This is a genomic window from Aestuariivivens insulae, from assembly GCF_022662195.1.
In the GTDB taxonomy this organism is placed as follows: domain Bacteria; phylum Bacteroidota; class Bacteroidia; order Flavobacteriales; family Flavobacteriaceae; genus Aestuariivivens; species Aestuariivivens insulae.
Genome location: NZ_JAKMCS010000019.1, coordinates 1 through 56826 on the forward strand (window position 1 = coordinate 1; position 56826 = coordinate 56826).

46 protein-coding genes and 1 other RNA gene are annotated in these 56826 nt (G+C 36.1%); 24 read left to right on the forward strand and 23 right to left on the reverse strand.

What is annotated here, in order from left to right; all coding sequences use genetic code 11:
- From MR062_RS16160 to MR062_RS16170, 3 genes are all read left to right on the forward strand, one after another.
- A partial coding sequence (locus MR062_RS16160) for an HYR-like domain-containing protein (protein ID WP_242206168.1) occupies positions 1–3245 on the forward strand: 3245 nt, incomplete at its 5' end.
- A gap of 11 nt (positions 3246–3256) precedes the next feature.
- Positions 3257–4183 carry a PorP/SprF family type IX secretion system membrane protein gene (locus MR062_RS16165; RefSeq protein WP_242206170.1) on the forward strand — a complete coding sequence of 309 codons (927 nt, stop codon included), beginning with the start codon at positions 3257–3259 and terminating at the stop codon, positions 4181–4183.
- 15 nt (positions 4184–4198) lie between these two features.
- Positions 4199–6115, forward strand: coding sequence for an OmpA family protein (locus tag MR062_RS16170; RefSeq protein ID WP_242206172.1), 1917 nt, complete (start codon positions 4199–4201; stop codon positions 6113–6115).
- A 601-nt stretch (positions 6116–6716) separates the two neighbouring features.
- On the opposite strand, the gene MR062_RS16175 is transcribed toward MR062_RS16170, so the two are convergent.
- The 8 genes from MR062_RS16175 to rpsA form a co-directional block, all read right to left on the reverse strand.
- Positions 6717–7211 carry a CAP domain-containing protein gene (locus MR062_RS16175; protein WP_242206173.1) on the reverse strand — a complete coding sequence of 165 codons (495 nt, stop codon included), beginning with the start codon at positions 7209–7211 and terminating at the stop codon, positions 6717–6719.
- A gap of 166 nt (positions 7212–7377) precedes the next feature.
- On the reverse strand, positions 7378–8025 hold the full coding sequence (gene pdxH / locus MR062_RS16180; protein WP_242206175.1) for a pyridoxamine 5'-phosphate oxidase: 648 nt from the start codon (positions 8023–8025) through the stop codon (positions 7378–7380).
- Positions 8026–8052: 27 nt separating this feature from the next.
- Positions 8053–8958: a ribonuclease Z gene (locus tag MR062_RS16185; protein WP_242206178.1), complete on the reverse strand. Its 906-nt coding sequence runs from the start codon at positions 8956–8958 to the stop codon at positions 8053–8055.
- Positions 8959–9164: 206 nt separating this feature from the next.
- Positions 9165–9497 (reverse strand): ribonuclease Z, encoded by a 333-nt coding sequence (locus tag MR062_RS16190; protein ID WP_242206180.1) that lies wholly within the window; start codon positions 9495–9497, stop codon positions 9165–9167.
- 3 nt (positions 9498–9500) lie between these two features.
- A complete protein-coding gene (locus MR062_RS16195; RefSeq protein WP_242206181.1) occupies positions 9501–10430 on the reverse strand; it encodes an aspartate carbamoyltransferase catalytic subunit in 930 nt (309 codons plus the stop codon).
- 211 nt (positions 10431–10641) lie between these two features.
- The gene (gene pyrR / locus MR062_RS16200; protein ID WP_242206183.1) at positions 10642–11181 is read right to left on the reverse strand and encodes a bifunctional pyr operon transcriptional regulator/uracil phosphoribosyltransferase PyrR; all 540 of its coding nucleotides are present in this window, start codon (positions 11179–11181) and stop codon (positions 10642–10644) included.
- 145 nt (positions 11182–11326) lie between these two features.
- Positions 11327–12067 carry a T9SS type A sorting domain-containing protein gene (locus MR062_RS16205; RefSeq protein ID WP_242206186.1) on the reverse strand — a complete coding sequence of 247 codons (741 nt, stop codon included), beginning with the start codon at positions 12065–12067 and terminating at the stop codon, positions 11327–11329.
- A 307-nt stretch (positions 12068–12374) separates the two neighbouring features.
- Positions 12375–14216 carry a 30S ribosomal protein S1 gene (rpsA, locus tag MR062_RS16210; RefSeq protein ID WP_242206187.1) on the reverse strand — a complete coding sequence of 614 codons (1842 nt, stop codon included), beginning with the start codon at positions 14214–14216 and terminating at the stop codon, positions 12375–12377.
- A 304-nt stretch (positions 14217–14520) separates the two neighbouring features.
- Here rpsA and MR062_RS16215 point away from each other — a divergent pair, with 304 nt between their 5' ends.
- Positions 14521–14901 carry a LysM peptidoglycan-binding domain-containing protein gene (locus MR062_RS16215; RefSeq protein ID WP_242206191.1) on the forward strand — a complete coding sequence of 127 codons (381 nt, stop codon included), beginning with the start codon at positions 14521–14523 and terminating at the stop codon, positions 14899–14901.
- 65 nt (positions 14902–14966) lie between these two features.
- Here the strand turns inward: MR062_RS16215 and cmk are convergent, their stop codons facing one another.
- From cmk to lon, 3 genes are all read right to left on the reverse strand, one after another.
- Entirely contained in the window at positions 14967–15656 is a 690-nt protein-coding gene (gene cmk / locus MR062_RS16220; protein ID WP_242206193.1) for a (d)CMP kinase, read from the reverse strand.
- Positions 15657–15986: 330 nt separating this feature from the next.
- Entirely contained in the window at positions 15987–17009 is a 1023-nt protein-coding gene (gene porQ / locus MR062_RS16225; RefSeq protein WP_242206195.1) for a type IX secretion system protein PorQ, read from the reverse strand.
- A gap of 157 nt (positions 17010–17166) precedes the next feature.
- Entirely contained in the window at positions 17167–19617 is a 2451-nt protein-coding gene (lon, locus tag MR062_RS16230; protein ID WP_242206197.1) for an endopeptidase La, read from the reverse strand.
- A gap of 262 nt (positions 19618–19879) precedes the next feature.
- Between lon and MR062_RS16235 the strand changes: the two genes are divergently transcribed.
- The gene (locus tag MR062_RS16235; protein ID WP_242206199.1) at positions 19880–20707 is read left to right on the forward strand and encodes a hypothetical protein; all 828 of its coding nucleotides are present in this window, start codon (positions 19880–19882) and stop codon (positions 20705–20707) included.
- Between the two features lie 53 nt (positions 20708–20760).
- On the opposite strand, the gene MR062_RS16240 is transcribed toward MR062_RS16235, so the two are convergent.
- The gene (locus MR062_RS16240) at positions 20761–21411 is read right to left on the reverse strand and encodes a rhomboid family intramembrane serine protease (RefSeq protein ID WP_242206201.1); all 651 of its coding nucleotides are present in this window, start codon (positions 21409–21411) and stop codon (positions 20761–20763) included.
- Positions 21412–21472: 61 nt separating this feature from the next.
- Between MR062_RS16240 and MR062_RS16245 the strand changes: the two genes are divergently transcribed.
- The gene (locus tag MR062_RS16245; protein ID WP_242206203.1) at positions 21473–22354 is read left to right on the forward strand and encodes a lysophospholipid acyltransferase family protein; all 882 of its coding nucleotides are present in this window, start codon (positions 21473–21475) and stop codon (positions 22352–22354) included.
- Between the two features lie 317 nt (positions 22355–22671).
- Here MR062_RS16245 and glmM read toward each other — a convergent pair whose 3' ends face one another.
- The gene (gene glmM / locus MR062_RS16250; protein ID WP_242206205.1) at positions 22672–24060 is read right to left on the reverse strand and encodes a phosphoglucosamine mutase; all 1389 of its coding nucleotides are present in this window, start codon (positions 24058–24060) and stop codon (positions 22672–22674) included.
- Positions 24061–24239: 179 nt separating this feature from the next.
- On the opposite strand from glmM, the gene MR062_RS16255 reads away from it, so the two are divergent.
- From MR062_RS16255 to MR062_RS16265, 3 genes are all read left to right on the forward strand, one after another.
- The gene (locus MR062_RS16255; RefSeq protein WP_242206208.1) at positions 24240–24836 is read left to right on the forward strand and encodes an acyl carrier protein phosphodiesterase; all 597 of its coding nucleotides are present in this window, start codon (positions 24240–24242) and stop codon (positions 24834–24836) included.
- Positions 24837–24841: 5 nt separating this feature from the next.
- Positions 24842–26545 (forward strand): gamma-glutamyltransferase, encoded by a 1704-nt coding sequence (ggt, locus tag MR062_RS16260; protein WP_242206210.1) that lies wholly within the window; start codon positions 24842–24844, stop codon positions 26543–26545.
- 81 nt (positions 26546–26626) lie between these two features.
- A complete protein-coding gene (locus MR062_RS16265) occupies positions 26627–27340 on the forward strand; it encodes a hypothetical protein (protein WP_242206211.1) in 714 nt (237 codons plus the stop codon).
- 155 nt (positions 27341–27495) lie between these two features.
- Here the strand turns inward: MR062_RS16265 and MR062_RS16270 are convergent, their stop codons facing one another.
- The 3 genes from MR062_RS16270 to MR062_RS16280 form a co-directional block, all read right to left on the reverse strand.
- Positions 27496–27798, reverse strand: coding sequence for a type II toxin-antitoxin system RelE/ParE family toxin (locus MR062_RS16270; RefSeq protein ID WP_242206213.1), 303 nt, complete (start codon positions 27796–27798; stop codon positions 27496–27498).
- Positions 27799–28020: a hypothetical protein gene (locus MR062_RS16275; RefSeq protein ID WP_242206215.1), complete on the reverse strand. Its 222-nt coding sequence runs from the start codon at positions 28018–28020 to the stop codon at positions 27799–27801.
- A gap of 82 nt (positions 28021–28102) precedes the next feature.
- Entirely contained in the window at positions 28103–28627 is a 525-nt protein-coding gene (locus MR062_RS16280) for a hypothetical protein (protein ID WP_242206218.1), read from the reverse strand.
- A 404-nt stretch (positions 28628–29031) separates the two neighbouring features.
- On the opposite strand from MR062_RS16280, the gene MR062_RS16285 reads away from it, so the two are divergent.
- From MR062_RS16285 to pheT, 10 genes are all read left to right on the forward strand, one after another.
- Positions 29032–29385: a hypothetical protein gene (locus MR062_RS16285; RefSeq protein ID WP_242206220.1), complete on the forward strand. Its 354-nt coding sequence runs from the start codon at positions 29032–29034 to the stop codon at positions 29383–29385.
- A 140-nt stretch (positions 29386–29525) separates the two neighbouring features.
- Complete coding sequence (uvrA, locus tag MR062_RS16290; RefSeq protein ID WP_242206221.1) at positions 29526–32357, forward strand: excinuclease ABC subunit UvrA; 2832 nt, start codon at positions 29526–29528, stop codon at positions 32355–32357.
- 25 nt (positions 32358–32382) lie between these two features.
- Entirely contained in the window at positions 32383–33072 is a 690-nt protein-coding gene (locus MR062_RS16295; protein WP_242206223.1) for an LOG family protein, read from the forward strand.
- A gap of 119 nt (positions 33073–33191) precedes the next feature.
- The gene (locus MR062_RS16300; protein WP_242206225.1) at positions 33192–36026 is read left to right on the forward strand and encodes a gluzincin family metallopeptidase; all 2835 of its coding nucleotides are present in this window, start codon (positions 33192–33194) and stop codon (positions 36024–36026) included.
- A 172-nt stretch (positions 36027–36198) separates the two neighbouring features.
- Complete coding sequence (locus MR062_RS16305) at positions 36199–38613, forward strand: alpha-ketoacid dehydrogenase subunit alpha/beta (RefSeq protein ID WP_242206227.1); 2415 nt, start codon at positions 36199–36201, stop codon at positions 38611–38613.
- 311 nt (positions 38614–38924) lie between these two features.
- Positions 38925–39401 carry a hypothetical protein gene (locus MR062_RS16310; protein ID WP_242206229.1) on the forward strand — a complete coding sequence of 159 codons (477 nt, stop codon included), beginning with the start codon at positions 38925–38927 and terminating at the stop codon, positions 39399–39401.
- Between the two features lie 59 nt (positions 39402–39460).
- Positions 39461–41626, forward strand: a complete 2166-nt coding sequence (locus MR062_RS16315; RefSeq protein ID WP_242206231.1) for an endonuclease MutS2 — start codon at positions 39461–39463, stop codon at positions 41624–41626.
- A complete protein-coding gene (locus MR062_RS16320; RefSeq protein WP_242206232.1) occupies positions 41623–42042 on the forward strand; it encodes a thiol-disulfide oxidoreductase DCC family protein in 420 nt (139 codons plus the stop codon). Before MR062_RS16315 ends, MR062_RS16320 begins: the two co-directional genes overlap by 4 nt.
- Before the next feature lie 201 nt (positions 42043–42243).
- Entirely contained in the window at positions 42244–43302 is a 1059-nt protein-coding gene (locus tag MR062_RS16325) for a calcium:proton antiporter (RefSeq protein ID WP_242206235.1), read from the forward strand.
- Positions 43303–43503: 201 nt separating this feature from the next.
- Positions 43504–45930 (forward strand): phenylalanine--tRNA ligase subunit beta, encoded by a 2427-nt coding sequence (pheT, locus tag MR062_RS16330; protein ID WP_242206237.1) that lies wholly within the window; start codon positions 43504–43506, stop codon positions 45928–45930.
- 408 nt (positions 45931–46338) lie between these two features.
- On the opposite strand, the gene MR062_RS16335 is transcribed toward pheT, so the two are convergent.
- Complete coding sequence (locus MR062_RS16335; RefSeq protein ID WP_242206239.1) at positions 46339–47166, reverse strand: cyclase family protein; 828 nt, start codon at positions 47164–47166, stop codon at positions 46339–46341.
- 147 nt (positions 47167–47313) lie between these two features.
- Here MR062_RS16335 and MR062_RS16340 point away from each other — a divergent pair, with 147 nt between their 5' ends.
- Positions 47314–47553: a putative signal transducing protein gene (locus MR062_RS16340; protein WP_242206240.1), complete on the forward strand. Its 240-nt coding sequence runs from the start codon at positions 47314–47316 to the stop codon at positions 47551–47553.
- Between the two features lie 45 nt (positions 47554–47598).
- Here the strand turns inward: MR062_RS16340 and MR062_RS16345 are convergent, their stop codons facing one another.
- Positions 47599–49224 carry an ABC-F family ATP-binding cassette domain-containing protein gene (locus tag MR062_RS16345; protein ID WP_242206242.1) on the reverse strand — a complete coding sequence of 542 codons (1626 nt, stop codon included), beginning with the start codon at positions 49222–49224 and terminating at the stop codon, positions 47599–47601.
- Positions 49225–49427: 203 nt separating this feature from the next.
- On the opposite strand from MR062_RS16345, the gene MR062_RS16350 reads away from it, so the two are divergent.
- Positions 49428–50855, forward strand: coding sequence for a TlpA family protein disulfide reductase (locus MR062_RS16350; protein WP_242206245.1), 1428 nt, complete (start codon positions 49428–49430; stop codon positions 50853–50855).
- Positions 50856–50930: 75 nt separating this feature from the next.
- Here MR062_RS16350 and fsa read toward each other — a convergent pair whose 3' ends face one another.
- From fsa to ffs, 4 genes are all read right to left on the reverse strand, one after another.
- A complete protein-coding gene (fsa, locus tag MR062_RS16355) occupies positions 50931–51587 on the reverse strand; it encodes a fructose-6-phosphate aldolase (RefSeq protein ID WP_242206247.1) in 657 nt (218 codons plus the stop codon).
- A gap of 128 nt (positions 51588–51715) precedes the next feature.
- A complete protein-coding gene (locus MR062_RS16360; protein ID WP_242206249.1) occupies positions 51716–52147 on the reverse strand; it encodes a hypothetical protein in 432 nt (143 codons plus the stop codon).
- Between the two features lie 44 nt (positions 52148–52191).
- Positions 52192–52995, reverse strand: a complete 804-nt coding sequence (locus MR062_RS16365) for an SDR family oxidoreductase (RefSeq protein ID WP_242206251.1) — start codon at positions 52993–52995, stop codon at positions 52192–52194.
- A 99-nt stretch (positions 52996–53094) separates the two neighbouring features.
- An RNA gene (gene ffs / locus MR062_RS16370) (signal recognition particle sRNA small type) lies at positions 53095–53193 on the reverse strand.
- Between the two features lie 87 nt (positions 53194–53280).
- On the opposite strand from ffs, the gene MR062_RS16375 reads away from it, so the two are divergent.
- From MR062_RS16375 to MR062_RS16385, 3 genes are all read left to right on the forward strand, one after another.
- Positions 53281–54315 (forward strand): glutaminyl-peptide cyclotransferase, encoded by a 1035-nt coding sequence (locus tag MR062_RS16375; RefSeq protein ID WP_242206252.1) that lies wholly within the window; start codon positions 53281–53283, stop codon positions 54313–54315.
- 218 nt (positions 54316–54533) lie between these two features.
- A complete protein-coding gene (locus MR062_RS16380) occupies positions 54534–54995 on the forward strand; it encodes a RidA family protein (protein WP_242206254.1) in 462 nt (153 codons plus the stop codon).
- Positions 54996–55048: 53 nt separating this feature from the next.
- A complete protein-coding gene (locus tag MR062_RS16385; protein ID WP_242206257.1) occupies positions 55049–55612 on the forward strand; it encodes a nucleotidyltransferase family protein in 564 nt (187 codons plus the stop codon).
- A 219-nt stretch (positions 55613–55831) separates the two neighbouring features.
- On the opposite strand, the gene MR062_RS16390 is transcribed toward MR062_RS16385, so the two are convergent.
- Positions 55832–56826: PorP/SprF family type IX secretion system membrane protein (locus MR062_RS16390; protein ID WP_394800547.1), on the reverse strand; the 995-nt coding region annotated here is incomplete at its 5' end.

The window sequence follows — 56826 nt, forward strand, 5'->3', positions numbered from 1 at the left end:
CAAGAAGCGACAACGCCGCCATAAACGATCCGTGGCCCTTGGGTACGACAACCATCACATGGACCTTTACGGATTCCAACAGCAACGAGGTTTCCTGTACTCAGGACGTCGTGGTTACAGACAACCAAACCCCCACTCTAACATGTCCTGGAGACTTAACCGCCACATGTGATATTTCAGAGCAACCTGCTTATTCTAACTATGCAGAATTCACAAATGCTGGAGGTATAGCATCAGATAATTGTACTATTAACGAAGCTAGTTTTACTTTATTAAATGAAGTTAGTGATAATCTAAGTTGTCCTGAAACAGTAACTCGAACATATCAAATTGCAGATATGACCGGTAATCTAGCGACATGTACACAAATAATTGTTGTAAATGATGAAACCCCTCCAGTTATTGACAACACAAACACCGCCAACATTGAAATAGAATGTGGTATCGATGACCCTCAAAAATTAACCGATTGGTTAAATAACCATGCTGGTGCTACTGCTACTGATAACTGTGGAAGCGTGACATGGACCAACGATTATGGACAAGATACCAATGTACAGTGCAAGGGCACAAAAGTTCCAGTAACCTTTACTGCCACGGATGCATGTGGAAACAAAACGACTACAACAGCAACCTATTTAATTAAGGATACTGAAGCTCCTACAATAATTACAAACGCATCAGACTTAACCGTACAATGTGATGGTGCTGGCAACATTAATGAGTTTAACACTTGGTTAAATTCAAACGCAGGTGCACAAGCAACTGATGACTGTTCAGCTATTGCATGGTCGAATGATTATGGTGTTGACGGAAACACAATGTCTGATGACTGTGGTATGACTGGAAGTGTCACCGTAACCTTTAAAGCTACAGATGCTTGTGGTAACTTTAGTGTAACAACTGCTACTTTCATAATTGAAGACACGACCCCACCTACACTTACAGTTCCTGCCGATGTAACTATCGAATGTACTGAAGATGAAACCAGCGCCAATACTGGAGTAGCAACATCAACGGATACCTGTAGCAATGTAACCATTACAGAAAGTGATGCTGTGGTAGAGGCTTGTGGCAATACCAAAGTCATTACCAGAACCTGGACGGCTACCGATGAATGTGGCAACCCAACTTCGGCTACTCAAATAATTACCGTTCAAGATACAACGCCTCCGGTATTAACTGTACCTGCTGATGTAACCATTGAATGTACCGAAGATGAAACCAGTGCAAATACGGGCGTGGCTACAGCTACCGATACTTGTGGCAATGTAACCATTACTGAAAGTGATGCTGTGGTAGAGGCTTGTGGAAACACCAAAGTCATTACCAGAACTTGGACGGCTACCGATGAATGTGGCAACCCAACTTCGGCTAATCAAATAATTACCGTTCAAGATACAACACCTCCGGTATTAACCGTACCTGCTGATGTAACCATTGAATGTACCGAAGATGAAACCAGTGCAAATACGGGCGTGGCTACAGCTACCGATACTTGTGGCAATGTAACCATTACTGAAAGCGATGCTGTGGTAGAGGCTTGTGGAAACACCAAAGTCATTACCAGAACTTGGACAGCTACCGATGAATGTGGCAACCCAACTTCGGCTAATCAAATAATTACCGTTCAAGATACAACGCCTCCGGTATTAACCGTACCTGCCGATATAACCATTGAATGTACCGAAGATGAAACCAGTGCAAATACGGGCGTAGCTACAGCTACCGATACTTGTGGCAATGTAACCATTACTGAAAGCGATGCTGTGGTAGAGGCTTGTGGAAACACCAAAGTCATTACCAGAACCTGGACGGCTACCGATGAATGTGGCAACCCAACTTCGGCTACTCAAATAATTACCGTTCAAGATACAACACCTCCGGTATTAACCGTACCTGCTGATGTAACCATTGAATGTACCGAAGATGAAACCAGTGCAAATACGGGCGTGGCTACAGCTACCGATACTTGTGGCAATGTAACCATTACTGAAAGCGATGTTGTGGTAGAGGCTTGTGGCAACACCAAAGTCATTTCAAGAACCTGGACGGCTACCGATGAATGTGGTAACCCAACTTCTGCTACTCAAACCATTACTGTAGTAGATACCACCAAACCCACATTCACTGCACCTGCTGATATCACTATAAGTTGTGAAGAGAATGCAGAGGATTTAACCTTAACTGGTGATGTTACTGATGAAATGGATAATTGCTCTAGCAATATAGACGCTTCTTATACGGATAGTATTGCTGATGGCGATTGCGCTAACGAAAAAGTAATTACTAGAACCTGGAGTTTATCTGACGACTGTAACAATACCACAACACATGTTCAAACCATTACAGTGATTGATGATAAAGCACCTGAATTAGTTACCCAGCTTCCAGGCAATATTACTGCTAGCTGTGATAATATCCCAGCAGCTCCAGAACCTGGATTTGCCGATAACTGTTCACAAAATGTTACCATTAACTTTACAGAAACGTCTACGTTCAGTGCAAACACAATCGATAATTATGAAATTACAAGACAATGGGAAGTGTCTGATGATTGTGATAATACTAAAGTATACGAACAAATTGTTACTGTAACTATTGATGATTTTGTGAACCAAGTTTCAGACGCAGCTTGTTCAGATGATGGTGTAATTGATTTGAATGACTACATTAATAACTTTAATGATGATGCTAGCTGGACTTTTGTTTCTGGCGTAACGTCTAACATTGATTTTACTGGAAGTTTGTTTGATCCAGAAAATTTGGTAGATGTAGCAAATGAAATTGATTTCTTAGGCGACTATGTATTTAGCTACACCTATACAAGTCCTACAGGATGTAATGAAACTACAGAGGTAACCATTACTATAAATGATGATTGTATTGTTTACCCATGTAGTTCCGAAGATATTATAATATCTAAAGCGGTTACACCAAACGGCGATAGTTATAACCAGACCTTTGATATCGATGCCGATCTAAACTGTGGTTATAGAGCCTATGTTAAAATATTTAACCGTTGGGGTGCACAAATTTTTGAATCGGCAAATTACCCTATAGGTAGAAATGAAACCCCAAGTTCACAACCAGGTAAATGGGAAGGACAAGCTAAAGGCGCCATCGGCAATGCAGATAAAGCTCCAAACGGAACATATTATTATATAGTTACATTACAAAATAGTGACGGATCAGCTTCTGGAGTCCCTCCTTTTACTGGACCAGTTTACTTAGGAACCAAATAAAACTTTAACCTATGAAACTTATTAAACATTACATAATCGCTATTGCATTGTTTAGCTGTACGTTTGGAATTGCGCAGCAATTACCGCAGTTCACGCAGTACATGTACAATACAATCTCTATAAACCCCGCTTATGCTGGTAGTAGGGAAGCTTTAAGCATTGTCGGTCTTCATAGAAGCCAATGGGTTGGCTTTGATGGTGGTCCTATCACGCAAACACTTTCCATTCATACACCACTAAGAAATGATAGGATTGGTTTGGGTCTGTCTTTTATTAATGATGACTTAGGGCCTCAAAGATATTCTTATCTGTATGGCGATTTCTCCTATAGTATTCCAACAGGAACCAATGGTAAGTTAGCTTTTGGTATCAAGGGAGGATTTACGGGTTATAGTTTTGATCAGGATTTTTTAAATGATCCAACGGTCATTAATGACCCCTTCTTTAATGGCACGCAAAACCGTTGGGCCCCTAATATAGGTCTGGGTGTATTTTGGAGTACCAACAAATGGTACTTAGGCTTATCGGCTCCAAGAGTATTAAATAACGATGTGAATAAAGAAGAAGGCTACAAAGCTTTGGAACGTATTAGTTATTACTTTACTGGTGGTTACGTATTCAACCTAAGCAATAGTTTAAAGTTTAAACCCTCTTATTTGGTTAAGGCTACCAACGGCGCACCATTATCTTACGACTTTACGGCCAATTTCCTATTCAATGAAAAGTTTTGGATTGGTGGTTCATACCGCTTGAATGAGTCGGCTGGTTCTTTTGGAGGATTTGTAGACTTTCAAGTATCAAGACAGTTAAGGGTAGGTTATGCCTATGAAAAGCCAAATGTTGATATTAATAGATATTCAAACGGCACCCATGAGATCCTACTCATTTATGAGTTTAAGTTTATGAGCAACAAATTAAAATCACCTAGATATTTCTAATAAAAAAATCACCCCATGAAAATAAAAAATTACATATTAGTTTGTATCCTATTGACGGTGAGTTTTACGGCCTCTGCGCAATACGGAAAACAGAAAAAAGCAGATACCTTATTTAATAAGTTCTCCTTTGTAAAAGCAGCAGAAGTTTACCAAGAGCTTATAGACAACAACTATAACAAAGACTATGCTATCCGCCGTTTGGGCGATTGTTATGCCTTATTAAGGGATCCAAAAAACGCAGCTAAATTTTATAAAAAAGCAGTAGCACAGGAAAATATTCCTATTGAGTACTACTATAACTACGCACAAGCTTTACGTGGTATTGAAAATTACGACGAATCTAAAGAGTGGATGAAACGCTATAAAGATTCGGGAGGCGTTATAAATACCAGTAAATACTTAAAGCGTGGCAACTTTATTACTAATGTATTTAATGCCAAGCAACAGTATTTCTTAAAAAAATTCAACCATAATTCAAAATTGAGTGATTTTGGAGCCTATGAGCATGGTGGAAAAATATATTTCGCATCCACTAGGGATGAAGGGGTTTCCATTAAGCGTCTATATGGCTGGAACGAACAACCTTTCCTAGATGTTTACGCCATAAACAAAGACCGCAAAGAACCGGCCGACCATACTTCGAAATTAAATGGCGATGTAAACACCATGTATCATGATGGTCCTGTTACCATTACTAATGATGGTAAGGCTATGTATTTTACAAGAAATAGCTTTATCGATAATGTTTACGACAGCAATAAAAAAGGTATTAATCAAGTTAAAATCTATAGAGCGACTTTAAAGGATAGCCTTTGGACAGATATTGAAGATCTATCCATTAACGATTCTGAATTCAGCACACAACACCCAGCCCTTAGCCCTGATAATAAGAAGCTATATTTTGCTTCAGACAGACCTGGTGGTTATGGAGCTTCAGATCTTTATGTAGTAGATATCAATGACGACGGCTCTTTAGGTGAACCTACAAACCTAGGTGAGGTAGTTAATACGAAGGGATCTGAAGGTATGCCTTTTATAAATAATGAAGGTAGCCTGTTTTTCTCTTCCGATGGCCATGTAGGGCTTGGCCTGTTGGATATTTTTGGAACAGTTGCCAATGAGAATGGAGACATTGTAGATGTTATAAACCTTGGTGTTCCGGTTAATTCCAGTAAAGATGACTTTTCATTTAGTATGAATGCAGACGGGCTTTCCGGCTATTTTGCATCCAATAGATCTGGTGGTATGGGTGATGATGATATTTATGCCTACAACCGTATTCCTTTGTTAAATGTTGAAGGTACGGTTACAGACATTGTAAACAAAAAACCTGTACCTAATGCCATTATAACCTTATTGGATGGAAACGGCAAGCAGATTGCCTATATGGAAACCGATGAGAAAGGGTATTACGAAATCAATATCGACAGGAATGTAGATTATAAAATCACGGCCAGCCAAAAGAAATATGAGGACGATTCTAAAAGTTTTACCTCCAAAGGCATTGAAGATTCTGTTACAACAATTACAGTTGACCTAGAACTAACGCCTGTAAGAGACGTTGTTAAATTAGCCGATCTTGGTATCATCTATTTCGACTTTGATAAACATAACATTCGTCCTGATGCTGCTTTAGAATTGGATAAGATTGTTAAGTTAATGAATGAAGATTACCCAGGCATGGTTATCCGTATAGAATCTCACACCGACTCTAGAGGTACGTTAACTTACAATGATAAATTATCTATAGATCGTGCAAATTCTACTTATGAATACTTGGTCTCTAATGGTGTTGATCCAGCTAGAATAACAGCACATGAAGGATTTGGTGAACGCCGATTGACTAACGGGTGCGATGGTAGTGTAGACTGTGAAGAAAACAAACACCAGTTAAACAGACGTACCGAATTTATTATTATTAAAATGCAATAAAAGCCAAATTCTAAACTAATTGAGAACCCCACTAAGATTGATTTCTTAGTGGGGTTTTCATTTATAAACACTAGAGCATGTTTTATAAGCTAATTACCATCGAATTAGTTGCCTTTTGCAATACGAGCTACTGGTCTACATACAAGGATCCGTTTAATATCATCACAATAAACAAGAAAAGCAATATTAAAAGAGGCCCTGAAACAAATACAGCTTAAGAAATCATTAGAGACCATTATATTCAAGATAACATTTATCAGCTTTATAACAATTTCAAATCATATAAAAAGGCGCTATTTTCCCAAATGACTAGCTTAAAACTAATTAAGAAAAAACAATAATGAATTAATCTGAGAACGATTATTATTTAAAAGTCCAAACCTCTTGTAAACATCTGTTCTTTTTAATTGCTAGTCATTTTCAATGCCATTATTGGCTAACTATATTCTTTAATCAAAATCAGATTAAATTAAAAATCCTCCCAACTTTGTGGGAGGATTTTATACCTAAAGCTAAATTCAATAACAAATAGTTATTAATATATAACCTATCTTTTATAAATAGGCTATGTCTTTAACCACTCTTTAAAATAGCAGTTATGTTATTTTTTTATAAATATATTGGTATAATACCATTTTCCTTCTTCATTCTGTTCGGCAGAGATATCAAAGTTTGTGAAATCACCTTCTATATTCGATTTATGACCTTCGCTTTTAATCCAGGCCTTGACAACAGATTCTGCTGAAGTGTAGCCATAAGCAACATTTTCGGATACTTTAGTAGCTCCTGCATTTTCCTTTAAGTAAGTGCTTCTTTTATAGAAATTATCATGGGATACAGTATTATTATCGACCATATAATCGGTATGCGAAAATGCAACAGACTTTACTACTTTCATATCATTTAAAGGTGTTAAGCCTAAAGATAATCTATGATCGTTAATAAGGTTTAAAATTTGTACTTCTATTGTTTTGGTAGCTGGAGTAACAAGGTTTTCGACTAATGCCTCAGCTTTATCGTCTAAGCTTTCACTTGAACAGGAAAAAGCAAATAAAGCTAGCAATGCCAATAACGGCAATTGTTTTAATAACTTCATAAGTAGGTAAATTTAGATTTGGTTCTGTAAAATTAGCAGCCTACTTAGAAGAGAGTGTTAACAAAATGTTAAAATCGATTAAAAACTTGTATTACATCGAATTTAAATGTTTTTAATCGATGTAATGACTGTTAAATAGTTTTTAAACTGTCTTTAATCGGTTTTTTTATGGAGATAATCGATGAATTAGCCAATTGTAATCTTTTTGAAGCTTATAGCGTATTCTATCATGTAACCTGTTTGGTCGCCCCTGCCAAAACTCAAGTTCAACGGGCCTAACCAAATAACCTCCCCAATGTTTGGGTCTTGGCACTTCCATTCCTTCAAACTTTTTTTCCAAGGCCTTAAGTTGTTCTTCTAAAACAGTTCTATTTTCAACTATATCGCTTTGGTTAGATAATAAAGCCCCTAATTGACTGCCTCGGGGCCTAGTTTCAAAATAGCCATCGCTTAAATTTTCAGCAATCTTTTCGGCCCTACCCTTAATAATTATTTGACGTTCTGCTCCATGCCAAAAAAAAGATAAACACACATTGGGGTTAGCTTCAATCGCTTTTCCTTTTTCACTGTTATAATTGGTAAAAAATATAAATCCTTCAAAAGTAAACCGCTTAAGCAGCACTACCCTATTCTTTGGGAATCCATCAAGTCCGATTGTAGATACTGTCATGGCATTATTTTCATCCGCTGAAAAAAACTGATCCACTTCATGAAACCATTTTTGAAATAGTTCCATTGGGTTTTTGGGGACGTCACTTAACCGCAACTCCCCTTTTTCGTAAGACCTTCTATAATTGCTTAAATCGTTTTCCATAATAATATTGCAATTTACTGGAATTTTCTAAAACGTAAAGACTTTACCATCTTCACATAACTCTACATTCTCAAAGATTTCTTCTGCTTCGGCTTTAAAACCTTCTAAGCCATCGTAACGCGTTGAATAATGCCCAAGAAGTAATGTACCCACATTAGCCTGTTTAGCGATTCTTGCAGCTTCTTTTGCTGTAGAATGCTTGGTTCTTGGCGCAAGATGCGCGTGCTTTTCTAAAAAAGTAGATTCGTGATAAAGTACCGATGTATTTTTAATTATAGGTACAATATCTTCTTTATAAACCGTATCACTACAAAATGCATAACTCTTTGGTTTGGAAGGATTGCTTGTTACCAATTCATTTTTAATCAACTCACCATTTTCATTTACCACATCTGCTCCCTGCTTTAGCTTTCTATAATAAGCTATATCTATATTGGCTTTTTCAACTGCTTCTATATCCAATTTTCTGTCGCCAGACTTTTCTTTAAATAAATAACCATTGGTATACACTCTGTGTTCCAGGGGAATGGTATGTACTTCAACTGAATCGTCTTCAAAAATTAATTCAGATTTTTTTGAGGTCAATTCATGGAAAATAAGTTTGTAATTGGTCCAGGAATCGGCCAGCTTCATTTGAAGCGTAACTACCTCCTTAATCCCCTTAGGACCGTAGATATGCAAATCGGCTTCACGGGTTAGCAATCGGAATGTAGAAATCAGCCCAACCAATCCAAAAAAATGATCGCCATGTAAATGCGAAATAAAAATATGCTTAATGCGGTTGAACTTAATTCTATGTTTTCGCAATTGCACTTGGGTACCCTCCCCACAATCTATTAAAAACATGTGATTGTTAATTTCCAATACTTGTGAAGTTGTATTGGTTAAAGCCCTTGGGGTGGCACTATAACATCCTAGAATAGTAAGTTTCATGTGTTTATGTTTACTGTTCGAAATGGCCATGTTTCACATGGATTGGAATAACGACCACTGATGCACTCAGCCCAGACATACAACATTTTTACAATCATCCCTTTGAGTGCCGAAATCTAACCATGGTATTTCATTACATGCTTTATAACGCTATTAAGCCGTTTGAGACAAATCAACTAAGCTTATAAATTACTGAAAAACAAATATTAAAGCTCCAGGTCTCGTTCCATTTCTTCCATTTCAATGATATCGTAAGCTTCTTGCAAGGTAGGCACCACAACTAATTCATTTGGGATATCATCGATATCGATTTTGTTGGAAACAATCACAAAAGAATGCTTTGCCGCCCTATGGGTATTGGATAGTTCTAAAAATTCAACAATATCTTGAATGCCAACTTTTTTAATACCGGTTAAAGCTACAATTACATTGTTGTTTTTATATCTTGGGTATAACGCCTGCAGCTTCTTTACCAATTCTATAATTGAAGCCTTCTCTTGGGTTACTATGGTAATGTTCCCGTCTTGGTCTAAAATCATAATCTATTGTTTTATTTTCGACGCCAATAAATAAATCACTGCCATTCTAACCGCCACTCCGTTTTGTACCTGATCCAAAATAATGGACTGTTTAGAATCGGCTACATCACTAGTAATCTCTACACCTCTATTTATAGGCCCTGGGTGCATGATAACAATTTCTTTGTCCAATGAATCCAATAAGGCCTTATTAACCCCAAACTGTTGCGTATATTCGCGAGTTGATGGAAAATAACTTATATCCATGCGTTCGTTCTGAACACGCAACATATTGGCTACATCACACCAGTTTAAGGCTGCCCTTAAATTGGTTTCAACCTTAACGTCTAATTTATCAATATATTTTGGAATTAAGGTTTTTGGGCCACATACCATAACTTCTGCCCCTTGGAGCTGTAACGCATAAATATTAGACAAAGCTACACGGCTATGCAAAATATCGCCTACAATAACCACTTTCTTTCCGTTTACACTGCCTAGTTTTTCCCTTATAGAGTAAGAATCTAACAGTGCTTGTGTTGGGTGTTCATGGGCTCCATCACCCGCATTAATGATACTGGCATTAACATGTTTAGATAAAAAGACTCCTGCTCCGGGATTTGGGTGACGCATCACAACCATATCGACCTTCATCGATAATATATTGTTTACCGTATCGATTAAGGTCTCTCCCTTTTTAACCGAAGATTGCGCCGATGAAAAATTGAGCACATCTGCAGATAAACGTTTTTCGGCCAATTCAAAAGACAACTTGGTTCGTGTTGAATTTTCAAAAAAGAGATTGGCAATAGTTATATCCCTAAGCGAAGGCACTTTTTTGATGGGCCTGTTAATCACCTCTTTAAAATGATCGGCTGTTTTAAAAATAAGTTCAATATCTTGTTCCTTAAGATATTTTATTCCTAATAAGTGATTAACACTTAATTCGCTCATTGTTACTGTTTAAAGTTTGAAGTTACTTGTGTATCCCTTAAAAACCCGTACTTCAGTTATTCATTATTGTTCAATTAGGTCTCGACTAGGCTTGACCTGACACTATATCTAGCTTCTAGCTTCTAGCTTCTAGCTTCTAGCTTCTAGCTTCTAGCTTCTAGCTTCTAGCTTCTAGCTTCTAGCTTCTAGCTTCTAGCTTCTAGCTAAATTATTATTTTTCTATTAGGTAAACCGAATCCTCTCCTTCGTTTTCCATCCAATTTACTTTTACTTTTTCGTCGTTTATCACATCCACCTGACGTCCTCTGTAATCGGGTTGAATGGGTAAATGACGACTAAACCGTCTATCGATAAGGGTCAGCAACTCTATTTCATTAGGTCTTCCAAACGATTGGATAGCTGTTAGGGCTGCCCTTATACTTCGTCCTGTATATAATACATCGTCTATAAATACCACATTTTTATCTTCTACGATAAAATTTATTTCGGTGGTATTGGCCGCCAAGGGCTTATCTCCACGACGAAAATCGTCTCTATAAAATGTAATATCGAGATACCCTAACTGTATATCCTGCACACCGTATTCTTCCTTTAATATTTTAGCTATTCGATTAGCTAAAAAAGTACCTCGAGGCTGAAGCCCAATGAGCACTGTATTGGAAAAATTGGTATGTTTTTCAATTAATTGACAAGCCAATCGATGAAGAATGATGTTTACCTCTTTTGCGTTAAGTAAAACTTTTTGACTCATATACTTTCCAAACGTATTTGGTGTACAAATGTAATGTAAAAAATCATAGCTTACAATCAAGTTTTATGCTTTGTTTAGAGTTATAAAACTGTAAAAGCTCCCATTTAGGAGCTTTTACAAAATTATATACAAAGGCTATTAACTATTATTGTTTAATAAACTTGTAAGATTTTGAAGAGGTACTTCCTTTGAACTTAACTACATACACCCCTTTATTTAGACGGTTAATGTCTATTTCTTCAATAGTTGTATTACCACTAACTTCAATTACTAATTGTCCCATTAGATTATAAATGGCATAATCTGTAAACGCGTTGTTGTTTATTAATTCGATAGTATTTTCCTTAACGACCATTCTAAAACTATCTAAACTCTGACTATTAACTGATAATGTTGGATCGTACTCACTTACAAAATCAATGACTGTTTCTTCCAATATAGATGTAAGGCTTCCTACCAATGGTTTGCGAATCCTTAAATAATAATCATCATTGGAATCTACATTAATAATATCTTCGGTAAAACCACTATTTATTCCAATAAGAATATTATAAGAAGAACAAAGGATTTCTTCCCGGTTATTAATATCTCCATTAATGGCTCTTATAATTTGATAATCAAAAGATGATAAAAAAGTTAATCCTGAAGTCGTCATGCCAACAGTAACTTTATTTGCTCCAGGAATAACATCATGTTTATAAAAAACATCTGCTGACGCATCACCACAAGACGGAGATAATTCAGAGTCTGTTAATGAATTAAAAATAGTTTCATCAATAATAGGAATGCCAGTTCCAACAATGGTAATTGGATCGCCAATTGTGTCTCCCTGTGCCAAAATAATACTTGTACTCAACAAGGCAATTAATAGTAGAACTTTTTTCATGTGTTAGGGGCTTTGGTTAATAATTAAATCCTGAAAATCAATAATTAATCCTTCAGTAATTTAGTACTTACACCATAAAAAACAATGCTGTTTTTAGACATAATGTAATCTAATATAGACAAAAAAATTCTACAAACCGACAATATGTATGTTTTTTTCTATGAAATACACATTTTTTTAACATTTACTAATAAAACCCATAAAAAAAGCCTTCAAAAAATTGAAGGCTTTTTAATTATTTTCTGAGCCATTTAAACTGCACTTCGACTTTGCTTAGTGCCCATGCTCAGTGAACAGGTAAATAGAATTACTTCTTCCCGTCCATTTTATCCTTAAGTGCTTGTAAAGCATCATTAGCATCACCTAAAGTTGGTTTTGCTTCTGCAGCTGCAGCTTCTGCTTTTCTAACAGCTTGTTTCACTATTTTAGCTTCTTCTGCTTTAAATACAGCAGTATGAGATGCTACAACACGCTTGAACTCTTTGCTAAATTCAATAATCTTGAATTCTGCCTCTTCACCTTTCTTAAGGGTAGACCCGTCTTCTTTTTCAAGGTGACGAGAAGGTACAAATGCTACGATATCTTCGTTAAACACTACAGTAGCTCCTTTGTCTACGATTTCAGCAATTTGTGATTTGTGAACCGTATCTAAAGCGAATTCCTTTTCGTATTTATCCCAAGGGTTATCGGTAGTTTGTTTGTGTCCTAAACTTAATTTACGACCTTCAACATCTAATTCCAATACTACAACATCTAACTTATCACCTACAGCACAGAACTCACTTGGGTGCTTGATTTTCTTGGTCCAAGATAAATCTGAGATATAAATTAATCCGTCGATACCTTCTTCCAATTCAACAAAAACACCAAAGTTTGTAAAGTTACGTACTACACCTGTATGGTGAGAACCTACTGGGTACTTGCCTGTAATATCAGTCCAAGGATCTGGAGTTAATTGCTTAATACCAAGTGACATTTTACGCTCTTCTCTATCTAAAGTTAAGATAACTGCTTCAACTTCATCTCCTACAGAAACGAAATCCTGAGCTGAACGTAAGTGTGTAGACCAAGACATTTCAGATACGTGAATTAATCCTTCAACACCATCGGCTACTTCTATAAACGCACCGTAATCTGCTATAACTACTACTTTACCTTTTACTTTGTCACCTACTTTAACTTCTTCTGCTAAAGCTTCCCATGGGTGTTTGCTCAATTGTTTTAAACCTAATTGGATTCTTGATTTATCTTCATCAAAATCAAGGATTACCACGTTAAGTTTTTGGTCTAATTCAACAATTTCGTTAGGGTGATTAATTCTAGACCAAGATAGATCTGTAATATGGATTAAACCATCTACACCACCAAGGTCGATAAATACACCGTAAGAGGTAATGTTTTTAACAACACCTTCTAATACTTGACCTTTTTCTAACTGACCAATAATTTCTTTCTTCTGTTCTTCAATATCAGCTTCAATTAAAGCTTTATGGGATACTACTACGTTCTTAAACTCATGGTTGATCTTAACCACCTTGAATTCCATAGTTTTATTCACATACTGATCGTAATCGCGGATTGGCTTAACATCGATTTGAGAACCTGGCAAGAATGCTTCAATACCAAATACATCTACGATCATACCTCCTTTAGTTCTGCATTTCACAAAACCGTTAACGATTTCACCAGAATCGTGGGCAGCGTTTACACGATCCCATGCTTTAATTACCCTAGCTTTTCTGTGAGATAATACCAATTGACCTGTTGCATCTTCGCGAACATCAATTAATACCTCAACTTTATCGCCTACTTTTAGGTTTGGATTGTAACGGAATTCGTTTAAAGAGATAACACCTTCAGACTTAGCGTTGATGTCGATGATCGCATCGCGGTCTGTAATGTGGATTACAGTTCCTTCAACTACTTCGTTATCTAAAGTGTCAACGAAATTTTCTGCTACTAGTTTTTCAAATTCTTTTAATTGTTTGTCGTCAACCTCATCAATACCTTCTTGGTAATTGTGCCAGTTAAACTCTTTTAAGAATTTTTCAGGGTTTGCTTGTGCTTCTGATACTACAGGAGCTTCAGCGGTTTTTACTTCAGTTGATTCTGTTGCTTCAACTTCAGCTTGTTTTGCTTTTTCAGCCATTTAATTTAAAAAACAATACTTTTTGAATTTTCCTTTATTGAAAACACAATTGTATTGCGATTTGTATTCTGTATGCTTCGGAAATTTTAAGCGCTTAACACACAGAAGTGTTATTAATTATTTTTCTTAATTCCTTTTATTTTCCGACGATTCGCTAAAAGGAGTGCAAAAATACACATTATTAGCATAATTACCTAAAAATGAACAAATAAATTATCTGTGACTATTAAGGATTAATGGTGTCTTATAAACTGTAGTAAAGTTTTACTATTTATAATGTGTAACCTATAAATATAAATCGATTATGTCTGTAAAACTAAAATATAAGCCTGTACTCGATCTGGGCAAAGCCCTAAACATTAAAAACGGTAATGTTAAAGAAGAATATGGAAAGTTATTGGTTTGGGGAATCGCTAAAACCCAATATGAGAAAAATATCCTTTGGGATAAGATAAAGGAAATTGGAGGCGATGATCCAAACGATATTATAGCCGATATAAAAGTTAGCGATACCAGTGTATATCATAGACACACCGTAAAAAACGGCGAATCCCTAAGCAAAATTGCAAAGCATTATTACGGAAACCCAATGAAATACCAAGTGATTTTTGAAGCCAACACCCCTATTTTAAAGCGCCCTGATTTAATATATCCTGGCCAAGAATTGGTTATTCCTAATCTATAATTTACATATAGTCAAATAAAAGCGACCGTGCATCAATAAACCCAATGACTGGTTGCTTTTCTTATTCAAGCATGTAATACCTTATTTACAAGCTTCTTTATTTCATCAAACTGTTCTTCCAGAGATAAATTGGAGTTATCGATTTCAATAGCATCCTTAGCTTTAATTAAGGGGGAATCTTTTCTGTGTGAATCTATATAGTCCCGCTCTTCTACATTTTTTAAAACAGCTTCAAAAGATACGTCGTCCCCACGTTCCAACAATTCGCTATAACGTCTTAAAGCCCTTGTTTCTGCCGAAGCAGTCATGAATAGTTTCAATTCTGCATCGGGAAAAACAACAGTTCCTATATCCCGTCCGTCCATAACCACTCCTTTTTCTGCACCCATTTGTTTTTGGTGCTGTACCAATTGGGCACGAACTTGAGGCACTGTCGCAACCTGGCTAACAAACCTAGAAACTTCTAACGTGCGAATCTCCTTTTCAATATTTACGCCATTTAAGTAAACCTCTGCAAAGCCTAATGCTGCATTAAATTTAAAACTAACCTTAATTTCACTTAATTTGTCGAGTAACCCTTCAACATCAAAATGGTTTTCATCAATGAGACCATGCTCCATGGCAAAATAGGTAACGGCTCTGTACATCGCCCCCGAATCTACATAAACATACCCCAAATGCTTGGCCAATTGTTTTGCCACGGTACTTTTTCCTGTGGATGAATAGCCATCTATGGCTATGGTAATTTTACTCATTACTTAGTTTTAAAGGGGCTAAATTACTTAAATTATAAGTTTAGAGTGCCTAAAATATTTAAAATACTTAAAGCTTAAAGTGCCTTAAGTTTTGGAAATACAGTAAAACCTTCAACTCAAAAGGAACACCATACTTTTATGATGTAAAGCAATTAAGGCTTTTATCAATCACAACTTTAACGTACTTATAACTTTAACGTACTTATAACTTTAACGTACTTATAACTTTAACGTACTTATAACTTTAACGTACTTATAACTTCAACGTACTTATAACTTCAACGTACTTATAACTTCAACGTACTTATAACTTAAGTGCACTCCAAGTACTTATCTGTTCAAATCGATTTGCAGCCCAAAAAAGCTGGCATTGGCTGCACTGGTGTATTTGGCATGGGTGTAACTAAAGCGCATTTTATTCATTTTTATTGAAATTCCAGCCGACAATCCCGAAAAATTGCGCTGATCTATAATACGTAGCTCTTCTGCCCTTCTAAAATTGTAGCCCAAACGCAAGTTGAACCCTTTGTCTGGAAACAACTCCGCACCAATAATGGTGTGCCGAATGACCTGGCCTAAAAAGCCAATCTTCTCTTGGGTTTGGTTACCTGACAAATCACTTGTTGACCTTGCAGGGTTAGGTCTGGCAATAGGCCAATCCTGTAAGTTCTCTAAAGTAACATGCCACCGTATGGGAACATGCTGTAAGGTTTGCGACATACCAAAATCGATTTCTAATGGTAAGGGCTCATTTAAACCGGCATAGGTTGTAATTTGGGTCCCCAAATTTCTAATGGCCAAAGCTGCATGGAAATCAAGAGTTTCATTTATATAAAGTAGTCCCAAATCGCATGCTGCTCCAAGGGAAGTATATTGCTCTAACTTTGAAGTGATTAACTTCACATTAGCACCAAAGTAAAAATCGGAGTACCCTATTTGTAATGCATAACCTAAGGACAGGGCCGCTTCGTTTCCTGTAAAGGTTCCTGTAGCATTTCCGTTTTCATCATATCCATCAAAAGAACCATAATTAATATAGGCAATGCCTGCGTGAAAGGTTTGTGTCCTTCTGTCTACGGTATAAGCATAGGCTGCTGTACCATAACCAATACCTCCTAAATAACTTGTATAGTTAAGTGCCAACTGGTTATCCATTTCCACATTAATGGTTGCTGGATTGAATAGCCCCTGGGTCACATCGTAATCTACATTGGTCAACACCTTACCTCCAAGTGCTGCTTGCCTAGGAGAAGATACTAGGTTCAAAAATTGATAGGTAGCCTCCCCTCCAACCTGTGCGTTGATTATTGTTCCAATCAACAAGCAAAGCCATGTGACACTTTTCTTTAACATATTTAGGCGCAAAGTAAACAAATCTATCTTAAAACGGTAGCAGCTATTTTTTATTTTAATTGTAGAATATTTCCCTTAGACTAAACATAGCTACTCCGAACTCAATAGTAAGCATAAAAAACCTCGACATAAGTCGAGGTCATAATATATAAAATATTTAAAGCTTCTTTGCGTTCTTAACTTTTTGATCAGTAATAGCTATATCGATTACCTCACTCATATCGGTAACATAATGGAATGTGAGTCCTTTTAAGTATTCCTGCTTGATTTCCTCAATATCGCGACGGTTATCTTCACAAAGTAAAATTTCCTTAATACGTGCGCGTTTCGCTGCCAAAATCTTTTCTTTAATACCGCCTACTGGCAATACTTTACCACGAAGGGTAATCTCTCCCGTCATGGCCAAACTCTTTTTGACCTTCTTCTGGGTAAACAAAGACACCAAAGAGGTTAGCATCGTAACTCCAGCACTAGGGCCATCTTTTGGCGTAGCTCCTTCAGGAACATGAATGTGCACATTATATTTATCGAAAATATCTGGATTTATACCTAATGCATTAGCATTAGATTTAATATACTGTAAGGCTATGGTTGCCGACTCCTTCATGACATTACCTAAATTTCCGGTAATACTCAAATTGCCTTTTCCTTTAGACAAAATGGATTCTATAAACAGAATATCACCACCTACACGAGTCCATGCCAAACCTGTTACCACTCCTGCTACATTATTATTTTCGTATTTATCGCGTTCTAATTTAGGACCACCCAATACTTCAATAATATCTTCATTGGTTACCTTTATATTATAATCTTCTTCCATTGCAATATTTTTGGCCGCATAACGCACCATCTTTGCTATTTGCTTTTCAAGACCACGCACTCCCGATTCCCGTGTATATCCTTCGACTATTTTTTCCAGTTGAGGCTTAGCTATTTTTAAATGCGATGTATCTAACCCATGTTCCTTTAATTGTTTGGGCAGCAAATGGCGTTTTGCTATTTCAACCTTTTCTTCAATGGTATAGCCTGTTACATTAATGATTTCCATACGATCCAATAAGGCCGGTTGAATGGTATTCAAGCTATTGGATGTCGCTACAAACATCACCTTAGACAGGTCGTAACCCATCTCTAGGAAATTATCATAAAACTCATTGTTTTGTTCTGGATCCAATACCTCTAACATCGCAGAAGAAGGATCGCCTTGATGGGAGTTAGACAACTTGTCTATTTCATCCAATACGAAAACAGGATTAGAGGTCCCAGCCTTTTTTATGCTTTGAATAATTCGCCCTGGCATAGCGCCAATATACGTTTTTCGGTGTCCCCTAATTTCGGCTTCATCACGTAAACCACCTAAAGACATACGCACATATTCCCTGCCCAAAGCTTCTGCGATGGACTTACCCAACGAGGTTTTACCAACACCCGGAGGGCCATACAAACATAGAATAGGCGATTTCATATCGTTACGCAGTTTTAAAACGGCGAGATATTCAATAATACGACGTTTTACATCTTCCAAACCAAAATGATCACGATCCAAAATCTTCATGGCTCGTTTTAAATCAAATTGGTCTTCACTAAACTCATTCCAAGGCAACTCCAAAAACAAATCCAAATAATTACGTTGTATGGAATACTCGGCCACTTGTGGGTTCATGCGTTGCATTTTGGCAATTTCCTTTTCAAAATGCTTGGCCACCTTGTCATCCCATTGCTTATCCATGGCACGCAACTTCATCTCTTCAATTTCCTGATCATGGCTCACGCCACCCAATTCCTCTTGAATGGTCTTCATTTGTTGATGCAAGAAATATTCGCGCTGCTGTTGGTTCATATCCATTTGAACCTTAGACTGTATATCGTTTTTAAGCTCCAATTTCTGAAACTCAATATTCATATATTTTAGCGTTGCCAAAGCACGGTTCTTTAGATCGTTCATCTCTAACAATTTCTGCTTTTCCTCAACAGAAAGGTTCATGTTAGAAGACACAAAATTCACTAAAAACGAATTGCTTTCTATATTTTTAATCGCAAAAGAAGCCTCGCTAGGAATGTTAGGGTTTTCCTTAATAATTTGAAGTGCCAAATCCTTTATGGAATCAATAATGGCCATAAACTCCTTATTGTTAATCGCTGGCTTAGCCTCAGGAATATCCCTTACCGTAGCGTTCATGTATGGTTCTTCAGTAAGCACTTCGGCCACCTGAAAACGCTTTTTCCCTTGAATGATTACCGTTACATTACCATCGGGCATTTTAAGCACACGCAATATTCTAGCAACGGTACCTGTCTCATAAATCTCCTTGGCATTCGGATTTTCTACCGATTCATCCTTTTGGGCTACAACACCAATAACCTTACTGCCTTTATTGGCATCGTTAATTAATTTAATCGATTTATCACGCCCGGCTGTAATAGGAATTACCACACCTGGAAACAACACGGTATTTCTCAAGGACAAAATAGGTAAAGTTTCGGGTAAGTTTTCGTTGTTAATTTCCTCTTCGTCCTCGGGTGTCATTAACGGTATTAATTCTGAATTTTCATCGAACTCTTGCAATGACAAACTGTCAAACGTTATAAAATTGGATTTCTTCATATAGCTATTCAGGTCAATTTGTCATTAAAACAAATGTAACCTTTTTTAAAATTAGTCTTTAATATCTTTTGAATCACTTATAAAGCAGCTTTTTAAGCTTTTATAAGCATCATTCTTACTTCTATATTTCAATTGTTATGCCATAAAACTCAATATACATGCATTTAATCGTTTAAGTAATACTTTTCGTAAAAAAAGATTTTGTGGTTTTGTAAATAACTCTATTTTTAACCCAATAACCAATCATTTTAATACAAAGACCATGAAATTAAACCTACAACTATTGTTAGTTCTAAGCTGCTTAATTCTTTCCTGTAATATTGAGCCTGTTAATAGCGAAGGGGATTTAAGTGAAACTCAAGATGAGCCAACTGATGGTATTCTTTTGGAAAAAATAATACACGATAAAGGAACACCAAATGAATATACCGAAACTTTTAACTATAATGGCAATAAATTAATGAGTGTTGTTGGAACCGATGGTAGCGAAGAATGGAAAAATGTTTATACCTATGACAATAATGACAATTTAGTTAAAGACGATTTTTTTGATGCAGACGGACACATAGCTTCTGTGGTATTAGAATACAATTCTAATGGTAAAGTAGCCTCTTATATCGAAAACTTTTTTGAACCCTCTGGATTAAGTGATCGCAAGTACAAAAAGATATTCACTTATAACAACGATGGTACTATAACCAATAAAGTTTATGTAGATTATTTAAATTCTGGCTTTGAATTAAAATGGACTGAAACCATTACCTTAAATGAAAAAAATATTATAAAAATACTTGATGATGATGGTTATAAAATAGATTATACTTACGATAATAAAAATAATGCCTATAAAAACATTCATGCCATTGAAGTTTTAAATATTCTAAGTGAAAATGAATTTGGCTCAATTATTTACGGAAACACTCACAATGTTATTAAATATGTAGAAAGTGACTCCAGTATTAGTGACAACTATAATGACACAATTGAGTATACTTATAATGAAAAAAACTACCCAAAGACAGCTATCTATACATCTAAATATGGTAACCAAATAGAAGAGGTTTACACAATGGATTATTTTTATAAATAGAAACCATTAAAAAACAAGGCAATATGGATATCCACATTGCCTTGTTTTTTTATTCACATTTTCCCAGCCTTCCTCAAAACATACAACAACACAATAGGTATGGCCAAAAGGCCAATCATTAACAGATTGGTTTTAAAAAGCCATGGCGCAAAAGCCAAGGTAATAAGATACCCTCCAACAGCCCCTCCAAAATGGGCATCATGCCCTATATTGCCAACTCTGTTTTTCATGCCGTAAATAGAGTACAACAAGTAACCAATCCCGAATAGATAAGCAGGAATAGGTATTGGAATAAAAAAGATATACAAACTCATCCCAGGCTGAAGCAAAATAGCCGAATAAATAATCCCCATAACAGCACCACTGGCCCCTACCGCAGAATAATAATATTCATTTTTATGAAAGTATAAAGACAATAAACTCCCCATCAATAAACTCCCTAAATAGATAATTATAAATTTTGTAACCCCTAATAATGCAATGACCACATCAGCAAAAAAATAAAGGGAAAACATATTAAAAAACAAATGGGCATTATCTGCATGCAAAAACCCAGAACTAAACAAACGTATCTGCTCTCCCCTACGTACTGCACCTACATTGAATTTATACTTTTCAAAAAAGCCGAAATCACCAAAGCCTTTATAGGATATAATAACGTTAGCCGCAATAATAACTATGGTTACGAGGTCTAAATTGTTCATGGGTTATAATGTTTACAATCAAATTAATTTATCTTTGCGGCTACAAATCTAAAACTTATTCATGCAATTCCTAGTTTATATTTTGGTCTATCCGCTTTTATGGTTTATTTCCATACTTCCTTTTAGGCTATTGTATTTACTTTCCGATGCTGTTTTTGTGTTGATGTACTACTTTGTAGGCTACAGAAAAAAAGTAGTGACCGAAAATTTAAAACTCGTATTTCCTGAAAAGTCAGATAAAGAAATAGCACATATTAGAAAAGCATTTTACAGACATTTATGTGACATGTTTTTGGAAATGGCCAAAACCATGAATATTTCTAAAAAGGAACTAAAAAAGCGTTTCAATATTGTTAATGCAGAAGAATTTAAACGTTTGGAATCTCTTAATAAAAGTGTGCTTTTAATGTTTGGCCACTATGCCAGTTGGGAATGGTCCTTAGAAGTCCAAAACCATATTAACTTTAAGGGCTATGGCGTATATAAAAAGTTAGCCAACCGTTATTTTGACAGGCTTGTTAGAAACATTCGCTCCAAATTCAAAACTATACTTATTAGCACTAAAGAAACTATTAGTACCATTAACGACAACGAAAGTAAAGGTGTAAAAAGTGTTGTTGGCTTTTTAAGTGACCAATCGCCAAGATTGAGTAAAGATGTATATTGGGGAAAATTTATGGGTATTGAAGTGCCATGTTTTACCGGTGCGGAACGTTTAGCCAAAAAACTGGATTTAACGATCGCCTATTTAAAGGTTAAAAAAGTAAAACGTGGTTTTTATGAAGCCGAAATCATGACAATTACCGAAACCCCTAAAGATTTTAAAGATTACGAGCTAACCGATTTATTTCTACGTGAGGTTGAAAAACAGATTTACGAAGCTCCTGAATATTATTTTTGGACCCACAAGCGTTGGAAACACCGTGATAAAGAGCGAAGCTAGAAGTACGAAATTAGAAGTTGGAAGTTGGAAAATTAATATCTAGGGATGATTTCATAAGGGATTGATCATCTTCACTGCGACCATCGCAAGCTCAACCATCTTCATTCTTAGAAATACCTTAAAAAAACGAAGCAACCTTTAGTTAAAAAGATTGCTTCATTTAAGATAGTATAGTTTAAATCTTATTTAGAGTCCCGTTTTATTCATATATACATATTTTTAAATTTTTGTATTCATGAATCTTCGATTTTCAGGAGAATGACAATCCTGCCTGTCTAATCGCTAGTTTCAACGGAAACCTCAAGGCTTATTTTCTATTAAATTTTAGCTATTTCCTTAATTTCACCAATAATCTTATCGGCTAAATCGTTGGCTAGATCTTGCGATTTGGCTTCTGTATAAATTCTAATGATAGGTTCTGTGTTACTCTTTCGCAAGTGTACCCAGCTTTCTGCAAAATCTATTTTCACACCATCTATTGTAGTCAGCTCCTCATTTTTATAACGCTCTTCCATAGCCTTTAAAATACCATCGACATCCAAACCAGGAGTTAACTCAATCTTCTTCTTGCTCATAAAGTAATTAGGATAGGTTTTTCGCAATTCACTAACAGTCATTTTTTTGTCTGCCAATAAACTTAAGAATAAAGCAATACCAACCAAAGCATCACGTCCGTAATGCAATTCTGGATAGATAATCCCGCCATTACCTTCACCACCTATAACCACTTTGTTTTGCTTCATAAGCTTTACCACATTCACCTCACCCACGGCACTAGCTTCATAAGTCCCACCGTATTTTTCGGTAATATCCCTAAGGGCTCTTGTAGAACTCATATTACTTACTGTATTACCGGGCGTTCTACTCAACACGTAATCGGCACATGCTACCAAAGTATATTCTTCTCCAAACATCTCACCATTTTCATCTATAAAGGCCAAACGGTCGACATCTGGATCGACTACAATACCAAAATCGGCGCGTTCTTTAACCACTTTTTCAGAAAGATCCGTTAAGTGTTCTTTTAACGGTTCTGGGTTATGCGGGAAATGCCCATTAGGCTCGCAATACAATTTTACCACATGCACGCCCAAACGCTCTAATAATAGTGGAATTGCTATACCTCCTGTTGAGTTTACCCCATCTACAACTACTTTAAATTTAGCTTCCTCAATTGGTTTTACGTTAACCAACGGTAGATCTAAGACATCTATAATGTGCAAATCGAAGTAAGCATCATTTTTAGTGATTTTTCCAAGGCTATCCACATCTGCAAACTCCATAGCATCACTTTCAGCAATTTCCAATATTTTTGCACCTTCAGCTCCATCTAAAAACTCACCCTTTTCATTCAACAGTTTTAAGGCATTCCATTGCTTAGGGTTATGGCTTGCAGTTAGTATTATACCGCCATCTGCGTGTTCCATTGGTACAGCCACCTCTACCGTTGGTGTAGTAGACAAACCAAGGTTTACCACATTAATACCTTGCCCTATTAAGGTATTCATTACTAAATTTTGAATCATCTTTCCAGATATACGCGCATCGCGTCCAACAACAACTTTGTAGTTTTCCTTTTTGCGCTGTTGTTTAATCCATACACCATAAGCCGCTGCAAATTTAACAGCATCTATTGGCGTTAAATTATCGCCAACATTACCACCTATGGTGCCTCTAATTCCTGAAATTGATTTAATAAGTGTCATAAAATGATTATTGAATTAGTCTACAAATATACAATTAGAAAATTGCATTCAATACCTTTAGCATATTGATTTAAAGTTCTATTACAGGCTTTTATGTTTATAACAATTTTAAAGCCACATTCTTAATAAATATTCAAAAGCATAACAGATTCTTTAATCCTTATTTGTAAATTACACCAATGAATTTTCTAGCTCACATTTACCTTTCCGGAGATAACGACCTTATAACTATTGGTAACTTTATTGCAGACGGCATTAAAGGAAAGGATTATAAAAGATACCCTGAAGACATACAAATAGGCGTTTTACTGCATCGCGAAATAGACACGTTTACCGATGCCCATAAAACCGTTAGGATGAGCACTAAGCGTTTGCATGAAAAGTATGGGCATTATTCCGGCGTTATTGTAGATATTCTTTACGATCATTTTTTAGCCAAAAACTGGACTAAATATTCTACTATTCCTTTAGATATTTATGTACAACATTTTTATGATTCACTTGAAATACATTATGAAATTTTACCGCTTAGGGTAAAAAAAATGATTCCATTCATGCTAGCCGATAACTGGTTATTGAGTTACGCCTCCATTGAAGGAATATCCAGAGTGCTGGATGGCATGAACCGAAGAACCAAAAACCGCTCTGGCATGGATAAAGCTGTTAATGAGCTTGAAGAATTTTATAATCAATTTGAAAATGAGTTCTCCCTTTTTTTTAATGATCTCGTTACCTTTTCAAACCACAAACTTAAAGAACTTATTCGAAAACATTAACTATTATGAGCCGATACATTTTTCTATCTCTCCTTTTCTTTATTGCCTTTTCCTGTAAAGAACCCATTAACCACGCTAAGCCCAAGCCGCCTGTAAGAGGTTTAATTACCGAACATGCCATGGTTGTTTCTGCCCGCGAAGAAGCTTCTAAAATTGGCAGTGACATCCTAAAAAAAGGAGGCAATGCTTTCGATGCTATGGTAGCCACCGAATTGGCATTGGCAGTAGCATACCCCTACGCAGGTAATTTGGGAGGTGGCGGATTTATGGTGTACAGAACAAACCAAGGGGATATAGGCGCCATAGATTATAGGGAAAAGGCGCCCTTGGCAGCAACTAAAAACATGTTTTTGGATTCTCTCGGCAATGTTATTCCAGACAAAAGCACCTTAGGCGCTATGGCCGTAGGCGTTCCCGGCACGGTTGCCGGCGTGCTTACCGTTCACGAAAAATTTGGCACACTTCCCATAGACAGTATTTTAAAACCTGTAATTGACCTAGCATATAAAGGAGTAATAGTTACCAACAAACAAGAAAAAAGAATAAAAAAATACCAACCGCTATTCATTAAAGCCAATAAAGATTCGATTCCTTTCGATAAAGCTTGGAAAACGAACGACACCATAAAATACCCCAAGCTGGCCAAAACTTTAGAACGTATAGCAATACATGGTAAAGATGGGTTTTACAAGGGTGAAACAGCTGAAACCCTAGTCAACTTCATCCAAGATAATGGCGGTATCATCACCAAAGAAGACCTTGAAAAATATGAAGCCAAATGGCGTGCTCCAATTGTTTTTACTTATGACGATTTAAAAATTATTTCTATGTCCCCTCCCGCCAGTGGAGGTGTTTGCTTAGCACAAATCATGAAGATGATAGAACCTTTCGACTTGCACAAGTACGGCCATAACACCTTAAAAACCATACAAGTATTAACCGAGGCCGAACGCAGGGCTTATGCAGATAGAAGTTTCTATTTGGGTGATCCAGATTTTGTAGATATTCCAATACCTACATTAATTGATACCAATTATTTAGAGGAACGCATGCGGGATTTTTCGTTTGCAAAAGCAACAAAGTCAAGTGAGATTAGCCATGGCTCAATTGAAATTGTAGAAAGTGATGAAACGACACATTACTCTATAATAGACCAATTTGGTAATGCCATTTCTGCAACAACAACGCTTAATGGAGCCTATGGTTCTAAACTGTATTGTACCGAACTTGGCTTTTTCCTTAACAACGAAATGGATGATTTTAGCAGTAAACCAGGAGCCCCAAACATGTTTGGGCTCATTGGAGCAGAAGCCAATAGCATTGCGCCAGAAAAAAGGATGTTAAGCTCCATGACCCCCACTATAATAGAAAAGAATGGTAGCCTGTATATGTCGGTAGGAACTCCAGGAGGATCAACCATAATAACATCGGTATTGCAAACTATTCTTAATGTGCATGAATTTAATATGACCATGCAGGACGCTGTGAACGCACCTCGGTTCCATCACCAATGGTTACCTGACGAAATAAGAATGGAACCCAATTTGTTTGATAAAAAACTTATAAAGGCCTTGAATGATTTAGGATATATTATAAACGAGGAACGCTCGCCAGTTATAGGCAAGGTCGACGGAATACTTGTTTTAGAGGACAAAACGTTAGAGGGTGGAGCAGATCGTCGAGGGGATGATACTGCTGTCGGTTTTTAATGGTTTTCTTTCGTTTACTCATTAGCAATTAATATTTTAGCAGTACATGTTTGGCTATTTATGCCTTTAATTGGCTTATATATGAAAACAAAAAAAGTAATAAAAATAAGTTTAGGGGCGTTATTATTTTTAACATTGCCCAGCTTATTGCTTTATGGTTTTTTATATTTTAAGTACAACGAAACCTTACCCTCTGGTATTTCTGGACAACAAGCTGATGAACTCGCCAAAAAAATGCTTGAAGCTTTAGATAATGAAGCCTATAAAAATACAGACTACATAGAATGGACCTTTAAAAAACGGCGCCATTACAAATGGTACAAAAGCAAAAACACCTGTGATGTCCTATGGAAAGATTTTAGGGTAAACCTAAATTTATTGGACTTTAACGCACACAAAGCCTATGTACATGGATTTATAATCGATGGTGACATGGCCAAAGATCTTATCGAAAAGGCTACCAAATACTATAACAACGACTCTTTTTGGCTGATTGCTCCCTATAAAGTGTTTGATGAAGGTGTAAAGCGGCAATTAGTAAAATATAAAAGCAAAGATGCCCTTCTAGTAACCTACACCAAAGGAGGTACAACGCCAGGCGATTCTTATTTATGGTTGCTAGACGACACTTATAAGCCCAAAGCCTTTAAAATGTGGACCTCTTTATTGCCTATCGATGGCTTAGAGGCTTCCTGGAACGATTGGACTCTAACCGAAAGTGGCGCTCAACTCCCAACATTCCATAAGTTTTTGGTTTTTGGTTTGGAAATTAGCAATATAAAAACCGCTCAATAAGGAATATTAGCTAGGGCAAGAACTACAGTTCATATTGAAAATTGAATAATGAACATGAACCTAGACTAGAACGATTGGCTCTTAATTATAAAATGCAACTTATCTGTATCCCATAATCATTAGCAATTCTGCTAATAATAGTTTTTGGTACCATTTCAGATTTCTTTATCTAATTTTTTTGGGTTTTGTCTTGTATCAAACATCGTAACAATACTAATTCGTTTAGAATTATAGCGATAATATAAGGTCGTTTGCTTTGTAATTACACACTTTCTTAATGCTCTTCCTTTCTTAGATTCAGGAAATATTTCAGGTTGGTCTCTAATTGCCTCTATTGAAGAATCTAATTTTTCAACAAATTCTTTTTTTACTTTAACAGACCATTTTTGAATTAGATAATCAAGTAGCTTGTCCAACTTCTTCTCAGCTGTTTTTGAAATAACAACTTTTCTACTCAATTATCTGTGTTTTTTTATAAAAGATTCATAATCTGTTACTTTCCCATTTTCTATTTCAATAGAAGCATTCTCAATTTCTTCGCGCTGTTGAAGTGATAAATCATCCCAAAAATCAGAAGTTCTTTCTTTTTTGAAAATCTTTCTAATAGATTCAATTATTTTAGGATTATCTGTATCCAAAAGCATTTTAATCAATTCTATTTTTTCAGCTTGAATATTCATAGCTCTTTGTTTATAACCAAAAATAACAATTTAAGCTTGAAATTGCGCATAGAAAATGTGTTTTTTAAATAATAACCACTATCTACTTACCCCGCTGCCCTACAAACTGATGGGACTTCGATTTAAACAGTACATTAAATGTCGTTAAACTGCCATAAATCCTAGTAATATACTGTTGTAAATCTATTTTGCCCTGTTCGTCCAAATCACTGGAGTTGATCCGTTGCTCCATAACACGCAAACGATCTCGAACCATGGTTATCTTATGAAAAAAGGTGTCAATTGGTATTTCCTTATTTTGCAAAGAGGTGTCGGCAGGTTGTAAAATCATCGTCCCGCCTTTCCACTTATCGGCTATTGGGACGACTTCACTAACATCGCTCCACTTTTTTAAAATATGTACCAAACTACGTTCAACTTCAAAAAAACTAACTGTATCTACATCACCATCGGCAGCTTCAATAACTTCAAATTCACTATCTATATCTATAGTTTCCAATCCGCTGTCTATAAATGTCACCCAATAATGCTGGGATGTTACATTAGTAACCACCCCTTTTCCATATTCAGGATGGTCGATTCTTGATCCTATTCCTAATAATTTCATATATAATACCTTTTTGAATTCCTACGGTTTAAAAATAATTATTTCAAAATATATCTGAAACATTCAGTTAACTAAATAAATATAAATTCAGCATTCCGTTTTAATCTCGGAACAAAACTCATAAAACTTTGTTAAATTTCATATCGAATCTGGGATATCGCTTACCTCCAAAATTTAAGGGATAAAAGCTATAAACCTATGCTGTTATAAAAATAGACATTATTTAAAAACACCTTACTTTCTTTAATAGAACGCTCTCACAAATCACCACCCACAAAATTTATAGGGGCTAGCCCAATCATTAATATCGAACCATAAATTAACATTCAAAAATGCAAGTTGGTTCAATTAATCTATACTACTATTTTTGATGAAAATTTGAAAAATCTATAAAAAACTGTACGATGAAAAATTTAATTTTAACCATCCTTTTGTTTGTAGTCTCCTTAACAATTAATGCGCAGGACACCCCTAAAGTAGGCGACAAATTTGTAATTAATAACCCTAGCGGACAACACTATAACCATATTGCTTTTCCTAAGCTCAATATTATTTCAAAACGGGGAAAAATAGCAAATTACAAAAGTATTATTGGAGAAGAGGTTATTGTAAAAGAGGTCATTTCTAAAAGCAATGGCAATGTATATGTAATTCTAGAGAAGGAAGATGGTTCAAAATTTTTTGGGTTTCAAACCAAGGCTAAAGCCAACTATAAAAGCGCAATAAGTTCAGGAGAATTATCTCCAACTGATTCGTAATAGCTATTTAATAGGCTTTGTTTATGAACTTATTGATCAAGAGTTTCCATATAAAAAAAACTGTTTTAAATCATTCTCTATAAACATAGCTTCATTAGATTTTAACATCTAAAATCGTAACTTTGCGCTTTTGCAAATTTATGAGCCAATATAACGAATGCATTGAAGTAAAAGGAGCACGGGTACACAACCTTAAAAACATTGATGTTTCCATCCCACGTGAAAAACTGGTTGTGATTACAGGGCTATCGGGTAGCGGCAAATCGTCACTGGCTTTTGATACTATTTATGCTGAAGGGCAGCGTCGGTATATTGAAACTTTTTCGGCGTACGCCAGACAATTTTTAGGAGGCTTGGAACGCCCCGATGTCGATAAGATAGATGGGCTCTCCCCCGTTATTGCCATAGAACAAAAGACAACCAGTAAATCGCCCAGATCCACAGTAGGCACCATAACCGAGATCTACGATTTTATGCGATTGCTCTTTGCCAGGGCCAGTGATGCCTATAGTTATAACACTGGAGAAAAAATGGTGAGCTACAACGATGAGCAAATCAAACAGTTGATCCTCGAAAATTTTAACGGTAAGCGCATTAACATATTAGCCCCTGTCGTACAATCTCGTAAAGGGCATTACCGCGAGTTATTTGAGCAAATTGCTAAGCAAGGGTTCCTAAAGGTTAGAACAGACGGTGAGATTCGAGATATTGTAAAAGGCTTGAGATTAGACCGTTACAAAACCCATGATATAGAAATTGTTATCGACCGCCTAAAAATAGATGACTCGGTCGATAATGACAAACGGCTTACCGAAAGCATCAATACAGCCATGTACCATGGCAATGATGTCCTTTTAGTAATCGACCAAGACACCAATGCATTACGTTATTTTAGTCGAAGCTTAATGTGTCCTACTTCGGGGATTTCATATCCCAATCCAGAACCTAATAACTTTTCTTTTAATTCCCCAAAAGGCGCCTGCGATAATTGCAATGGCATAGGCACCTTATACCAAATAAATGAAAAAAAGGTTGTCCCAGACAATACGCTTTCAATAAAAAATGGCGCTTTAGCTCCGCAAGGCCCACAAAAAAACAGTTGGATTTTTAAACAGCTTGAAACCATTGCCCAGCGTTTCAACTTTAAATTAAGTGACCCTTGGAAATCCATACCAGAAGAAGCCAAGCATATGATTTTGTATGGGGGTGACGAAAAATTTTCGGTTGAAAGTAAAACTTTGGGGGTCACCAGAAATTACAAAATCGAATTTGAAGGGATAGCTAATTTCATTGAAAACCAATATAAAACAGCAGATTCCACATCGCTTAAGCGTTGGGCCAAGGGATTTATGGACAAAATAAAGTGTCCGGTTTGTGAAGGTTCCAGACTAAAAAAGGAATCTCTTTTTTTTAAGATAAACGAAAAAAACATTGCCGAACTATCTAATACCGATATTGCCGAACTGGCGCAATGGTTTAACGATTTACAAAACCATCTTTCGGAAAAGCAGTTTAAGATTGCTGAAGAAATACTAAAAGAAATTAAATCCAGATTACAATTTTTGTTAGATGTAGGTTTAGACTATTTATCATTAAACCGGAGCTCTAAATCACTATCTGGAGGTGAAGCCCAGCGCATCCGATTGGCAACACAAATAGGTTCGCAATTAGTTGGTGTACTATACATTTTAGATGAACCCAGCATTGGTTTACATCAGCGTGATAACGAAAAGCTAATAAATTCTTTGGAGTCACTTCGTGATGTTGGAAATTCTGTTATTGTTGTAGAGCATGACAAGGACATGATAGAGCGTGCCGATTACGTAATAGACATTGGTCCAAAAGCTGGCCGACACGGAGGAGAAATTATTAGTATTGGAAATCCTGTTGAGCTAAAAGCGCATCATACCCTTACTGCAGATTATTTAAATGGCACTAAGGCCATTGAAGTTCCTAAAAAAAGACGGGAAGGTAATGGTAAGTTTTTAGAATTAAAGGGCTGTACCGGAAACAACCTTAAAAACGTATCGGTAAAATTTCCATTGGGCAAAATGATTGGGGTTACTGGTGTCTCCGGTAGTGGTAAGTCTACCCTAATCAACGAAACCCTTTACCCTATATTAAATGCCTACTATTTTAACGGTGTTAAAAAACCTATGCCCTATAAAAGCATTAAAGGCTTAGAGCATATAGATAAAGTTATAGACATTAACCAATCGCCAATAGGTAGAACACCACGAAGCAACCCAGCAACTTATACCGGTGTATTTAGTGAAATACGCGCTTTATTTGCCAAGATTCCAGAAGCTATGATACGTGGCTATAAAGCGGGACGTTTTAGTTTTAATGTTTCTGGAGGACGGTGTGAAACCTGTAAAGGAGGTGGTTTACGTGTTATAGAAATGAACTTTTTGCCCGATGTGTATGTCGAATGCGAAACTTGCCAAGGGAAACGTTTTAATAGGGAAACCCTGGAAATTAGATACAAGGGAAAATCAATTAGTGATGTACTGAACATGACCATTAATGAAGCTGTAGGTTTCTTTGAACATATTCCAAAAATCCATAAAAAACTAAAAACCATTAAAGATGTTGGGCTGGGCTATATTACCTTAGGTCAACAAAGTACAACATTATCTGGTGGTGAGGCCCAGCGTATTAAACTGGCTACCGAATTGAGCAAACGGGATACAGGAAATACATTTTATATTTTAGACGAACCTACAACAGGTCTGCATTTTGAAGATATTAGAGTGCTTATGCTAGTACTCAACAAATTGGCAAACAAAGGAAACACCGTCCTTATCATAGAACACAATATGGACGTAATTAAAACAGTAGACCATATTGTTGACATTGGTTACGAAGGCGGTAAACGAGGTGGACAAATTATAGTTGAAGGCACTCCAGAAGCGATTGTCAAACACAAAAAAAGTTACACCGCTAAGTTTCTTAAAAAAGAGCTAAATTAGGAACCATAAAATTTCAAAATAGACGATGAGAAAAGAACAACACCGTAAAGGGTGGAACGAAATAAAAACAAACGATTCCTGGGCGATTTTTAAAATCATGGGGGAGTTTGTTAATGGCTTTGAAAAAATGAGTCAAATTGGCCCCTGTATTTCTATTTTTGGTTCGGCACGTACAAAACCCGGACAAAAATATTATGAGCTTACCGAAAAAATAGCCAGAAAAATTGTAGAATCTGGCTATGGCGTTATCACGGGTGGAGGTCCAGGGATTATGGAAGCGGGAAATAAAGGAGCCCATCTGGGTGAAGGGACCTCAGTTGGCTTGAATATTGAACTTCCCTTCGAACAAAATGACAATCCATATATAGACGATGACAAAAATTTGGATTTTGATTATTTCTTCGTTCGAAAAGTAATGTTCGTAAAGTATTCCCAGGGCTTTGTAGTAATGCCTGGTGGTTTTGGAACGCTAGACGAACTGTTTGAAGCAGTTACCCTAATCCAAACCAAAAAAATTGAGAAATTCCCTATAATACTTGTAGGAACTGAATTTTGGGATGGTCTTTTTGATTGGGTTAAGCATACTTTATTAACTGAATTTTCTAATATTAGCGCCAAGGACTTAGATTTAATCCATTTGGTAGACAATGAAAATGAAGTCATTGAAATACTAGATAATTTCTACAAAGAATCGCGCTTAAGCCCTAATTTTTAAGACACTCGCTTATATAATGTATAACCTTGCTATTTTTCTTGTAATCGATGTTTAAACATATATTTCGCTATATTGCACTGCCTTGTACCATATCGTTAATAGCCTAAATGTTAAAAAATTTGAAGTACTATTTCTTAAGGACATTATTAATTTTTTTATTACCAATTTTAGCTTTTGGTCAAAACAAGATTGACCTAAAGGCTAAATTTGACATTGAGAATAGGCAGATTTCCATTACCCAAACCATAACATATACTAACACGACACGGGATACTCTAAAAACCATCTATTTAAACGATTGGAACAATAGTTATGCTACAAAAAAAACAGCTTTAGCCACAAGAATAGCAGACGAATACATTAAAGACTTCCATCTAGCTAAAAATGAAGAAAGAGGCTTTTCTGTAATTACTTCCATAAAACAAAATAATGAAAGCCTCAATTTTGAGCAGCTTAAAAATCAAATCGATGTTATTAAGGTATCACTAAAAACACCTTTATCCCCACAAGCCTCATATACTATAGACTTGCAATATCTTGTAAAAATCCCAAGCGATAAGTTTACTAGTTACGGCATAACACCCGATGGAGATTTAAACCTAAAATATTGGTATATAACGCCAGCTATTTATGATGGAGAGTGGCAATATTTCAGTAATAAAAACTTGGACGATCTATACATTCCTAAATCCGATTTGGATATAGAAATAGAATTCCCAAAGGCATACTATCTAACTTCAGAATTAAATATTGATAACATACTTGAAACCTCAACAAAAAACCGTATTGTAAAACTAAGTGGAAAAAATAGGATAAACACTAAACTGTATTTAAATAAATCCCTCACTTTTAGCACTATAGAATCCAACGGAATTTCTGTAGTTTCAAGCATCGATGACGAAGGCTTAGAGTTTATCGATAAAGCATTATTAACCGAAAAGGTAATTGACTTTATTACCAAAAACTTAGGTGAATACCCACATGAAAGACTAGTGGTTTCAGAAATTGATTTCACAAAAGACCCCATTTATGGCCTAAACTTTCTTCCTAAGTTTATTAAACCCTATCCTAATCATTTTCAATACGAATTAAGGTTGTTAAAAATTGCCCTGCACAATTATTTAGACAACACCTTACTTATTAACCCTAGAAAAGATCAATGGTTATTTGATGCCATTCAGATTTTTTATCTTATAAAGTATGTGGATGATCGTTACCCCAATATGAAGTTCTTGGGATCTATTTCAGGATTTTGGGGCGTTCGTTCTTTTCATGCTGCAGACATGAAGTTTAATGAAAAATACACGTTTGGCCACATGGTTATGGCAAGAACCAACAAGGATCAGCCACTAACTATGGCAAAAGATTCCTTGTTGAAATTCAACAAAAATATAGCTAGTAAATATAAAGCTGGTATTGGGCTTAAATACCTCGATGACTTTATAAACTCCAATATTGTCGAAGAAAGCTTAACCACCTTCTTAACAGAGACTAAATTACAGACTACGACAACCAAAGCCTTTGAAACGTTCTTAAAATCTAGAACCTCTAAAGATATAGACTGGTTTTTTACAGACTATTTAAAAACACGTAAAAAAATAGATTTTAAGATTAAAAACGTAAAAAAAAGCAAAGACTCTATTACACTTACTATTAAAAATAAACGTCACAATAGTATGCCTGTATCGCTTTATGCTCTCAACAACGACAGTATCATTTCAAAAACGTGGGTAGAACATATTAACGATAGCAAAACCATTACCATACCAAGGCAAGAAGCCAATAAGCTGGTTTTAAATTATGAAAGAACCATTCCCGAAATTAATTTACGGGACAACTGGAAATCCTTAAAGGGCTTTTTCTTTAATAATAAACCGTTACAGTTTAGATTAATAAAAGATGTGGAAGACCCACACTACAACCAAGTGTTTTTAATGCCTCTTGCAGAATTCAATAATATTTATGATGGGATTACATTGGGTATGCGCTTTTACAATACGGCATTACTAAGAAAACGATTCAACTATAAAATCGCCCCAAAATATTCCTTTACTTCCAAATCGTTTACCGGTGCTGCTGCCATATCCATGGAACACAACTTTGAAAATAATAATTTGTATTTATTAAACTATGGTATTAGGGCTGGATATACGTCTTATGCCGAAGATTTGTTTGTACGACAAGTTATCCCATCTGTTAAGCTGCTATTTAGACAGGACAACGATTTTAGATCCAATAAACGACAAGCTTTAATCTTTAGGTATGTAGACATCAATCGCGATAAAGACCCCACTAATGTTTTAAGCACATCTGAACCAAATTACAGCATTTTTAATACCAGATACATCCATTCCAACGATAATTTAATTCATTTCAATAAATGGTATGTCGATTTTCAAGTAGCAAAAAAATTCACAAAAATTGCTTTTAACTATGAATATAGAAGACTTTTTGAAAGCAATAGGCAATTAAACCTTAGATTGTATGGGGGAACGTTTTTAGAAAACAATACCGACACAAACTCTAAATACTTTAGTTTTGCCCTGGACAGGCCTACAGATTATTTGTTCGATTATGCCTATTTAGGACGGTCTGAAGAAACTGGAATCTTTAGCCAACAGTACATCGATGCCGAAGGAGGCTTTAAATCAAAACTACAGACTCCCTATGCTAACCAGTGGATTACAACACTAAACGCCAGTACAACCTTGTGGAATTATATTTTGCTTTATGGTGATATAGGTTTGGTTAAAAACAAGGGATTCAATCCAAAATTTGTTTACGACTCAGGAATTAGGGTCAATCTGGTTACCGATTATTTTGAAGTCTACTTTCCTATATATTCTAATTTAGGTTGGGAAATAGGGCAACCAAACTACGATCAAAAAATTAGGTTTAAGTTCACAGTAGACCCCCAAGTTCTTTTAGGCTTATTTAGGCGACGCTGGTTTTAAAACTTCTTAATTATTGACATATTATCAATTTAAACCTTATTTTATTGATTATTATTAAATATATTTAGATTTATTTATTATTTTTTGTTGAATCAATAATTATTTAACATGCTGAATAATTGCAAAAACAACAAACTTTAACTAAATTTGCAACGCACTAGAACCAATACCTATGGACTTAATTCCCGATTTAAAAAGCAGCATAACTTTCGATGATTTCAAAACTGAAGTTTTAAACGATTATGCTATTGCTGTACGAAGTCGTGAATGTAGTTTATTGGGACGCCGTGAAGTATTAACGGGTAAAGCTAAATTTGGCATTTTTGGCGACGGTAAAGAACTCCCTCAACTGGCTATGGCCAAAGCTTTTGCTAAGGGCGATTGGCGATCGGGGTACTACAGGGACCAGACTTTTATGATGGCCATTGGTAAATTTAATGTTGAGCATTTTTTTGCCGGATTATATGCCAATACCGATATAAACCTGGAACCCATGTCGGCAGGACGCCAAATGGGCGGGCATTTTGTAACCCATAGCCTAGATGATGATGGTAATTGGAACGATTTAACAAAACAATATAACTCTAGTGCAGACATCTCTCCTACTGCTGGGCAAATGCCACGGCTATTGGGTTTGGCACAAGCTTCAAAAATCTACAAAAAATTAGAGGGATTCGATGCCAGTAAATTTTCAAATAACGGTAACGAAGTCGCTTGGGGAACTATTGGCAACGCCAGTACAAGCGAAGGACTATTTTTTGAGACCATAAACGCTGCTGGTGTACTACAAGTCCCTATGATTATTAGTGTTTGGGATGACGATTACGGTATTTCGGTTCCAGCTAAATACCAAACTACAAAAGAAAATATTTCTGAAGTCCTTAAAGGCTTTCAGCGCGATGAAAACCATAAAGGCTATGAAATTCTACGTGTTAAGGGCTGGGATTACCCAAACCTTATAGAGACCTATCAAGAAGCCGCTAACATAGCAAGAAAAGAACACGTTCCGGTAATTATCCATGTACAGGAATTAACCCAACCCCAAGGGCATTCTACTTCGGGATCTCACGAACGTTATAAAAGCAAAGAACGACTAGATTGGGAAGTAGTACACGATTGCAATACCAAAATGCGGGAATGGATTATTGAAAGTGACATAGCCACAAACGAGGCCCTTCTTGATTTAGAACGTGCTATAAAAAAAGAAGTCAGGGAAATTAAAGCCAAAACCTGGAATGTCTTCCTTGACCCTATAAAAAAAGACCAAAAAGAATTAATCACCCTTTTAAAAAGTTTAGTAGGTGTTAGTGCCAATGGCGTATTCATTTCCAAGCTTATGGAAGATTTGGAAAAAATTCATGAACCTACCCGAAAAGATGTGATGTCCACATCGAGAAAAGCTTTGCGTTTTACACTGGGCGAAACTTCAAACGAAAAAAACAATCTGGCCAATTGGATTGATCGCGTTATGGCCGAAACACAACCAAAGTTTAGTTCTCACTTATATTCTGAGACCGACTCCTCGGCTATTTTAGTCAAAGAAGTAAAACCTACATATAGTGATGACGAAGCAAATAATGTAGATGGCAGAATTATTATAAGAGATAATTTTGATGCCATTTTTAAAAACCATCCAGAGGCCTTAATATTTGGTGAGGACACAGGTAATATTGGCGATGTAAACCAAGGCCTAGAAGGATTACAGGACAAGTATGGCGAACTTCGTATTGCAGATACCGGTATTCGAGAAGCAACTATAGTAGGACAAGGCATAGGTCTGGCACTTAGAGGCCTACGCCCTATTGCCGAAATACAGTACTTAGACTATCTATTATACGCCATTCAAATTATTAGTGACGATTTAGCAACAACGCAATATCGCACTAAAGGCATGCAAAAAGCCCCTTTAATAGTGCGTACCAGAGGTCATAGACTTGAAGGCATTTGGCATTCGGGATCTCCTATGGGAGGAATTTTAAATTTAATTCGTGGCGTATTTGTTCTAGTACCTCGAAACATGACCAAAGCGGCCGGTTTCTATAATACACTGCTCGAGGGCGACAATCCAGCATTAGTTATAGAGTGCTTAAATGGTTATCGCTTAAAAGAGCGCATGCCTAATAACCTACCAGAAGTAAGGACCCCAATAGGCGTGGTTGAAACCGTCAAGGAAGGCAAGGACATAACTTTAGTTTCCTATGGTTCTACACTGCGTATTGTTATGGAAACAGCCAAAGACCTGTTAGGAGTTGGTATTGATGCCGAAGTAATCGATGTTCAATCGCTTTTACCGTTCGATTTAAATCATGATATCGTTAAAAGTGTGGCCAAGACCAACCGCTTAATGATTATAGATGAAGATGTGCCAGGTGGTGCTTCTGCATATATTCTAGATGAAATTCTTAACGTTCAAAAAGCATTTCAATATTTAGACAGCGAACCCAAGACCCTAACGGCAAAAGCCCATAGACCAGCCTACGGCAACGATGGCGATTATTTTTCCAAACCATCGGCCGAAGATATTTTTGAAGCTGTTTATGAAGTCATGCACGAAGCCAATCCGTCCAATTTTCCTAAGTTGAGATAACAAATACCTTTTTTGCAGTTATCTTTGGGCAAATGGCAAGCCACCGCGCTTTACGCTATAGTTTTTTAAAATCTTTGGAATTTTAAAAAAGCTGCCGCTCCTATCGCTTTTGCGGGATTTTGTCCATTAATTTATCTCCATCCAACTTCCAACTTCCAACTTCCAACTTCCAACCTCTAACTTCCAACCTCTAACCTCTAACCTCTAACCTCTAACCTCTAACCTCTAACTTCTAATCTAAAAAAAAAGAAAACTTATCATGCACCTCACTATAACGCTTTTTATATATTTATCATTCAAATAACCACAACATGAAAGCACTGCCACTTAAAGACATCAAAAAGGAATTAAACATGCTTTCACACCAAGATCTTGAAGCCCTCTGTTTAAGGCTAGCTCGATTTAAAAAAGAAAACAAGGAACTGTTATCCTATTTGCTTTTTGAATCGGCTGATGAAGCGAGCTATATAGACAGCATAAAAGCTTATATGGATGGTGAATTTGAGCTAATAAACAGGGATAGTTTTTTTTATATTAGAAAGAGTATCCGAAAAATTTTAAGAAACGTAAAAAAGTACATTCGCTATTCCCAAAACAAAGAGACCGAAGTGGAGCTGTTGTTGTATTTTTGCGAACAGTTAAAACACTTTAGCCCAAACATTAAACGGAGTCAGCAATTAACCAATTTATATCACCGACAAATAGCACTAGCAAAAAAAATAATAAGCACCCTCCATGCCGATCTACAATACGATTATAATTTGAAGTTAGAAGAATTAAATCACTAAATGTTTAACTTTGCATACCTATTGTCTAGCTGGTCGATAGTACCCAATAATACTATAAAATGAACGGTATTCACGAAAAAACATTACAGGATTTAGAATTCCCTACCGTGCTTCAGCAGGTTAGTGAGCATTGCATTACTGCATTGGGAAACCATGAAGCACAAAATATTGCACCATACAGGTCTAAGGAACTTTTAATGGAAGCGTTAAAGCTAACCAACGAATATCTTTCGTCTTTTTATAATGATAACCGTATTCCCAATCATGGGTTCGATGCCATCTCCAAAGAGCTTAAACTGTTAAAAATTGAAAATACCTATTTAGACATACACGGTTTAAAAAAGATAGCTGCAATATCCCAAACAGCAAATACCATTATACTATTTCTTGAAAAGTTTAAGGAATACTACCCCACCCTTAATACTTACGCCTCAAAAATAGAAGTCACTAAAATACTAATTGAAAAGGTAGACAGTATTATAGATCGCTTTGGCGATGTTAAGGACAATGCATCCACTTTACTTTTCGATTTAAGGCAAGCTATTAACAAGGTAAAAGGTAAAATAAACCAGAGTTTTGCCACGGCACTTCACACTTATCATGGCTTAGAGTATTTGGACGACATTCGTGAATCTGTAGTTGAAAACAGGCGTGTATTGGCCGTTAAAGCCATGTACCGCCGTAAGGTTAAAGGTAGTGTTATGGGCAGTAGTAAAACAGGAAGCATTGTTTATATTGAACCAGAAGCAACCTTACAGCACACCAGGGAACTCAATAATTTAGAACACGAAGAACAGGAAGAAATTATTAGAATACTTAAAGAAGTAACTAATACCATTCGTCCATTTTTACCTCTGCTACAAGCCTATCAATCTTTTTTAATTGATATCGATATCATTTCGGCCAAAGCAAAGTACGCCAAGTCTTTAAATGCCATTCTCCCAGAATTCTCTGAAGAAAAACATTTGTATTTACGTGATGCTTATCACCCGTTACTCTTTTTAAATAATTTGGAAAAAGAGTTACCAACCTTTCCACAAACCATAGAACTAAAGGAAGACAGTAGAATTATTGTTATTTCCGGTCCCAATGCAGGAGGAAAAAGTATCACCCTAAAAACAATTGGCTTATTACAGGTTATGCTTCAAAGCGGACTTCTTATTCCTGTTCACGAGCGCAGTAAAGTGTGTTTATTCGATAGGGTTTTAAGTGATATAGGTGACAACCAATCCATAGAAAACCATTTAAGCACCTACAGCTATCGCCTAAAACAGATGAACTACTTTTTAAGAAAGTGCAACAAAGACACCTTATTTTTAATTGATGAGTTTGGTACGGGAAGTGACCCCGAATTGGGAGGTGCCCTTGCTGAAACTTTTTTAGAGGAGTTCTACCACCGTAAAGCTTTTGGGATCATTACCACACACTACTCCAACCTTAAAATATTAGCTACAGAGCTACCATATATGATCAATGCTAATATGCTCTTTAACGAGCGTTCCTTAGAACCCATGTTTAAATTGGTTGTAGGACAGGCAGGGAGCTCATTTACCTTTGAAGTCGCTCAGAAAAATGGCATTCCATACAGTTTAATAAACCGTGCCAAAAAGAAAATAGAACGCAGTAAAGTACGCTTTGATGCGACTATCGCAAAGCTTCAAAAAGAACGTTCCAGATTGGAAAAAACGGGACAGTCGCTAAAACTAAACGAAAAGAAAAAAAGTGAAGAAGCAGATAAACTCGAGGAAATAAACAGTAAAGTTCAGAAAAAACTGGAAAGTTACCAAGAGTTGTATGATAGTAACCAACGCCTTATTTATTTAGGACAAAAGGTAAACGATCTCGCCGAAAAATATTTTGAAAACAAACGCAAGCGCGATTTAATGGCGGAATTGTTTAAGGTTGTACAGATTGAAAATTCCAAACGCAAAAAAGTATCGGCCAAACAAAAGAAAGTCGAGAAGGCTAAGGAACAGCAGGTAAAACAAGAAGTAGAAAAGAAAGTAGAAGTTATTCGAAAAAAGAAAAAAGAAGCCAAAAAGAAAGCTGTCGAAACACCCAAGCCAAAACCGGTATTAAAAATCGGGGATCGCGTGCGTATGGAAGATGGACGTGCCATAGGCAGCATTGATAAAATTGAAAAAAACAAGGCTGTTGTAAACTATGGCATATTTACCACAAGCGTAAGCTTGGAGCAGTTGGAGCTTGTAGAAGCAAAAAAATGATGACCCCTATTCCCAACCATAAAAAACTTATAGTTTTTGATGGGGTTTGCAACCTCTGCAATGGTGCCGTGAACTATGTTATAAAACACGACAAAAAAAACAAGTTTATGTTTACAGCATTACAAAGTAATGCAGGGCAACAACTTGTTAACGATTTCAATATCAATACCTCTAAAATAGATTCCATACTCTTATACACACCACAAAAAAGCATTACTTATAAAAGTACTGCTGTCTTAAAAATTGCTTACCAATTGGGTTTTCCTCATAATATGATGGGTGTATTTTTTATTATACCACCATTTATACGAAACAGGATTTACGATGGTATTGCCAAAAACCGTTACCGATGGTTTGGTAAAAAAGAGACTTGTATGATTCCAACCCCAGAACTTAAAAAGAAGTTTTTGGAATAATACTTTAGCTTTATTTTCAATACAATAAGCTACATGGGAGGTTGCCATACAATTGAAGAAAACTTCTTACCTAAAGACATAAAGGAGTTAATAGGCTAAAAACGCACTAAATTCTAATTTCACCCTTCATGCATAGTTTAATTGCATTAAAATTTCCTACATTTATAATCACAGTAACAATCATTTTGAAATAATAAAAAAATGAAACGCATTCTTAGCTGGTACAAAATCATCCCCCTACTTGCCATTATCGCCTATATCACTAACCTATTCCAGTTTAATACTTTGGGGCAAATTATTGTTGTTGCCCTATTAATTGGTTCTGTTCTTGCAGCAGTACTGCACTCCGAAATTATAGCCCACAGGGTTGGAGAACCCTTTGGCACCATTATACTGGCCGTTTCGGTAACAGTAATAGAAGTCGCATTAATTGTATCCCTCATGCTTGCCGGTGGGGACAAAGCCCTTTATTTAGCTAGGGACACTGTTTTTTCGGCTGTCATGATACTTTTAACCGTGATTATTGGATTGTGCATCTGGATTGGTAGTATAAAACATTTTGAACAAACCTTCGACAAAAAGTCAGTCAACACAGCTTTGGTAAGCTTAGTTACCATACTCGTTTTATCGTTAGTATTACCAAACTTCATAGGAAATGCAGATGACCCCAACTCAAGTAAATCCCAACTCATCTTTGTGGCCGTTATCTGTTTGGTTATCTATGGTACATTCATATACGTTCAAACCATTCGCCATCGTAACTACTTTTTATCTAATCAAAAAGACAGTCATCAAGCTAAACCTAATGAAGTCCCATTATATGTTAATCTTATATTTTTGATTATAAGTTTGGTGATCGTGGTCTTATTGGCAAAAACCATTTCCCCAACCATCGAGGGCATTATTATTGAGGCCGGTTTACCACAATCATTACTCGGAGTAATTATAGCCTTAATAATCTTATTGCCTGAGGCCATAGCGGCAATAAAAGCTGCACATAATGATGATATACAAACAAGCCTAAACCTATCTTTAGGTTCTGCTTTGGCGGCCATAGGGCTCACAATACCTACAGTTACCTTTGTTAGTGTTATTTTTGATATAAATATTATTTTAGGACTGGATAGCATTACTATGCTACTGCTAGGGTTAACAGTATTTACAGTAATGCTATCGTTATCTAAAGGCAGAACAAATATTATATATGGTGTTATTCTTATTTCATTGTTTGCAACATTCATATTTACAATCCTGCAATAAAGCAATCTAAATTTTTTCGTTCTAAATTTTATCAAATTATCACGGTTTTAATACTCCAATATTTGAATGCTTGTTGCAATAGTTTATCTTTGCTGGCTTAAATAGTACATGGTTTATGAAACCGTCGTTATTAATATATGTTCAACAACTATTTTAACAATGAATGGTTAGATCTGACCTCTAAAACAATAAAGTATACAGATGAAAATTTCTTATAACTGGCTGAAGCAATTTATCAAAACCGATTGGGCTCCAGAACAAATAAGTGAACTATTAACCGATTTAGGGCTTGAAGTAGAAGGTGTTGAGGACTATCAATCGGTAAAAGGTGGATTACAGGGTGTTGTTATTGGCGAAGTGCTTACCTGTGAAAAACATCCCAATGCCGATAAATTAAAAGTTACTACGGTTGATATTGGAGGTGATGAACCGCTACAGATTGTTTGCGGGGCTCCCAATGTTGCTAAAGGGCAAAAAGTACCAGTTGCAACCATTGGCTCCACGTTATACACCGAAGAAGGTGAGTCATGGATCATTAAGAAAGGTAAGATTAGAGGAGAAGCAAGCCATGGTATGATTTGTGCCGAAGACGAATTGGGCTTGGGTAAATCGCACGATGGTATTATGGTACTTGATTCCAATCTTAAAATAGGAACACCTGCGGCCGACGTGTTTAAAATTGAAAATGATAGCGTCTTCGAAATAGGCCTAACGCCCAATCGTGCAGATGCCATGAGTCATTTTGGTGTTGCCCGTGACCTTAAAGCCGGTTTTCTTCAAAAAGACATCAATTTAGAACTTATTACGCCATCGGTAAGTGCTTTTCATACCGACAACCGTACACTTAAAATTGATGTCGATGTTATCAATAAAGATTTAGCTCCCCGTTACTGTGGAGTTACCATTTCTGGACTAAAAGTTGGAGATTCCCCAGAATGGTTGCAACATCGTTTAAAGGCTATAGGCTTGGCACCCATAAATAATGTCGTAGATGCCACAAATTACGTTTTGCATGAGTTGGGACAGCCGCTTCATGCCTTTGATGCCGTTAAGATAGCTGGCAATAAAATTGAAGTTAAAACTTTAGAACGTGGTACCAAGTTTACAACCTTGGATGGTGTGGAGCGTGAGTTACATGGGGACGATCTTATGATTTGTGACGCCCAAAAACCCATTTGTATTGCTGGAGTATTTGGTGGGATTGATTCTGGCGTAACCGAAAGTACAACAAGCATATTTTTAGAAAGTGCTTATTTTAATCCTGTAAGCATTCGTAAATCGGCAAAACGCCACGGGTTGAACACAGACGCTTCCTTTAGGTTTGAGCGTGGTATTGACCCTAATATCACTGAATATGCATTAAAACGAGCAACGCTTTTAATACAGGAAATAGCTGGTGGTGAAGTTACAAGCGACGTTATAGACATCTATCCTAAAAAAATTAAGGACTTTGAAATACGTCTAAGCTTCGAAAATGCACAAAAGCTTATTGGCGAAGAAATCCCTAAGGAAATTATTAAACGTATACTTACATCATTAGAGATAAAGGTTAATAATGTAACCGAAGCTGGCTTGGGACTTACTGTACCCGCTTATAGAAATGACGTACAACGCGAAGCCGATGTTATTGAGGAAATTTTACGGGTGTATGGCTATAATAACATTAAAACAACAACAAAGCTAAACGCCTCAGTTTCCAACACATCTCGCTTTGAAGACCATAAAATACAAGATGTTATTGGTAATTTGTTAGCTGCCCAAGGTTTTTTTGAAACACTCTCTAATTCCTTAACCACACCCAATTATGTGGCTTTAAGTGATCAATTAGATGAAGCACATAACGTTACCATGTTAAATCCACTAAGTAATGATTTATCGGTACTTAGACAATCGCTATTGTTTTCTGGCTTAGAGGCTATTTCGTATAACATTAACAGAAAACGCCAGGATTTAAAGCTATTCGAATTTGGAAAGACCTATCATGACATTGATGGTGAAAGAAAGGAATTTAAGCACCTAAGCCTATTGGTTACCGGTAGCAGAAATCCCGAAAGCTGGCATAGCGCTAATGGGAAAAGTGATTTCTTCTTTTTAAAAGGCATTGTAGCTACTACTTTGGAACGTTTGGGTATATCAAGATATGCCGAAGCGCCTATTGCCAATGATTTATTTGGGGAAGGTTTGTCGATCTCCCAAGGTAAAACCAAGTTAGTCGACTTTGGATTAGTAAAAAAATCTGTTTTAAAGGCTTTTGATATTTCACAGGAAGTGGTTTATGCCGATTTTAATTGGGATGCCATTCTAGAATTGGTGAAACGTAATAAAATTACATTTAAGCCCATTCCAAAATACCCAATGGTAAGACGTGACTTTGCTTTGCTATTAGATGATAATGTTTCTTTTGAAGACATCCATAAGATTGCTAAACAAAGTGAAAGACAATTGCTAAAGGAGGTAAGCCTTTTTGATGTTTACCAAGGCAAAAACCTGCCTAAAGGCAAAAAGAGCTATGCGGTGAGCTTTACATTACAGGATGAGAACAAAACGCTCACCGATAAGCAAATTGACAAAATCATGAGTAAGCTTCAAGCTAATTTTGAAAAACAGCTTGGGGCAGAATTGCGATAGTGTATACGACAAGTTTAGCCCTTGTGATTGATGGAAGTTAGATGTTTGTGTACATCCCTGATATAGTTTGCACGCTAAAAATTAAATAATTGGGCAAACGTTTTTTAACCATCTCGTCTTCATTCCGTTTACTCGGAATGAATCCATGAACAGAACTCGTTCCCCTCGAAATGAAGGAAAGGTGGCTTTAAACTCGTTTAAGAATTTAAAGTTAGAAGGGTATTATTAAAAAAAGTACAAGGCTTTTATCATATACTGAACTAACAAATAAAGCCCCGCAAAAGTGATAGCAGCGGCAGCTTTTTTAAAATTCAAAAATTTTAAAAAACTATAGCGGATAGCACGGTGGCTTGCCATTTGCCCTAAAGACATCAACAGTAATATTTATTGCAAATCTATTAAGCTTGCTCATTGGTTAACAAGTGCTATAATCCTTAAAGGGCCGCCGCTTCCTCCCTTAATTTTCATAGGTAAGGCTACGATTGTAAAATTTTTGGAGGGTAACTGGTCTAAATGAGTCAGGTTTTCAAAAGCTGGAATATTTTTTCCAAGAAGGATAACGTGGCTTTTAAAGTCGGTAGACTGCCCATAATCTATACTAGGTGTATCAATACCTATGGCATGAATTTTTCTGTTTTCAACAAGCCAAGTGGCGGCTTCTGGAGCTAAGCCAGGAAAGTGTAAATCTTTTACTGCCTCTGGGCCACGCATTTCCGTTCCTAAATAGTTTAACTTATTGGGATAATATTTAGAATATCCTGTTTGCAATAGCACTATGCTTCCTTCTGGGATTTGTGTTTTTTCGGTCCTTTCCCAATTCAAAAAATCATCTGTCGTTATAAGATATTCTGGATTGTTTAGTGCCTTATGGGACACATCTATTTTAATAGCACTACCAATTAAGTGTTCTAAAGGTATTTCATCTACCGTTTGACCTTCTTTAGCAAAATGAATTGGTGCATCTATATGGGTGCCTCCATGTTCTGCCGTTGAAAAATTATTAGCCGCATAAAAAAAGCCCTGCTCGGTCTCGCCATGGGCCACAGTATCCAATTCAAACTCCTTTGCCGTTACCCAATAAATGGTTTCATCTGAAAAATCGTGGGTTAAATCAATAATTTCAGCATTAGCCAAAAGCCCTTTTTCAGACGGGTAACTTTCCTTTTTATTTTGAACATTTTCCTTGCAAGCCATTATCAAAACGCCAAGAAACAATATGTAAATTCTTTTATCCATGACCCATACATTTAGAGATTAATTATTTACACTCATGTAATAACCTCTAATTTAATGATTTAATTCTATGTAATTCATGAAGAAAATAAAGTTTTTGTTATCCTTTATATTCCGTATATTTAATACAGGATATCTAATACTAAAAAAATGACTGATTCTAATTATACTAAAATTTTTACGGGCAGTTTAGTCATTGTACAGCATCTTGTACAAGAACTGGAGGAAAGCGGTATTAATGCCATAGTTAAAGACGAAACCGAATCGGCACGCTTGGCCGGTTTTGGTGGTGGTATTGTTCCTGGTTTTCAAGAAGTCTTTGTAAATAATGACGAGCTTGATGAAGCTATGACTGTTGTAGACAAAATAAAAGCAGAAATGGAAGACTAACACGCTCCCTTTTCTGCTTGTCTATCGTTTAATAACAGCTTACTATTAAGCCGTTACGGAATACATTTTTTCGCGTAATTCCTTGATCTTTTTATCCTGCATGTACTCATCAAAGGTTATATAGCGATCTATAATTCCATTTGGAGTTAACTCTATAACCCTATTGGCAACGGTTTGCGCAAACTCATGGTCGTGGGTTGTAAACAACACGGTACCTTTAAAGTTTTTTAAGGAGTTGTTAAAAGCGGTAATACTTTCCAAATCTAAGTGGTTGGTAGGCTCGTCCAGCATAAGTACATTTGCCCTTAGCATCATCATTCTACTCAACATACAACGTACTTTTTCGCCTCCAGATAACACATTCGATTTTTTTAGGGCTTCTTCTCCACTAAAAATCATTTTCCCTAAAAATCCACGTATATAAACTTCCTCGCGCTCTTCATCGGTCTTAGCCCATTGGCGTAACCAATCAACAAGTGTTAGATTATTATTAAAAAACGCACTATTATCTAATGGCAAATACGATTGTGTTGTTGTAACCCCCCAAGCAAACTTACCAGAATCTGCTTTTTCATTATTGTTTATAATTTGATAAAATGCCGTTGTCGCTCTAGAATCTCTTGAAAACACAACTACCTTATCCCCTTTGGCTAAGTTTAAATCGATGTTATTAAACAACACCTCGCCATCTATAGACGCAGAAAGGCCTTCAATATTTAATATCTGGTCTCCAGCTTCTCTTTCACGTTCAAAAATAATGGCTGGATAACGACGGCTTGTAGGTCTAATATCTTCAATATTAAGCTTATCAATCATTTTCTTCCTACTGGTAGCCTGCTTACTTTTAGCCACGTTAGCAGAAAAACGTCTAATAAACTCTTCCAATTCTTTCTTCTTTTCCTCGGCCTTTTTGTTTTGTTGGGCACGTTGTTTCGCTGCTAACTGCGAAGACTCATACCAAAATGTATAGTTTCCGGAATAGTGGTTGATTTTTCCAAAATCAATATCTGAAATGTGTGTACAAACCGCATCTAAAAAGTGACGGTCGTGAGATACCACGATAACGCAATTATCGTAATTGGCCAAAAAGTTCTCTAACCACGAAATGGTTTCATAATCCAAATCGTTGGTAGGCTCATCCATGATCAACACATCTGGATTACCAAATAAAGCCTGCGCTAACAAGACACGTACTTTCTGTTTCCCATCTAAATCGGCCATTACCGTATAGTGCAACTCTTCTTTTATCCCTAAATTCGATAATAAAGCCGCTGCATCACTATCGGCATTCCAACCGTTCATTTCTTCAAATTGTACCTGCAACTCCCCTATCTTATCGGCGTTTTCATCTGAATAATCGGCATACAAAGCATCTATTTCAGTTTTAATCTTAAATAAAGGCTTGTTTCCCATTAAAACGGTTTCCAAAACCGTATGCTCGTCGTACAAATTATGGTTTTGCTCAAGTACAGACATACGCTTACCAGCTTCAAGGGATACATGCCCAGAAGTAGGTTCCATTTTTCCTGATAATATCTTTAAAAATGTAGACTTACCTGAACCATTTGCACCAATGATGCCGTAACAATTACCATTGTTGAAAGTCGTGTTAACCTCGTCAAAAAGTATACGTTTTCCAAATTGGACAGAAAGATTAGAAACTGATAGCATAGCGTGTATTAAAATTTTTTGCAAAAGTAGAAAATTCAAACTGTTTGTGAAACGTTCTTACCATATTTTTAAGCTCTTGGAAAATATATCAATTATAGACATAATAAGATTTAACAGGCCATTAACAGGACAATATAAATACAAGGTCTATTTTTGTTAATGGATTTGGGTGTTTGTGCCCAAACAAACTTAGGTAGGGATTTATGAAATTTTATATTGGACTTTTAATACTCGCCATAACGTGTTTTGGATGTAAAAAGGACACGAGGTCTTCGGATAGGAATTATGCCTATTTTGGAGGTCAAGTGATTAATCCTAAATCCAATTTTGTGGTGCTGTATAAATCTGAAAACGTTTTAGATACCATTTTATTGGATGGCAACAATAGATTTATTCATAAAATTGATAATTTAAAAGCTGGGTTCTATACCTTTCGCCATGGCGATGAAATTCAATCGGTACTATTGGAACCCCAAGACAGCCTCCTATTTAGGTTAAACACCTTAGATTTTGATGAATCTTTAGTATATACCGGTTTAGGCGCTAAAAAAAACAACTACTTTATTAGTGAGTATCTTCAAAACGAACCCTCATTGGAAGTTAAGAATCTATATAAATCCTGCCAATTGGATATTAAAAGCTTTGAGGAGAAAATAAAAAACATAAGAAAAAGAAGTTACAAAGTTTTAGAAGCCTTTAAAGAAAAAAATCCAACCTCCAACTTATTTAATAATCTAGCTAAGGCTAATATTGATTATAATTACTATTTAAAAAAAGAAGCTTATCCACTATACCATAAGGGAACTAGTGAATCTGAAACATTGGCATTGTTGCCAAACGACTTTTACGCCTATAGGGAATTGGTGAACTATAACGATTCTTTATTAAAAGACAGTTTTAGCTACCAATCGTTTTTACGTTATAATTTAAGTAATTTGTCCTGTAAAACCCATTTGGATCATTCTAAAAAAAAACATTTTAATTGGGCTTCGGTTTGTTTTACGCTAGACAGGTTAAACCTAATTGACAGTTTAATTGATGATACTACTATAAAAAACAACCTACTCTATCATTATACGTCTAGATTTTTAGCCAATAATAAAGAGGGAAAAAATAATGAGGCTATAATCGAGGCCTATCTGGAGAAAAGTACCGATAAAGAAAAGAGTAAAATGGTAAAGCAATATGCTTCTGCAATTAAAAGCTTAAAACCAGGAAACTATTTACCTAATATTGTCATTAAAGATTATAGCAACAAAGAATACCAATTAGATTCAAAAATACAAGCGACTACTGTTATCTGTTTTTGGACACTTGCGGCATATAACCACTTTAAAGATTGTCACAATAGAGTAAAAGAATTGGAAATCAAGTATCCTGAGGTTTCTTTTATTAGGATCAACATAGACGATTACAATGCAGAAACCATTCAAAAAACGTTAAGGAAAAATTATATTGGGCTAGACAATGAATACCTGTTCAAAAACCCTGAAAAGGCAAGAGCTACTCTTGCTATTTATCCTAAAATTAAAACATTTATCATTGATAAAAACAAAAAGATTGTAAATAGCAATTCCAATATTTTTAATCATAATTTTGAAGAAGAATTGCTTGGAGCAATAAACAGGTAAAAGCTTAAAAAAAGTATAAAAAAATCCTCTTCAATGTTTATACTGAAGAGGATTTTTTTTAAAAGGAATCTTATGTTAGTTATTTCCTTTTTTATAATCTTCTAAGAACTTAGCCAAGCCAATGTCGGTTAATGGGTGTTTTAGCAAGCCTTCAATAGAACTTAATGGTCCAGTCATAACATCGGCACCTAATTTGGCACAATCAATAACGTGCATGGTGTGACGTACAGAGGCTGCCAATATTTCGGTATCAAAACCATAGTTATCAAAAATTTGTCTTATTTCTGCGATAAGGTTTAAACCATCGGTAGAAATATCATCCAAACGTCCTATAAAAGGAGACACATAAGAGGCTCCTGCCTTAGCAGCCAATAAAGCTTGCCCTGGTGAAAATACCAAGGTTACATTTGTTTTTATTCCTTTTTCAGAAAAGTATTTACATGCCTTAACCCCATCCTTAATCATAGGTAGTTTAATTACGATTTGGTCATGCAGTTCAGCTAAAGCCTCTCCTTCCCTTACCATGCCATCAAAATCGGTTGAAATAACTTCGGCACTTACATCGCCATCTACTATATTGCAGATATCAACATAATGCTTCATTATATTGTCATGTCCCGTAATGCCCTCTTTAGCCATTAAGGAAGGGTTTGTTGTAACACCATCTAAAATCCCCATATCTTGGGCATCTTTTATTTGGTCTAGATTAGCTGTGTCTATAAAAAACTTCATTATTATGTTTTTGTGTTTATAAGTTATAATTCGTTGCAAATTTACAATAATTAGATAAAAGAAATTCAACTAATTACTTAAAGGTTTAAGTACCATGATTGGTAATGGACATCAAATACATCCTCCGCTTACCTAATTTTAAGAGTATACGTTTTAGAAGTGCTCTCTTTACAAAGTCCATCGCAATCATTTAATGTGTTTTCGCAATCCTCATAGTAGTCATCTACTTGTTCAACACTTAAACGTACCGTAAATTGGTATCTCCCAGATTCCTGTGGCGTGCCTTCAATAATTACAGACCTATAATCTACTACAAATTCTAATCCTTCAGGCAAATCTCCATCTATAGAAAAGTAATAATAGTAATCGTCGTCTCTTGGTTCGTTTTTAATCTGTGCATTAATCGCATCTGTATAGTAACTATTAACTTGGCCTATTTTCAGTATATCATCAGATAACACTGGATGCCTATTAAGCACACACTCCAAAATATCCTGGCAGCTAGTTGTAATAAAAATTAAGATAAGTAAAACGGAAAAGAATTTTATGCTTTTATTCATGTCGTCAGTTTTCTCCTAAACCAAACACAAATAACATACCAAAACTATAGCTTATAATGATTCATCAAAAGCTTTTCATAAACAGTATCTGGTAAAATACGCTTTAAAACAATAGAAAATTTCTGCATAAACTCACCAACTTTATAATGCACCTTGGGCGATTTAGCCTGTATGATTTTAAAAACAGCCTTAGCCATTATATTGGGGTCACTACCAGAATCGACATGAGCATTCATTAACTCCAATGTTTTTCCGTAAGTCGCTTTATATGGCGAATTGTCCAATAGCGGGGCATGGTAGCGTCCAGCGGCAATATTAGTTGCAAAGTCGCCTGGTGCCACATTGGTCATATGAATATTAAAAGGCTTTAATTCCATTCTAAATGCTTCGGTTATTAGCTCTAAAGCGCCTTTACTGGCACTATATACACCACGATACGGTAATCCCATATATCCTGCAATGGAAGTTGTATTTATGATCAAACCTGATTGTTGTGATCGCATATGCGGCAGCACTGCCTTGATAACATTGATAGGACCAAAAAAATTGGTTTCAAAATTGGCCTTGATTTCCGCTTCTGGAATTTCCTCAATAGGCCCTGTAATCCCTGCTCCAGCATTATTGATCAATACATCTAACTTCCCTTGTTTCTCAATAATAGCTTCTACAGCAGCTCTAATGGAAGCAAGATCCTTTACGTCTAGCTTTAATAATGGAAACTTACTTTCTGGGTATCGCTCCGGATTTCTACTGGTTCCATAAACCACAAAACCCTTTTCGATTAAAAATTCACCTATGGATTTTCCTATACCTGAAGATCCTCCCGTTATTAAAACAACTTTAGACATAAATAAAAATGAATAATTAAAAATGTAAAATTAACAATGAATCTGATTAAATAAGATTAAAACCAAAAAAGATTAAAAAAGGACAGAATAGGGCATAAAAAAAGGCAAGCTACCTACATCACACCGCTACGACCATATACCTTTGCTGCGTTCCCGCCCTGGAGGATTCTACAGGAGCTGGTTGTGTAGGACTTGCCAGGTGCAAAGATACAACCTTTTAAAATTTTCACAATGATTTTTTAAACCGATTTTAAATAAATATCTTGCTTAAAAATTAAAACGACAATGCGGTTTTTTAACTATCTTACTTTCATATTATTAGGGTTAATACTTGTGTCTTGTGGTTCGAACGCCAAACAAAAAAAAAGTGATTTTACCCTAACCACCAATGCCAAAAAAGGCGATATTTCTATAAATGAAACCTTAAATATCTCACTCAGTAACAAAAAAAAGCATGTTATTGATTCCGTTACTTATACATTAGACGGTAGAAACATAAAGGACAATACGCCTTTATCCAATTTTAAACTAGGAAAGCATACCATTGAAGCAACGGTATATTTCAATAACGAAAAGCAGCTTACCTCCACGCCTATTACTATTCTAAATAATGAAGCTCCTAAAATATTTAAGTACAAAATAATTAATGAATATCCTCATGATATTACATCCTATACCCAAGGGATTGAATTTTTCAATGGCAATTTATACGAAAGTACCGGACAGTACAAAGAGTCCAAATTACGCCAGGTGGATTACAAAACAGGTAAGATTATAAAAAACATAGATCTTGCCGATGAATATTTTGGAGAAGGGTTAACCATTTTGCACGATAAAATCTATCAACTCACATGGCGAGAAGGCACAGGCTTTGTTTACGATGTTAATACCTTCGACAAACTTACCAGTTTTAAATATGGCAACAGTAAGGAAGGTTGGGGATTATGCAACAACGACACTACCATTTACAAAAGCGACGGCACCGAAAACATTTGGCTTTTGGATCCCAAAACCCTTGTAGAGCAAAGCTACATACAGGTCTATACCAATAAAGGGAAAATAGTGGGGATTAATGAAATGGAATGGATTGACGGAAGCATCTATGCCAACCGTTACCAAAAAGATGGCGTGGCCATTATAAACCCTAAAAATGGTGCAGTTACTGGGGTTGTGGACTTTTCTCCGTTAAAAAAATTGGTCACGCAACATCAAGGCCTAGATGTATTAAACGGTATTGCCTATAACCCAGAAACCAAAACCATATTTGTTACCGGAAAACGCTGGGATAAATTGTTTGAGGTTGAGATTGTTGAAAATTAAATCGTATGTGGAGATGCATGTATCAAGTTGACATTCATTAATAATGAAACCACAAACTTATTTCCCTATTCTAGTTTTTATATTAATTGGATGCTCTCCAAAAAAACACCTGAATTAAACGGTGTATGGTACAATATAGATTCTTCTGATTTTCCTGCGGAAAGCCCCTCACAAACCATTATTTTTAATAAACATCCCAATATTCACAACTAAAATCAATGACCCCAAAAGAAAATTTAGAACAACACGGGTATAAATTGCCAAACGTTTCAACACCTGGGGGAAACTACGTATCGGTTAATATTAGACAAAATATAGCCTACATTGCCATCCAATTTCCTATTCAAAATGAAAAATATCACTATCAAGGACGCTTGGGTGAAAACCTAACAACCGAAGATGGTTATAAAGCAATGGAATTATGTGCTTTGAATGTTTTAGCCCAAATACATGATAAAATTGGATTTGAAAACATTGTTGGACTAAACCATATTGATGCCTATTTTCAATCAGGAGCAGATTGGGACGATTCACCTATAGTTGTTAATGGGGCTTCAGACTTATTCGTAAAAATTTTAGAAAATAAGGGCAGACACTCAAGAGCCATTTTTGGAGTTGAAAAACTGCCTCGCAATTTTAGCGTTGGATTAACAGCATCATTTACAGTAAAAAATGTATAATCAATAAACAGTATTGCCGTTAAAACGGGATTATTGATCCTAAAAAAAGAAACTTGACCTTAACCAAACAACTCATTAATATTATAGAAAGCGACGATTGGATGATTCAAACTTTAAAAACCGTTAGGGACTTGAACCTAAACGATTGCTGGATTGGAGCTGGTTTCGTTAGAAATAAAATCTGGGATTATAAACACGGTAAAAAAAGAACAGAACTAAATGATATTGATGTTATCTATTACAACAAGACCAAAGCTTTAAAAAATGATGATCTGCTAATTGAAAACAAACTAAAAACAATTACTTCAAATTTGAATTGGTCTGTAAAAAATCAAGCTAGAATGCACATTAAAAATAATCATAAACAATACATTAATTGTTATGAGGCCATTTCATTTTGGCCAGATACCGCTACATCAATAGCCATCAGATTAACCCCTAATAATACAATTGATTTTATTGCTCCGTACGGTTTAGACGACTTATTCAATCTCATGGTAATTCCAACACCTCAGTTCGATTTAAACACCTACCATAACAGGATTAAAAAAAAGAACTGGAAAGAAAAATGGAATAAACTCAATATAAAAACTTCCCATAGGATCATACAAGCATAACAACAACTATAATTTATGCCAATAATGATAGTCTTTAAAGAAAACGTATTTAGATGATTATCATTTTGAAGAAAACGATGCTTATACTGAAAATTATAGTAAGACTTACAACTTTATAGTTGATATTAATAAAGTATTTATCCTACTTTTAATTGTTATTATTAGTAATAACTCCTAAAAAATATAGAAATAGATGTATTCATACGCTTATAAACGGGTCTAATACCTCACCCTGGTCTTGGTACAGGGACAGTTGCTTATCCCCCTCAGGAAGTTAAGCCCGATGGTAATGACATGGGTCCCCGAGTTGTAGCCCGACAGCCCATTGGCAGTGATCTGGTAGGCATAGGCAAAATAGAACTTGTCCTGGTTGATCCCCGCCATGGGACCTATATTGAGCGGCTTGAGCAGCTGGTCGTTCAAAAAGCGGTACGAGATCCCCCCGAACACATAGTTGTCGTTCCTGCCGAACTTCTTCACCTTGAAATTAAGGTCCGTACTGGAACGCTTATCACTGGTAAACATCTGGTAAAATATAGAGGGCTCGAACTGAACACCATTGCGAATGGGCTTGCCAAAGGTATAGCCCGTATAGATTTGGTAGTTCAACAGAAACCTTGGTTCCTCTTGGAATATCTGGTTTTGAATATCCCTAAACTCATCGATATTCTTGTCGAGGAAATTATTCAAGTTCAAGCTAATAAAGAAATCCTTGTAACGGTACAGTGCTCCAACATCGAAGTTTATATTAGATTGCGCCCTGTCGTCTTCAATGCCTAAGGCCGATGCCGGTATTTGATTCCCACTTTCGTCATAACCAACAAAGTTTGCTATATCGATCCTAAAGTTGTTAACGTTGAGCGAAAGCCCAAGGGACAGGTACTGTTCCGAGGTCACGTCCAAGATCAAATGGTGGGCAAAAGAGAACTTCGCCCCCGTCTGTATCGTGTTACCGTTGCGGTCGTTATAGAACGATGCCCCTAGCCCCGAACGGTCACCAAGGCGCACATCGGCGTAAACCGATTGGTTATCGGGGGCGTCCTTGATCCCCACCCACTGCGTAAGCCCATTGGCACGGATCTTTAAATAGTCACCTATACCCGCAAAGGTCGGCGATACCACAAAATCATTGTCCGCCAAATATTGCGTATATACCGGCAGGTTAAGCTCCTGGCCATAACCAAACGTTACGGTAAGCAGAAAGAAATATAGTA

Coding starts and splice junctions, on each gene's coding strand:
- MR062_RS16375 (WP_242206252.1), top strand. CDS start 53,281: ATGCGGTTTTTTAACTATCTTACTTTCATATTATTAGGGTTAATACTT.
- MR062_RS16245 (WP_242206203.1), top strand. CDS start 21,473: ATGCAATTCCTAGTTTATATTTTGGTCTATCCGCTTTTATGGTTTATT.
- uvrA (WP_242206221.1), top strand. CDS start 29,526: ATGAGCCAATATAACGAATGCATTGAAGTAAAAGGAGCACGGGTACAC.
- MR062_RS16165 (WP_242206170.1), top strand. CDS start 3,257: ATGAAACTTATTAAACATTACATAATCGCTATTGCATTGTTTAGCTGT.
- MR062_RS16175 (WP_242206173.1), bottom strand. CDS start 7,211: ATGAAGTTATTAAAACAATTGCCGTTATTGGCATTGCTAGCTTTATTT.
- MR062_RS16235 (WP_242206199.1), top strand. CDS start 19,880: ATGAAATTAAACCTACAACTATTGTTAGTTCTAAGCTGCTTAATTCTT.
- MR062_RS16310 (WP_242206229.1), top strand. CDS start 38,925: ATGAAAGCACTGCCACTTAAAGACATCAAAAAGGAATTAAACATGCTT.
- MR062_RS16170 (WP_242206172.1), top strand. CDS start 4,199: ATGAAAATAAAAAATTACATATTAGTTTGTATCCTATTGACGGTGAGT.
- MR062_RS16265 (WP_242206211.1), top strand. CDS start 26,627: ATGAAAACAAAAAAAGTAATAAAAATAAGTTTAGGGGCGTTATTATTT.
- MR062_RS16365 (WP_242206251.1), bottom strand. CDS start 52,995: ATGTCTAAAGTTGTTTTAATAACGGGAGGATCTTCAGGTATAGGAAAA.
- MR062_RS16335 (WP_242206239.1), bottom strand. CDS start 47,166: ATGGATAAAAGAATTTACATATTGTTTCTTGGCGTTTTGATAATGGCT.
- MR062_RS16320 (WP_242206232.1), top strand. CDS start 41,623: ATGATGACCCCTATTCCCAACCATAAAAAACTTATAGTTTTTGATGGG.
- MR062_RS16215 (WP_242206191.1), top strand. CDS start 14,521: ATGTCTGTAAAACTAAAATATAAGCCTGTACTCGATCTGGGCAAAGCC.
- porQ (WP_242206195.1), bottom strand. CDS start 17,009: ATGTTAAAGAAAAGTGTCACATGGCTTTGCTTGTTGATTGGAACAATA.
- ggt (WP_242206210.1), top strand. CDS start 24,842: ATGAGCCGATACATTTTTCTATCTCTCCTTTTCTTTATTGCCTTTTCC.
- pyrR (WP_242206183.1), bottom strand. CDS start 11,181: ATGAGTCAAAAAGTTTTACTTAACGCAAAAGAGGTAAACATCATTCTT.
- cmk (WP_242206193.1), bottom strand. CDS start 15,656: ATGAGTAAAATTACCATAGCCATAGATGGCTATTCATCCACAGGAAAA.
- MR062_RS16255 (WP_242206208.1), top strand. CDS start 24,240: ATGAATTTTCTAGCTCACATTTACCTTTCCGGAGATAACGACCTTATA.
- MR062_RS16295 (WP_242206223.1), top strand. CDS start 32,383: ATGAGAAAAGAACAACACCGTAAAGGGTGGAACGAAATAAAAACAAAC.
- MR062_RS16240 (WP_242206201.1), bottom strand. CDS start 21,411: ATGAACAATTTAGACCTCGTAACCATAGTTATTATTGCGGCTAACGTT.
- MR062_RS16340 (WP_242206240.1), top strand. CDS start 47,314: ATGACTGATTCTAATTATACTAAAATTTTTACGGGCAGTTTAGTCATT.
- MR062_RS16360 (WP_242206249.1), bottom strand. CDS start 52,147: ATGAATAAAAGCATAAAATTCTTTTCCGTTTTACTTATCTTAATTTTT.
- pheT (WP_242206237.1), top strand. CDS start 43,504: ATGAAAATTTCTTATAACTGGCTGAAGCAATTTATCAAAACCGATTGG.
- lon (WP_242206197.1), bottom strand. CDS start 19,617: ATGAAGAAATCCAATTTTATAACGTTTGACAGTTTGTCATTGCAAGAG.
- MR062_RS16275 (WP_242206215.1), bottom strand. CDS start 28,020: ATGAATATTCAAGCTGAAAAAATAGAATTGATTAAAATGCTTTTGGAT.
- MR062_RS16205 (WP_242206186.1), bottom strand. CDS start 12,067: ATGAAAAAAGTTCTACTATTAATTGCCTTGTTGAGTACAAGTATTATT.
- MR062_RS16315 (WP_242206231.1), top strand. CDS start 39,461: ATGAACGGTATTCACGAAAAAACATTACAGGATTTAGAATTCCCTACC.
- MR062_RS16350 (WP_242206245.1), top strand. CDS start 49,428: ATGAAATTTTATATTGGACTTTTAATACTCGCCATAACGTGTTTTGGA.
- MR062_RS16305 (WP_242206227.1), top strand. CDS start 36,199: ATGGACTTAATTCCCGATTTAAAAAGCAGCATAACTTTCGATGATTTC.
- MR062_RS16280 (WP_242206218.1), bottom strand. CDS start 28,627: ATGAAATTATTAGGAATAGGATCAAGAATCGACCATCCTGAATATGGA.
- pdxH (WP_242206175.1), bottom strand. CDS start 8,025: ATGGAAAACGATTTAAGCAATTATAGAAGGTCTTACGAAAAAGGGGAG.
- MR062_RS16285 (WP_242206220.1), top strand. CDS start 29,032: ATGAAAAATTTAATTTTAACCATCCTTTTGTTTGTAGTCTCCTTAACA.
- MR062_RS16345 (WP_242206242.1), bottom strand. CDS start 49,224: ATGCTATCAGTTTCTAATCTTTCTGTCCAATTTGGAAAACGTATACTT.
- glmM (WP_242206205.1), bottom strand. CDS start 24,060: ATGACACTTATTAAATCAATTTCAGGAATTAGAGGCACCATAGGTGGT.
- MR062_RS16185 (WP_242206178.1), bottom strand. CDS start 8,958: ATGAAACTTACTATTCTAGGATGTTATAGTGCCACCCCAAGGGCTTTA.
- MR062_RS16195 (WP_242206181.1), bottom strand. CDS start 10,430: ATGAGCGAATTAAGTGTTAATCACTTATTAGGAATAAAATATCTTAAG.
- MR062_RS16380 (WP_242206254.1), top strand. CDS start 54,534: ATGACCCCAAAAGAAAATTTAGAACAACACGGGTATAAATTGCCAAAC.
- MR062_RS16190 (WP_242206180.1), bottom strand. CDS start 9,497: ATGATTTTAGACCAAGACGGGAACATTACCATAGTAACCCAAGAGAAG.
- rpsA (WP_242206187.1), bottom strand. CDS start 14,216: ATGGCTGAAAAAGCAAAACAAGCTGAAGTTGAAGCAACAGAATCAACT.
- fsa (WP_242206247.1), bottom strand. CDS start 51,587: ATGAAGTTTTTTATAGACACAGCTAATCTAGACCAAATAAAAGATGCC.
- MR062_RS16325 (WP_242206235.1), top strand. CDS start 42,244: ATGAAACGCATTCTTAGCTGGTACAAAATCATCCCCCTACTTGCCATT.